Consider the following 55580-nt stretch of genomic DNA (forward strand, 5'->3'; position numbering starts at 1 on the left):
GAGCGCTCTCGACGACGAGATCAGGCCCGGGTCGCGAACTGCTGGCGGCCTCGTTGGCCTCGACAACGGCCGGTATGGCGGTGCTGCTGGCGCTCGTGCCGACGCTGCCGTCCGGTCGGCGTGGGCTGGGGCCCCCTTCCCGGGTCGGTGGCGCGCTGGTCTACGTCGCGCCGTCGCGGTCGCGATCCAGTCCGCGCTGAACGGCAGGGTCGGCGCGGCCGCGGGGTCGCCGTGGCCGGCCACGTTGGTCAACTTCGCCGTCGCCGCACTCACCCTCGCCGTCACGCTGTTGGTTGAGCTGACCGTCCGGGGCTCCCGAGCGGGAAGCTGACCGGCGCGCCGTGGCTCTACGCCGCCGGTCTCATCGGCATCGTTGTCACACTCACCGCGGTGATGCTGACGGCTCGCCCGCCGCGTTAGAAGTCAAGAAGGTTGTCCCGGAAATGTTCGTGCGTATAGGAGGTCCGGACAACTCCGCGACGTTGCAGGGCCGGTATGAGCCCGTCGGTTATCTCGGTGACATAGCGCCGGTTCAGCTTCTTCTCCGGGGTGGTGATGAGAAATCCGTCTCCGCCGACCTCGTCCATCATCTCGGCCATCCGGTCAGCCACTGTATCGGGTGTTCCGACGAACTCGCCGGCGTCGCTCATACCATCGTCGACGATTGCCTGACGCAGCGTCTTGCCTTCCGCCCGACGCACGAAGGCCTCGAGAAAGCCACGTTCCCCATTGGTTGTCACTGCCGGCAGCGGCTGATCGAGATCGAACCGGCTGAAGTCGATCTCGGTGATGGAGGACATGGTGACCAATACCAATTGGATGTACAGCGGGTCCGACATCCAACGCAGTTTCTTGGCCCGCGCCTCCTCGACCGTGTCGGCCACGATCGGCGAGATCAGGAACAGAACCTTGCAGTCGTCCGGACCGCGGCCGTGCGCGGCCAGCTTGGCCCGGATGTCCTCACGGTAGGCCTTCATCTGGATCGGGGTGTTCGCGGTGGCGATGATGGTGTCGGCGTACCGCGCGGCGAACTCCCGGCCGGGCGGCGAGGCGCCGGCCTGGCACAGCACCGGGTGGCCCTGGGGCGGGCGCGCGGTGTTCAGCGGGCCCCGGGACTTGTAGTACTTGCCGACGAAGTCGACCGTGTGCACCTTGGTGTGGTCGGCGTAGGTACCGCTCTCCTGGTCCCGTACCACGGCGTCCGGCTCCCAGGAGTCCCACAACTGGCGGACCAGATCAACGTACTCGGTCGCCATCGCGTACCGCTCGTCGTGCTCGTAGAGCTTGTCCATACCGAAGTTCTGCGCGGCCCGGTCCTCCGCCGAGGTGACGATGTTCCAGCCGAATCGACCTCGGGCGAGATGGTCGATCGTGGCGCAGAGTCGGGCCAGCAGGAATGGCGGGTAGAAACTCGTGGACATGGTGGGCACCACACCCAGCCGACTGGTGGCCTGCGCCATCAGCACAGCGAGCGGAACCGGGTCATGCTTGGGGGTCACCGCATACTTCAGGTCGGCCTCCATGGTTCCGCCGTAAGCGGTGGACACCATCAGCTTGTCCTCGATGATCACGTAGTCGAAGCACGCGCGTTCGAGGTCGCGCGCCATTTCCACGTAGAAGTCGCCGGACCAGTCCCGGCCGCCGTTGCCCCAGGTCCCGTGCCAGTCGTCGGTCACGAAGTTCAGAAACCAAGCCAGGTGGAACTGCTTGTTCGACAAGGTGGGTACGCAACCAATCTATGTATTGTTCCGACCGAATTTCATTGCTGCCCGGGCGTCAGACCCATTGGGCGAAGTCAGACTTCCTGATCATGCAGTGCACCCCCTTGACCGCATCCACCACCTGGCTCACCTCGAAGTCGCCGGCAGCCGACAGATAGGCCATTGCGGTGGACCGGTCGAAGCCGAACCGCTCCACCAGGAAGGTGATGGCGTTGCGCACGCAGTTGCGCATGGCCTCGTCCAGGCTCACGTCCAGCCCGGTCGGGATCCAGTGGCTGGCCGTCTCGACGACCGGGGTGCGCAGAGTCCCCACCGCGGCGGCCACCCGCGGCCCGGACAACACGCTGAGCCGCACGGTGGCACGCAACGAGGCCTCCAGTGCGGTCAGCGCCACCTCACCGTTGCCCTGCGCGTAGTGCGGGTCACCGGTGTAGAACAGTGCCCCGTCCACGGACACCGGTAGATACAGCGCGGTGCCGACCTGCGCCCACTTGATGTCGATGTTGCCGCCGAAGTCACCCGGCGCCACCGAGTGCACCGGGTCGGACGTTGCCGGCGCCACCCCCATCAGGCCCAGGAACGGGTCCAACGGGAAACACGCCCGGCGACCGTCGGCTGCGGCCATCCAGCTCACCATCCGGCCGCCGTCGAAGCCGACCTCGCAGAACTGCCACACGTTGGAGGGGCCCTCGGGCAGCTCACCGGGCAGCGCGCCATAGCCGTGTCGACTGCTCACGAAGCCATAGGGCGTGCGGGGCAGCAGTTCGAGCACATCGATCTTCAGGACGTCGCCCGGCCGCGCACCTGCCACCGCAATCGGTCCGGTGACCACGTGCGGTCCGTCGTCGGTGCCGTTCGGGATGGCGCTGGCGGCGATCTCCTTCGCATCCCGGGTCACCTCGGCGGCCTTGATCCCGTAGCCACCGAGGAAGCCCACCGGGTCGCGGCCCTGATCGTCCAGGATGCCCTCGTGGCTGAGCGTGTCGATGGTGACGGTGTCCCCGGAGTTGACGGTCAGACAGGGAGTCGCGGCAGCATTGGGCAGCCAGCCCCACCGCACCGTTTCCGGTGTCGAGGTCAGCAGGTGCTGGCCGGTGATGGCGCCCTCTCCGGGTTGCAGCACGGTCAGGCTCATGCGGAGTCTCCTCCTCGGGTGTCGGTCAGGCCTACGACCAGGTCGATCTCGATGTCCGCGCCGACCGCGAGAGCGGTGGTGCCGACGCAGGTGCGACTGGGTAGTGGTGCGGTGAACCAGGTCCGGTAGCGCTCGTTGAACGACTCGAACTCGGTGAAGTCGGTGAGGTAGACCCGCACCATCAGGGCGTCGTCCAGGTCCGCGCCGAACGGGCGCAGGCAGGCCAGCAGGTTGGCCCTGACCTGTTCGGCCTGTTCGAGCAGGCCGCCGGCCACGAGTCGGCCGGTGGCCGGGTCGGTGGGCATCTGTCCGGTGACGAACAGCAGGGTGCCCCACCTGGTGACGTGGGAGAACGGCGCGACCGCCGGCGGTACACCCTGCTCGGGGGTGAAGCTGTGTGACTCCCGTACCGCGTTCACGCCTCAGACCTCCATGGTGTGCACCGCGCGCAGGAACCGCGCCGCGACCGGGTTTCGGGGGTTGTCCAGGACCTGGGCGGCCGGCCCGTGTTCGAGGATCACGCCGTCGGCCATGAAGACCACCCGGTCCGCGACCTCCCTGGCGAACCGCAGCTGATGGGTGGCGATCAACATCGTGAGTCCCTCGTCCACGGCGAGCGAACGGATGACCTCCAGTACCTCCTGCACCAGTTCCGGATCCAGCGCCGAGGTCGGTTCGTCGAGCAGCAGAACCCGGGGGCGGCCGGCGAGCGCCCTGGCGATACCGACCCGCTGCCGCTGACCGCCGGAGAGGTGGCGGGGCAACGCATGCGCCCTGGCCGCGAGCCCGACCCTGCCCAGCAGTCGGTCGGCTTCGCGCAACGCCTGCTCCCTCGGCACCCCCTGCACCCAGCGGGGCGACGCGGCCACGTTCTCCCGCGCGGTCAGATGGGCGAACAGGTTGAAGTGCTGGAAAACCATGCCGACGCCGGCGTCCACCCGTTGCTGGGCGGTGACCCGCTCGGCCAGCGGACCGCCGCTGTCCGAGTAGCCGACCCGCAGACCGTCGAACGAGACGGTCCCCGCGTCCAGCGTCTCCAGGTGGTTGATCAGCCGCAGCAGCGTGCTCTTGCCCGAGCCACTGGGACCGAGCAGCGCGACGACCTCGCCCTCGTGCAGTTCCAGGTCCACGCCGCGCAGCACCTGCTGTTCGCCGAAGGCCTTGCACGCCCCGGTGACCGTGAGTGCCACCCGGGTCGGCCGGATGGGCGCCGGCGGCGGCACGCCGGGTACCCCACCGGGGTCGGGAGCGGCGTCAACCGGTTCGGCGGCGCCGCCGTGCTTGAGCCGGTCCAGGTCCACGGCTCGCTCGACCATCAGCTGCACCCCGGCGATCGCGCCGGTGAGCAGCAGGTACATCACCCCGGAAGCGAAGAAGATGCTGAAGTAGTCGAAGGTGGCCGAGGCGAGCTGGTTGCTGCGCAAGGTCAGCTCCGGTACCGCGATGATCGAGGCCAGCGCGGAGTTCTTCAGGGTGGAGACGGCCTCGCCGCCGATGGCCGGGATGGCCGCGCGGCCGGCCTGCGGCCCGACGATGTGCGCCAGCACCCGTCTCGGCCGCAACCCGAGCGCGCGGGCCGCGTCTGTCTGTCCCCGGTCCACCCCGCGCACCGAGGAACGCAGGATCTCGGCGAAGAAGGTGGCCTCGTTGGCGGCCAAGGCCACGCCCGCGGCGAGGATCGGACTCAGCACGATGCCGGCGTGCGGCAGCGCGGTGAATACGAACACCAGCTGGAGCACGAGCGGCGTGCCCCGGAAGATCACGCTGTAGGTCCGCGCCGCCCCGGCGATCATCCGGTTGCGGCTCAACGCCATGCCGGCCAACAGGGTGCCGGCCAGGAAGCCACCGAAAAAGCCCAGCGCGGACGCCTGCAGCGTGACCATGATGCCCTGGAGCAGGTACGGCATCGACAGGTAGTGCAGGAAGCTGCCCATCAGCTGGCGGTGACCAGTGACGGCGACTCGATCGCGGACTCGTCCAGCTGCCACTTCTTCGACAGCGTCGCCTGCAGCCCGCTGCGCTGGACCTCGGTCAGGGCGCCGGTGAAGGCCGCGCGGATGGCGGTGTTGTCCTTCGGGACGCCGATCCCGATCGAGTACGGCAGCGTGACCGCGGTGGCCCGGTCCAACTGGTCAGGCTGGTCCTTGACGAACCGGGTCACCGTGTTGACGTCGTTGATGTAGGAGTCGGCCCGGCCCGCCAGGATCGCCTGGACGCAGTCCGCGTTGTTGTCGAACAGCGAGGCCTGCGCGGCCGGTTTGCCCTCGGCCGTGCACTTCGCGCTCTGCGCTGCCACCAGCGGAACCTCAACGAAACCCTTGTTCAGCGCGGTGGTCGTGCCGCACAGCGAGTCGTCGATCCCGGTCAGCTTCTTCGGGTTCCCCTTCGCCACCAGCACGCCGTCGAAGACCTTGGAGTAGGTGATGAAGTCGGCCGAGGCGGCGCGTTCCCTGGTGGCGTAGATGTCGGAGATGACGAAGTTGGCCTGGCCGCTGCGCAGGGTCGGCAGCAATGTCTCGAAGGACACCGGCAGATAGCTGACGGTGAAACCAAGACAGGCACCGATCGCCTCGCCGAGGTCGATGTCGAAGCCCTCGTACCGGTTCGGGTCGGAAACCGAGATCGACTCGTACCCGGGGGTGTGCGGGTTGATGGCGTTGGTCATCTTCTTGCCGGCCAGATCGGGGTGCTGGCCGCGAAGCTGGGCGCAGGCGGGGGAAGCGGCCAGCGAGGCATACGGCGCGGCACCGGCGGGGGCGGTGCTGTCGGCGGGGGTGGTGCTGTCGGACGAGCCGCAAGCGGTGAGCAGGACGGCGGCCGCGACGGTCGAAGCGAGCGTCGCGAGGACGGGGCGGAGCTGCCTTATGCGCATGGCACGGAGTTCCTTCAGGCGGCGGGGGCACGATAGTCCGTTGGTCGGACCAAGTTGAGGCTAATCAGCATTAGCGCCGAGATTCCCGTTGTACCGCAGAGGTGACGTGAGATTTACCGACAGGAAACAGTGCGCCGATGTGGTGGTTTTCTGGTCCGACCAAGAGACCACGTGGTCTGATTGAGTGGTCACGTCCGGCGGGCTCGCCGCGACGGGAACGGTTCGAGGAGGTCGCCTTGGTGCCCGCGTCTGTCCCGCCGATGCCTCGGCGCCCGCGCAGCATCGGCGTCGAGCTCGCCGCGCATTTCGAGCGGCTGATCGCGACCGGGGCGCTGCGGCCGGGGCAGCGGTTGCCGCCCGAGCGGGAGCTGGCCGCAAGCCTGTCGGTGTCCCGTAGTTCGCTCCGCGACGCGATGCACGAGCTGGAGTCCAAGCATCTCGTCGAGCGCCGCACCGGCCGGGGCACCATCGTCACGGAGCAGACCGAGTCGGTCACCGAGCTGTACGCGGGCCTGTCGGCCGATGCCGACGTCAACCTCGACGATGCCACCGAGCTGCGGCTGATCGTCGAGCCGCGGATCGCCGCCGCCGCCGCGCTACGGGCCGCACCGTCGAACCACGTGCAGCTGGAAGACGTGCTCGCCCGTTCGATGCTCGATCCGGATGCCGAGCAGTCGCTGGCGCTGGACGTGGAGTTCCACCTGCTCCTGGCGCACGCGGCCCGCAACCCCCTGCTGGTGGCGGTGTACTCGATGACCAGCCGGTGGACCGAGTCGGTGCGCCGCCACTCACACACGACACCGGACGGCCGACAGCGCTCGCTGGAGGGGCATCAGGCGATCTACCAGGCGGTCCGGGCCCGGGACCCGGACGCTGCCGCGGCCGCGATGAACGAGCACCTCAGCGTGATCCGCGAGGTGATCGCCCGTCGCGTCGGCTGACCGCCGCCGGCTCCGCCGAGCCCCGTCGCACGGTCTCGGTTCGGTCAAGATCGTGAGCTTCACTCTGCTGGCCGATGGGGTTCGGTCCCCCGGTAGCTAGGTTTTAAATAGTTGGCCTGTCAGCCACCTAATGTTGTGATCAGGACGCTGTGGTCGACATCCGTGTCGAGCAGCGTGTACCTGAGTGTCAGGAGCTGCCCATGAACCGCGTTGCCGGTTCCGCGTGGGTGTCGCTCTGGTCGCTCTGGACAGGTTCCGCTGCCGCGACCACCTCCGACGTCACCCCGCACGTGGGAGCACGATGATGGTCGGGCTCTTGGCATGGCTCTTCCGGCTCCCCGGCTGGTCCGCGGCGCGCCTCGGTTTCGGGGCGGCGCCGGCTGAGCGGCACGAGGACGCCCCGCGCCGCGCGGAGTCCCCCGCTCCGGCCAGTTTCAGCGATGTTGCGCTCGCCTCGATCGGCGAGCGGGTGGCCTGGCTGTGCTTGACCCTGCTCATGGCGGCAAGGGTCACGGCGTGCTCTGGTTGGCGGCACGACCGCCCCGGGGTCGACCCGACGCGGGCGCAGGACGCGCCGCGGGGCCCGCCCTCGAGCCGGTAGGACCGGCCAGGCTCATCCTTCGCTACCCGTGTGGGCCACACGGCGCTGATCGACGCATTCCCGGGTTCTCCTCACGATCATGACGGACCCGTCATGTCAGTAGTTGGTCGCCCGCCGGTCCGTTGTGTCCACCCAGGCCCTGTGATCCCAGACTCGCGATCGAGCCGGAGCAGGTTGATACCCGTGCAGGACCAGGCAATACCAGGCCGGACGCGCCACCGCGTCGGCTTGACCTCCGTCGCCGCCCGCGAACTGTCAGTGGGTGATTGAGGTGCACGCCGTCAGACCGATCGAACGTCGATCACGGCGAGTACGAGCTCACGGCGGGTCGTCGCCCTTGCGGCGTGGCGTGGCACTTCCCGAGGTGGAGCGCGGCGCGGCTTCGTCCGGGCAGCCCGCTCCCAGCAGCGCGCGGATCACCGTGCGCCAACTGATCCGGCTCACCCGGCTGACGCCGGAGCAGGCGCTTGTCGTCGGTGCCGATCTGGTGTGCGGGCTCCGCGATCGGCACGCCTCCCGGCGAGCGCTGGGCGGGTTCGGTGCCGAGCATGTGACGGTCGGTGCCGACGGATCGGTCTGCCTGCGCGACGAGGTAACGGCGGAGTGGACCACCGATCAACCGGCCCGCCACGCCGATCTGGTTTCGGCGCGCGCCCTCCTCGTTGAGCTCGCCGCGATCGCGGGCCAGCAGCCACCCCGGAACGGCGTGGCCACCTCGGCGGGTGGGCGGGCCGAGCACGAGATGGCAGCGCACGAGTTGGCAGCGCACGAGTTGGCAGCGCACGAGTTGGCAGCGCACGAGTTGGCAGCGGCCGCCAGCCGGCCCGTTGAGGACCTTCTCACCGCCGCGACGGGGCTCGGCTCGATGGCCGATCTGGTCGGTGCCGCGGCGAGGGCCGAACTGGCCGACCTTGCCGCCGCGGCCGGCTCCCCGGTGGCCGCCGCCGGCCCGGCGCCACGGGTCATCGGAACCGAGTCCTCCCCCGGCTCCCGCTCGGTCACCGGCGGCGCACCGGGCGGCCCCTCGGACCGCCCGGCCGGGTCGCCAGGTCAGCCGACCGTCCCACGGTTGGCCGCGCTGGTCAGGTACGGCAGATGGGCGCTCGTACTCGCGGCCCTGGCCGCCGTCCTGGTGCTCGAGATGGTCCTCCTCGGGAACCGGGTCAGCGTGGATCTGGACGCCCTGGGTGCGGCCGGCCGGCAGTCGGGCGCCGGGCCTTCCGCGACAGCACTGTCGCCGCTACCGGCGGAGCCGCGAGCGGCCGGCCCGATCGCGGGGGTCGATCTACGTCCGTTGGCCCTCTGCGCACCGGGCGCCATCTGCGAGGTGCGAGTACTTGTCCGGCTGGTTCCCGAGCGTGGCACCCAGCGCGTGCAGTGGACCTACCTGCTGACCGACCGGTGCACCGGCCTGGAGCACAACGCTGCCGGGGGCTCGGTCACCGTCACGCCGGGTGGGCGCGAGCTCGTCGCGGTCGGGCAACTCAGGTTGCCGCCGGCGTCAGCCCTCTCGATCACCGCCGTCACCGGCGTTCCGGCCCGGGCGGCCAGCCCACCACTGACGGTGCCGGCCCATGCGTCTTGTTGAGCACGTCCATTCATTGCGGCACATCGGGGGACTCATGGACTGGCCACAGCTGAGAAGCAGGGCATCGCCGGCGCGGATCCGCCGCGAGCCACGGACGGGGCGGCTGGCGGGAGGCACGGCACACGGCAGGCACCTGGACATCCCCGCGGTGACCGCCGCACTGGTCGTGGTCGGCATCGGGGTGGCGAATCTCTGGGCGGTGGACGGTGCGGGCCTCGCGGTGCGGCAGGCGTTGTTCGCGGTGGTGGGTTTGGCGCTGCTGGCGGTGTTGGGACGGTCCAGGCTCCGGCTGCTCACCGCGCTGGGCTGGGGGTGCTACGGGCTGGCACTGGTCTGTCTCGTCGCGGTGCGGTTCGCGGGTACCTCGGCGAACGGCGCCACCCGGTGGATCGGTGTGGGCGCGCTGACGTTCCAACCCTCCGAGCTGGCGAAGCTCGGTCTGTTGTTGGTGCTGGCCCGGGTACTGGGCTCGGCGCAATACCCGTGGTGGCGGCGGTTCGCACTGGCACTCCTGCTCGCCCTGCTGCCGATCACGCTCACGCTGGCCCAGCCGGATCTGTCGACGTGTTCCCTGCTCGTCGCGCTCTCGGTCGCGATGTTGGTCCTGGGGCGGGTACCCGCGCGCTTCCTGCTCCCGCTGCTCGCTGCCGCGGCCGTGGCGGCACCGCTGGTGGTCGGACTGTTGCGGCCCTACCAGCTCACCCGGCTGGGCAGCTTCGTGGTCGGGTCCCACCAGTCGGCGTCCGACGCGGGTTGGGCGGTCACCCAGGCGCGTATCGCGGTCGGGGCCAGCAGGCTGATCGGGCACGGTGACGACCTGACCGAACTGCGCGCGCTGTACCTACCCGAACGGCACACCGACCTCGCCGCGGCCAGCGTGGTCGAGCAGTTCGGTTTGCTCGCCGGCGCCGCGGTGGTCGTCGCCGCGCTGGTCCTGGTCTGGCGCCTGGTACTGGCCGCGCGCGCGGCCCGGGACACCCAGGGAGCGCTGGTCGCCTCCGGGCTGGCGGTGCTGCTCGGTGTGGAGGCGGTGGTGTCACTCGGTGGGAACCTGGGCCTGCTGCCGCTGGCGGGTGTTCCGTTCCCGCTGCTCAGCTACGGTGGCACCGCGCTGGTCGTACATCTGAGCGCGCTCGGTGTGGTGGTCGGGCTACGCCGCGACGGCATCCGGCGACGGCTGTGGGTCCAGACGAGCTGGCGGGCCCGCCGACCGCGGTGGGCACGGGTGGTTGCGCTGTCCATCACCGCGCTCCTGGTCGGCTTCGGCAGCTACGGCGGGTACCTGCGCGCGACCGACGGGCCAGTGCTCGCAGCGGCCGGCACGGACCAGATGAGCCGCTGCTTCCGGCTTCCGGCCCTTCGCGGCGAGATCACCGACCGGCACGGGACCCCGGTGGCGGCCAGCGCCGATGACGGTCGAGCCCGTGTTGTCGCGGTGCCGGCGCTGACCCGCGCGGACCCGGCGGCCGCCGCGCGGCTAGCTTCGTTGACCGGCCAGCCCACAGCGGCCGTTCGCGCCGCGCTCGAGACAGCTCCCGCCGGAGTGCTCGCGGTGCCGGTCGCCGACGTCGCCGCTCCGGTGGCGGCCGCCGTCAGCAGAGCCGCCATCAGTGGCGTCACCGTCGTTCCCGCGCCACGCCGGAGCTACCCGGCGGGCACCGCGCTCGGCCCGCTCCTGGGCTTCACCGGAACCGCGACCCCGGCCGAACAGCGCCGCTGGCCGCGGTTGCCGACAGGTGAGGTCGTCGGACGGTCCGGCCTCGAACAGCAGTACGACGCCGTGCTGCGTGGCATCGACGGGCAACAGTGCGTGTACGTGAACCCGGTCGGGCAGCCGGTGGCCACCGGGCCGCACACCGACCCCACCCCTGGCGCGAACCTGCGGCTGTCACTCGACCTCGGTCTGCAACGGGTGCTCGACACGAGCTTGGCCCAGGCCATGCGCGGGCAGCCCCGACGGTCCGGTGCCGCCGTCGCGATCGACCCGAGAACCGGGCAGGTACTCGCGCTGTCCAGCGTCCCCAACTACGACGCCAACGTGTACGGGCCACCGGTGGACAACGCCGCGCTGAGCAAACTCGCGACCGCGGCGGGCAGCCCGATGCGCGAGCACACCGCACAGTCCGCCGTGCCTCCCGGTTCCACCTTCAAGCTGGTGGTCAGCACGGCGAACCAGCTGCACCCGAAGCTGCCGCCCGGATTAGCTGTTCCCACCGGCGCCAGCTACACCCTGGGCGGGCACACCTTCAACAACTGGCGGCCGATGGGCCCGATGAACCTGCCGCAGGCACTGGCGTGGTCCAACGACGTGTACTTCTACAAGCTGGCCACCCTCCTGGGTCCCGACGCGATGATCGACACGGCCCGGGCGCTGGGTGTCGGCCAGCGCACCGGCATCGACCTGCCCTCGGAGTCCCCCGGCTATCTAGGCACGCCCGCGTCGGTGCGTGCTGACGGCGGCACCTGGTACCCGGGCTCGACGGTGATCCTGGGCATCGGCCAGGGCTACCTGACCACCACACCGCTGCAAGTGGCCCGCTGGACCGCGGCGGTGGCCACCGGGCGGCTGGTCACGCCCCGGGTAGGACTGGCCAGCGGAACCGGCAACGCGTGGACCGCCCTACCGGACCCATCGGCGGCCCAGCTGCCGTTCGCCGGGGCGCTGGGCCCGATCCGGGACGGGTTGCGCGCCGCGGTCACCGACGGAACCGCGGGACGCCTGGCCGACCTGCCCGTCGCCGTCGGAGCCAAGACCGGCACGGCCCAGGACGGCTCACTGCCCGCCGACAGCTACGACAACTGGATCACAGCGGTCGCCCCGATCCAGGACCCCTCGCTCGTGGTCACGGTGCTCACCCAGGGGCCGGGCCAGGGCGAGAACAACCCGGGGCCGGTGGCCCATGACCTGTTGGCCTACTACCTCGCCCACCAGTCCGAGATCCACGACAGCTCACCGGTGCAGCAGCCGTGAGGCGGGCCCGACCGACCGCGCCGAAAACAGCACGACAGCTCAGCAACAACGACATCTCCCGAGAGGAAGCCACACGATGCAAGAGTTCGGCATTGACCTGGGAACCGCCAACACCGTGGTCTGCGACGCGGCGGCGGGGATCGTGCTGGACGAGCCCTCGGTGATGCTCGTCCGCGGCCACATCGCCCGCAGGGGTGTCGTCGCGATCGGGCAGGAGGCCTGCGATCTCATCGGTCGCTCACCCGAGGGCGTCCACGCGATCCGCCCCCTCGCCGACGGGGTGATCACCGACCTGGACAGCGCGCGGCTGTACCTGCGCAGCGTGCTCCACCGGATCGCGCCACGCCCGTGGGGACGCGGCCGCGTGCGCGCGGCGATCGGAGTGCCGGTGGGCGCTACCGCCCTCGAACGCCGCGCCCTGCTGGAAGCCGCCGACGAGGCCGGAATCCACCGCGCCTGCGTGATCGACGAACCGATCGCCGGTGCGGTCGGCTGCGGAATCGACCCGCTCGAACGGCGCGCTCACCTCGTGGTCGACGTCGGCGGCGGCACCGCCGAGGTCACCGCGTTCTGCTTCGGCGGCATCCTCGCCCACCGTTCCTGCCGGGTGGCCGGGGACGAGATGACCCTCGCGGTCACCCACCATCTCCGCGAGCACCATCAACTGCTCGTCGGCGAGCTCACCGCGGAACAGGTCAAGATCCGAGCCTCGACCTCCGACGAACCCTCGGTGGTGGCGCAAGGCCGGGACGCCGGCACCGGCCGACCCCGGCTGGCCACGATCGGGCTCGACGAACTGGCCAACGTCGTCCAACCGGTCATCGACGGAATCATCCACACGCTGGCGGCCTGCCTGGACGAACTTCCCCCACAGGCCACCGGCGACATCCTCGCCGACGGCGTCGCGCTCTTCGGCGGCGGATCACTCGCCCGCGGCTTCGGCGACAACCTGGAACGTGCCTTCGGCTTCCCGGTCAAGCTCGCCGACAGGCCGATGACCTGTGTCGCCGAAGGCGCGGCCGTCAGTCTCCGCAACCCGCAACTGCTCGCCTCTTATGCCAGGACCTGACTCGTCGATCCATCGGATCACCGCGGCCGGTCTGATGCGCGCAATACAACACATCGCTGAATCCCGAACAGTTCCTTCACAAAGTTCAGTCAGGAGGCCCCCAGATGGCTCAACTGCACGAAGTTCGCCTAGTGGACGATCTCGATGGACGACCGGCGGACGAGACCGTCTCGTTCCATTGCGACGGCAGTTACTACGAGATAGATCTGTCCAGCGAACACGCCCGCCAACTGCGCGAGGCGCTCGCCCCGTTCATCGCCGCGGCGCGGCCCACGGCCCCCGGCAACCGTGAGGCCTCCGCGTTGACCCGGCAACAGCGCGCGGCCCGCGAGCACAACCAGTCCGTTCGCGACTGGGCACGCCGGCGCAACGTCCACATCAACCGGCGGGGCCGCATCCCGGAGCAGATCAAGCGCGGTTACGACGACGAGGCCGCGGTGTCTGGGCCAGTTAGGTCCGAGGCAGTGATGTCTGAGTCAGTGATGTCTGAGTCAGTGATGTCTGAGTCAGTGTCGGAAGGTCGTCTTTGAGTGTGGTGCCGGTGATGCCGAGGTGGCGTGCTTGGGTCATGAGGTGGGTGAGTGTGTCGGCGGCTCGGTGGTAGTCGAGTCCGCCGGGTGGGTGGATGTTGGAGATGCAGTTGCGTTCGTGGTCGCGGCGGCCGGTTTTGGGGTGGGCGGTGAGGTAGATGCCGAGGCTGTCGGCGGCGCTGAGGCCGGGGCGTTCGCCGATGAGCATGACGACCAGGTCGGCGCGCAGGCGTTGGCCGATTTCGTCGCCGAGGGCGACTCTGGCCTGGGTGGCCAGTACGACCGGGGCGATTCGCCAGTCGGGTAGGCGGGGCAGTACCGCGAGCAGCATCGGCGCGGCGTGGTCGTGCACCGCGCGCGCGGATAGTCCGTCCGCGATCACGAAGACCACGTCGAAGCGGCCACCAGCGGGCTCGCTGGGGTGGTCCGGGTTGTCGGGGTGGTGGGGTGTGGGGGCGGGCAGGGTGTCGCAGTGTGGGTCGAGGCGCCGGCCGAGGTCGGGGTGGCGCAGGTAGGTGGCTCGATCCGGTGCCGCGCTGCGGACCTCGAGGGTGTCCAACCCGGTGAGCCTGCTTCGTATCGTCGTGAAGTCGATGGCGGTGTGGACCGCGTCGCGGGCCTGGGCGTGCGCGATCTCGAACTCCAACAACCGCCCGGTCGGTACGCTGTCCCCGGCCCGGCCCAACCCGACCCTGGCCGCGGTGAACCGCCGCAACAGCACCCACGGATCCGCCCCACCCGAGGTTTCACCCACATCCCCGGTGGGGTTTTCGGGGTCGCCGACGTTGTTGCTCATGTCAGTTCCAACGCCCCGACGAACGTGGCCAACTGGGCACCACCAGGGGCCAACTCGCGGACCCGGCGTCGCTCGTCCAGCAGGTCCATCCGGTCCATCCACGCCTCGAACTCCGGTGCCGGGGCCAATCCCAGTACCGAACGCACATACAACGCGTCGTGAAACGACGTCGACTGATAGTTCAGCATGATGTCGTCAGAGCCGGGGATACCCATCACGAACGTGCACCCCGCCACCCCCAACAACGTCAACAGGTTGTCCATGTCGTCCTGATCGGCCTCGGCGTGGTTGGTGTAACACACATCGCACCCCATCGGGACCCCCAGCAACTTCCCGCAGAAATGATCCTCCAGCCCGGCCCGAATGATCTGTTTCCCGTCGTAGAGATACTCCGGGCCGATGAAACCCACCACCGTGTTCACCAACAACGGGTCAAATGCCCGGGCCACCGCGTACGCCCGAACCTCCAACGTCTGCTGATCGACACCGTGATGCGCACCGGCGGACAAGGCACTGCCCTGACCGGTCTCGAAATACATCACGTTCTCCCCCACGCTGCCCCGGCGCAACGACCGGGTCGCCTCGTTCGCCTCAGCCAACAACCCGAGATCAATACCGAAGGACCGGTTCGCCGCCTCCGTACCGGCAATCGACTGGAACGCCAAATCCACCGGCGCGCCCCGCTCGATCGCGGCCAGCGTGTTCGTGACATGCGTCAACACACACGACTGCGTCGGAATGTCATACCGACCCCGCACATCATCAATCAACTTCAACAACTCGATCGCCGCCGGGATACTATCCGTCGCCGGATTGATCCCGATCACCGCATCACCACACCCGAACAACAACCCATCCACAATCGACGCCGCGACCCCCCGCGGATCATCAGTCGGATGATTCGGCTGCAACCGCACCGACAACCTACCCGGCAACCCGATCGTATTCCGGAACCGAGTCACCACCCGACACTTACGCCCCACCTGAATCAAATCCTGATTACGCATCAACTTCGACACCGCCGCAACCATCTCCGGCGTCAAACCCGGCGACACCGCCGCCAACACCTCCGACGTCGCCTCATACGACAACAACCAATCCCGCAACCCACCCACCGTCAAATGCGCCACCGGCGCAAACGCCACCGCATCATGACCATCAACAATCAGCCGCGTCACCTCATCATCCTCATAAGGCACCACCAACTCCTGCAAAAAAACACTCAACGGCACATCAGCAAGCACCGCACGAGCCGCCACCCGCTCCCGATCCGACTCTGCCCCAACCCCCGCCAACTCATCACCAGAACGCGCCGGACCAGCCTTACCCAACACCGCCCTCAAACCATCAAACCGAAAAGTACTCGGACCAACAACCGTCCGATAACGCATAAAATGAGCTCCCTTCGCTCAAGTCTTCATAAGTGATGCGCCGCTACTTGTCTCGCCCCGAGACAGCGCGGGCCTCCTCGGGTTCGGGCACGCTCTGACCTCGGGTGGCCACGGCGTGGGCGATGAGTGCGAAGACCGGACCCAATGCATTCATCAGCACCGCGGACAGCCACGCGGCCAGCGGATTGTGCGGAAAAATTCCGAAGCCGCCGAACACGGTGGCGAAATAGGAGGCGAACCCGCAGAACATGCCTGGCACCAGGGCCAGTACCCGCGTCCGTCCGGCATACATCAGCGCGGTGTTGACGACGAATATGACCACTGCCATTACGGCGTCCTTGGCCACCGTGCTGGATCCGAGGACAGTGCCGAACTCAGCGTCGAGCAGCACAATGACCAGCGCGAACGTCGACCCCGCCGCCATCGCGGGCCACAGCTTCGTCAACGTCGTACGGTTGGGGCCGCCGGCAAGGTAGGTCGCGGCCCAGCCGATGAAGATCCCCCACACCGGGAGGTTGAGCAGGTTGCCGCCGATGAACGCCGTCGTCGCGGCGAGCAGGGACGAGAACACCTCGTTGGGCATCCGGAAGGACACGATCACACCTCGCTGGGGAGTGCTGGGGATTCCGAGCCGCGGTAGAGCCGCGTGCGTACTTCGGTACTGGCCACGACCCGGCCGTTCTTGAGGACGAAGCGCCGCGCAGACCGGGAGAGCAGTGCCTCCTCGGGCGTAGCGGCATCGAGCACGACGAGGTCGGCCAGGGCTCCCGGTCTGACCCCGTAGTCCGTCGCGGCACCGACGATGTCCGCGGCACCGGTGGTGACCATGCCGATGAGCTGGCGGAAGTCCTCCGGGCTGCCGAGGTGCGACGTCTGTGCCAGGAACAGTGCGATGTCGAGCACGTCGGTGTTGCCGAACGGGGTGAACCCGTTGCGCACGTTGTTCGTCGAGAGCCCGGTGCGTACCCCGGCGTCCAGCAACTCCCGTACCGGCGCGATCCCGCGGCGGATGTTGACCCGGTCCGCCCGGCCCGAGAGGTGCATGTCGGTTGCCGGGAGCACCACCACCGCCACTCCGGCGTCGGCGAGGTCGGCCAGCACATCCTTGCGGTGGGCCGGATCCAGACCCGCCAACGAGGTCATGTGCCCCAGCGTGACCTGGCCGCCCAATCCCGACCCTCGGGTCCGCTCGGCGATGTACTCCGCCAGCCCGAACCGGGGATCACTGTCGTCATCGGCGAAGTCGGCGTGGATGTCCACCGGCACCCCGAACCGCTCCGCCAGGCCGAAGACCAGGTCGACGTGCCGCCGGCTGTCCGCGACGGACTCCTCGTTGTAGCTGCACCCACCGATCACGTCGGCACCCCGGCGCAGCGCTTCGACGAGCAGGTCCAACGTTCCGGGCGCCCGCAGGATCCCCTCCTGGGGGAACGCGACCACCTGCAGGTCGACCAGGTCGGCGTAGTCCTCGCGCAGTCCGAGCACCACGTCGAAGCCGAGCAGCCCGACGATCGGATCGATGTCCGGGTGCGCCCTGATCAGGCTGGTGCCGTTCGTGACCGCCTGCTCCAGGACCCGGGCCGCACGCCGCCGCACGCCGGCGTGCGTGAACGATCGCTTGAGCTCGCCGGTGACAGCGATGGCGCCGGCGAGAGTGCCGGCTTCGTTGGGCCGCTCGGCGTCGAGCAGTGCCTTGTCCAGATGCAGATGGGGCTCGATGAGTCCCGAGATGACCGCGTCCCCGCCACAATCCAGGATTGACTTGGACGTACCGTCAAACTTCTGGCCGATCCAGCTGATGCGACCGGACTCGACGGCAATGTCCACATTGCTCGACCACCCGGAAACCCGGCAGTCCCGCAGTACCAGATCTGCCATACTCCAGTTCCTTTCGAAAGGAACGTCGAATAAGTAATTGAATCTATTTCACGCTCGAGCCTAACCGCCAGAGATCTATTCGATAGTCGGCTGCACACCTGGAACAAGGTTTTTACCCGCCGGACACATCAGGCGGCGGAGGCCCCGAAACCAGCCGAGGTCGACCTCTCTGAGGCGGTGCGGGTCGGGTTATTTCCATACGGCAAAGGTGATGCGCCACGTGCTACAGGGCCCGGACTCAGGGCACTCCCGGGGATCGCCGGCGCCGCGATCGCTAAGCTCCGACCGATGCCCAGCTCAGAGATCGGGGACCGCCGAGCAGTGGGCGACCACAGCAGGTGAACGAGCCAGTGATCGCCGTGATCGGTGGCGGCGCAAGCGGGACGCTCGCGGCCGCCCATCTGGCCGCCTCTGGCAGACCGATGCGACTACTCATGGTCGAGCCCGGCCAGGTCGGCCGGGGAATCGCCTACGCGACCTCCGACCACCGGCACCGGCTCAACGTGCCCGCCGGTCGCATGAGCGCGTGGGCCGACGACCCGGAGCACTTCGTGCGTTGGCTCCGCGGCCACCGTCACCCCTGCGCCACCGCCGCGACCTATGCCGCGCGCGCGGACTACGGGTCCTACCTGGCCGACGTGCTCCGCACCGTCAGCCAGCTACCCCAGGTGCGGCTCACTGTGCTCGCCGCCCGGGCGGTAGCTCTTGCCGAACACCACGAGGGACTGCTGCTGAGTCCGCCCGCCACCGGGCCGAGCCCGAGACCAGCCAACGGCTCGAGAGTGCGCGCGCCGCCGGCTCGGTCCGGATCCACGCCGGAACGATCACCAACGTCGATGTCCGGGACGACCACGCCATGGTCGGCCTCTCCAACGGCACCACACTCCGGGCCAGCGCGGTGATCAACTGCACCGGCCGCTCCGGAAACCTTCTCGAGAACCCGTTGATCGCCCAGCTCACCCACCTCGGCCACGCCCGCACCGGCCCGTTCGGGATCGGCCTTGCCACCGACGCGGACGGACGGGTTCTCCCCGTGCCCGGGGCGCCCGCACTCCCGCTCTGGACACTCGGCCCGCCCCGCAAGGGCCAGCTGTACGAGTCGACCGCCATCCCCGAGGTCCGGGCCCAGGCCGCGTCGCTGGCCCGATCGATCAATGCCACACTCACGGCCGGGCACCCAGGACAGGCAGTCCGTCGCTGAAGCCGCGGGGCTAGACGGCGTCCAGGCCGCGTTCGCCGGTGCGGACCCGCACGATCGACTCGACGGGGCTGACCCACACCTTGCCGTCGCCGATCTTGCCGGTGCGGGCAGCCGTGACGATGGCCTGCACCACCGACTGTTCCGCGGCGTCGTCGACGATCACCTCGACCTTGACCTTGGGCACGAAGTCGACCGAGTACTCCGCGCCCCGGTAGACCTCGGTGTGGCCCTTCTGCCGGCCGTAGCCCTTGACCTCGGTGACCGTCATGCCCAGTACGCCGAGCTGCTCGAGGGCGCCCTTGACGTCCTCCAGCACGAACGGCTTCACGATCGCGGTGACGAGCTTCATCTCGCTCAGCCTTCCCGGCCGGCATTGGGTTCCTGGGCCCGGTCGGCGCTCGTGTTGCCGGGCGAGGGGTCCGTCCGGGGGCCGAGATCGCTGCCGAGGCGGCCACCCAGGGTGGAGAAGTCATAGCCGGTCTCGGCGTGTTCGCCCTCGTCGATGCCGGTGACCTCGGACTCCTCGTCCACCCGGAACCCGATGGTCTTCTTGATGATCATCCCGATGACGAACGCCCCGATGAACGAGTAGACCATCACCGAGGCGGCCGCGACGGCCTGGCGGCCCAGCTGGGTGAAACCGCCACCGTAGAACAGGCCGTCGTCGCCGAGCGCGGCGGCGTTCACGCTCTTGGTGCCGAAGAAACCGATCAGCAAGGTGCCGACGATGCCGCCGACCAGGTGCACCCCGACCACGTCGAGCGAGTCGTCGAACCCGAACCGGTACTTCAGGCCGACCGCGCTGGCACAGATCGCACCGGCAGCCACCCCGACCACGATCGCGCCCAACGGGTTGACGAACCCGCAGGCCGGCGTGATCGCGACCAGCCCGGCCACCGCACCGGACGCGGCACCCAGCGTTGTCGGTCGGCCGTCGCGGATCTGCTCCACGACCAACCAGCCCAACACCGCCGTGCAGGTCGCCACCGTGGTGTTGGTGAACGCCACCCCCGCCAGATCACCGGCGGCGAGCGCCGATCCCGCGTTGAACCCGTACCAGCCGAACCACAGCAGGCTCGCGCCGAGCAGCACGAACGGTAGGTTGTGCGGCCGCATCGGGTCCCTCGGCCAGCCCTTGCGCCGGCCGAGCACGATCGCCAGCGCAAGCCCGGCGGCACCGGCGTTGATGTGCACCGCCGTGCCGCCGGCGAAGTCCTCGGCCTTGAGCGTGTTGGCGATCCAGCCGCCGTGGAAGTCCGCGCCGGTGAACCCGTCGAAGGAGAACACCCAGTGGGCGACCGGGAAGTACACCAGCGAGCCCCACAACGCCACGAACAGCACCCAGGACCAGAACTTGACCCGATCGGCGATCGCGCCGGAGATCAGCGCCGGGGTGATCACCGCGAACATCAGCTGGAACATCACGAACGCCAACGCCGGGAGCGCATCGCCCCCGGGCCACGGGGTGGTGACCTGGCCCGTTGCCGGGTCGGTCGTGGCGACACCGACGAGATGGCCGATCGTCTTGCCGAGGCCGGCGAACTGGTTGCCACCGACCAGGCCGCCGAAGGCGTCGTTCCCGAACGACCAGCTGTACCCGTAGAGCGTCCACAGGATGCCGATCACGGCCAAGCAGATGAAGTTCATCATCAACATGTTCAGCACACTCTTGCTACGGACCATGCCACCGTAGAAGAACGCCAAACCCGGAGTCATCAACATCACCAGTGCCGCGCTCGCCAGCACCCAGGCGGTATCTCCTGCGTTGAGCACCTCGTTGTCCTCCCGCCGACCGACAGGGTGAAAAGGCTCCGAGCCAAAGGTTTCGTCCATCCACCCCGAATGTTTCGTTGCTGTGAACGAACCGCCGCGCGCGGTTGGCTTCGTAGAGTGGGAGTGGTGGATTTCGTATCCGACGAGTTCGAACTACTCGCGCAGAACGCGCGGGACGCCGGCCTGGACTGGTGGGCGCGGCCGGCGGTGCAGCGGGTCGCGCTCACCGTCGACGGCCACGTGGTCAGCGCGCTGGCCTGGGGCAACACTCCCCCGCGGATCGTGCTGCTGCACGGCGGAGGGCAGAACGCGCACACCTGGGACACCGTTGTGCTGAGCCTGCTCGCCACCGCGCCCGGCCTCGGCGTGCTGGCTGTCGACCTGCCCGGGCACGGCCATTCGGACTGGCGCGCCGACCACGACTACCAAGCCACCACGACCGCCCGCACACTCACCGCCGCCCTGCGCTCGTGGGCCACCCACCAGGCGACCGTCGTCGGCATGTCCCTCGGCGGCCTGGTCACCATCCGCCTCACCGCCGTGGCGCCCGACCTGATTCGCCACGCGGTCATCGTGGACGTCACCCCGTCGGCGCAGGCACGGCGAGCCGCCGCCACCCCCGCCGAGCAGGGCACGGTCGCACTGATCGACGGCCCCGCCGCGTTCGACTCGTTCACCGAGATGCTCGACGCGACGATCGCGGCCGCTCCGCACCGCAGCCCCGCGTCCCTACGCCGCGCGGTGCTCCACAACGCGCGGACCGACGAAGAGGGCAAGTGGGTCTGGCGCTACGACCGCCACTCCGAGCACGGAGACTTCACGACACTCTGGGACGACCTCACGGACTCGGCCGCACCCATGACCCTGGTGCGCGGCGGCAGGTCCCCGTTCGTGACCGACCAGGACACCGCCGAGTTCGCCCGCCGCAAGCCCGGACTCACCCAGTACCTGGTTCCCCATGCCGGCCACTCCATCCAGAGTGACGCGCCCCTCGAACTGGCCGCGATCATCCGCACGGCGAGCCAGGACGGGGCGGGCGACTAGAGTCCATCAGCCGAGGCCGAGCAGCCCGGGAAGGTCGGCGACCGAGTCGATGACGTGGTCCGGCACCTCGCCGTCGATGCCGTGCTCGTGGTCGGGTTGGAACTTGCCGGTGCGCACCAGGACACCGGTGAGACCGTGGCGCTGCGCGCCGAGCACGTCGGACTCGACGTCGTCCCCGATCATCGCCGTGCGCCCGGCGGTCGCGTCCAGCCCCCGCAGCGCGGTATCGAAGAACGCCCGGGCCGGTTTACCCAGGATCGTCGCGCGGGTACCGGCGGCCTGCTGCAGCCCGAGCAGGAATGCGCCGGTGTCCAGGGAGAGCCCCGCCGAGGTACGCCAGAACAGGTTCGCGTGCATTGCCATCAGCTCGGCGCCCCGCTGCAGGTGGCCGAACACGGAGTTCAGCGCCTCGTAGCCGAACTCCGGCCCGGCGCCACCGGTCAGCACCACGTCGGGAGCGTCGTCGACCAGGTGCACACCGCCCAGGTCCTCGGCGATCTCACCGCTGTTGAGCAGCAGGCAGCGCGCGTCCGGACGGTGTTCGCGCAGGTAGGCGGCGGCCGCCGACGGCGCGGTGAGCACGTCTTCCGTCTCGACCGGGAAACCCGCCTCGGCGAGCGTGGCAGCGATCCGCGCCCTGGTGCGCGAGGTGGTGTTCGTGATCAGAGCGAACGGCAACCCGGCATCCCGGATCGCCCGGACGGCCTCAACCGCACCGGTCAGCGGCTCCCAGGAGACGGTCAGCACCCCGTCGATGTCAATCAGCACCGCGTGTGCGTCGATCATCCCCAGACGCTACAACGAGCCGGCTGACCGTCAGCCCTGTTGCTGGATCGAGATGCCGAACAGCTTCGCGGCGGCCTCGGCCGGTATGCGGTAGGACTGGCCCACCCGGAGCGAGGGCAACCGCCCGGCGTGGACCATCCGGTAGATGGTCATCTTCGACACCCGCAACATCGCGGCCACCTCGGTCACGGTGAGCAGGTTGATCGGTCGCCGGGTGCCCGGGCGGCCCGGGGCAGCCTCGGTCGGCGTCGAGTCATCATCCATGCCGTGTCTATCGGCGCCCCTGATGCAGATGTTACTTATGAGTAGTATGTGAAAGCCGGTGACGCGGCTCACTCGGCCAGCGGGACCGCGGCACGGCCGTAGAGCAGCTGGATCGCCGCGGCCCGGTTGCGACGGACATGCCGGAATGCGCAGTCCGCCGCGGTCCACACATTGCCCGACGCGATGGCCCGGTACAGCTCCTGGTGCTCCAGCCAGACCTCCTCGGGGTCGTCGATCTGCTGGTAGACCCAGCGCAAGCGCCCCTCCAATGGTTCGAGCAGCGACGCGAGCAGCCGGTTTCCGGACATCTCGATCACGTGGTGGTGGAACGCCGAGTTCGCCCGGCTGAGCGCGGCGGGCTCACCGGCGGCGGTGGCCAGCCGGGCCGCTTCCAGCAGTTCCTCGAAACGGCGCAGCGCAGCGGCGTCGGCGCGCTCGGTCGCCTGCCGGGCACTGAGCACCTCGAGCGCCTCCCGCACATCGAACAGCTCCTCGACGTCGCGGCGGGACAGCTCGCGCACGACGATGCGACGGGGCGACACCGCTTCGACGAACCCCTCGGCGATGAGCGTCTGGACAGCCTCGCGAACCGGGACGCGGGAGACCCCGAAGTCCTCGGCGAGGTCCCGCTCGACAAGCCGGTGTCCGGGCCCCAACCGGCCGCTGATGATCTGATCCCGCAGCTGTTCGCACACCTGGTCGCGCAGCCGGCTGGCGTCGGTCAGCGTCCCTGCGCGCTGGATGGCCATGCTCTCGTCCCCCCGGTTAACTCGGAGTTACGGTATACCAAACCGCTTGACGGCGCACCCCAATCCGGCGCAGATTTGGCATACCAAAAGGGGAAACCGGCACGTGGCGGGCCCCTTCGTCTGACGGTTGGATCGACTCATGGGTCAAGCACCACTCCGTCCGAGAGCTCTCCCGGACCGCGCGCGGCGGATCGGCATCATCACTCCGTCCTCCAACACCTGCCTGGAGCCCACCGCGTACCGGATGCTGTCCGGCACCGGCACCGGCACCGGCACCGCCACCGCGCACTTCGCCCGGATACCGGTCACCCGCATCGCGCTGGACGAGCGGGCGGACCGGCAGTTCAGCACCGACGCGATGCTCGACGCGGCCCGACTGCTGGCCGACGCAGACGTCGACGTCGTGACCTGGGGTGGCACCGCCGGTTCCTGGCTCGGTATCGAGCACGACCGGGCTCTGTGCGCGGCGGTCACCGAGGCAACCGGGATCCCGGCCACCACTTCGACGCTGGCGCTGCTCGACGCGCTGCGGGCCTACGGGGTCACCAGACTCGGGCTCGCCGTCCCCTACACCGACGACGTCGTCGCCCGGATCGCCGACGTCTACCGGGGCGCCGGAATCGAGGTCGTAGCCTCGGCCGCCCTGGGCCTGACCGAGAACGCCGCGTTCGCGGAGGTGACCGGCGAGCAGGTCGACAAGCTCGTCGCCACCGCCGCGGGGAGTCCCGACGGCGAGGTGCACGCGGTCGCGGTGGTGTGCACCAACGTATTCGGCGCCGGTCGGGTCGTCGACGCCGAGGCCCGGCTCGGGATCCCGGTGCTCGACAGCACCTCGGCGACGGTGTGGCAGGTGCTCGGCACCGCCGTGGCGGGCTGGGGCGAGCTGCTCGCCTCCGGGGCACGGCGGGCCGCGTTCCAGGACGTGGTGGACGAGCTGCTGGCGGCCACCGGCGCGGACCGCACCACGTTGCGCGTCGACCTGCCCGAGCACGGCCTCGGCGTCGACCGCACCGCCGCCGAGGGGCTCGGGCCCAGGGTCCGTTCCATCCGCCGCGACGCCTCGCTCGACCAGCGCGGGCTGAATACGGTGCGCTGGCTCGCCGAGCACGGCCGGGTGCTGGTGCAGCCCCACTTCCGGGCGGACCCGCGCCCGCCGGAGGCACTCATCGACGTCTACGGCGTGCGCGCGCAGGTGCTGGCGCCGCTGCGTGGGGCGGGCGGGCTGCTGGGCTGGCTGTCTGTCCACAGCCTCACCGAACGGGCCTGGTCCGAGGCCGACCTGGCCGCCGTCGACACCGCGGCAAACCAGACGCAGAAGATCATCGACAGCCACCCGCGAGGAAATTCATGAGTGCTCGGCGCCGACCTTGCCCGCTACCTCGCCGCTAGGGCAGCACGCGACCGCTGAACGCCGAACCGCCCCCGGAATGACCCGGGGGCGGATGTGTCTAGACGTTGTGGCTGTTCACCAGCCGTGGTGACGGTAGAAGTAGAACCGCGGGTGGAACCTGTGAGCGAAGAAGAACGGCCGACGGGGGTGGAAGGACGGCCCCAGTGCGAGTGTGGTGGCGACGAGGAGTCGTCGGATCATGGTGGCTCCGGTGACGGTGCGAACCGTGGCACGAGCAGTGCCGCGATGCTCCAGTGAGCACCGACAACGTACGTTCCGGTTTGAGTCGCTCGCATCGTCATTCTGAACTAGCGAGACGCAAGTGACGGGTGAGGGGAAAAAGGGCCGCGAGGGCTAGGGTTGGCGGCGGAACTCGTCGTGGTGGTCGAGCCACCACTGGGCGATGTCGGACCGGCGGGCGAACCAGATCTGGCCCCTGCCCCGCGCGTAGTCGATGAAGTCCCGCAGTGCCCGGGCCCGTCCCGGTTGGCCGGCCCACCGCCCGTGGACACCGATGGTCATCATCTTCGGATGCGTCGCACCTTCGTCCCACAGGTCGTCCAGCCCCATCTTGAGGTACGTGAAGAAGGACATCGGGTCGGCGTATCCAGGGAATGCGAACCGCATGTCATTGAAGGTCAGCGAGTACGGCACCACCAGATGCCGCGAGCCCCGGATCTCGACGAAATAGGGCAGGTCGTCGTTGTAGGCGTCCGAGTCGTACAGAAATCCGCCCTCGGCCACGATCAGCTCGCGGGTCTGTGACGACGGGGTACATCTTGAATGCCAGCCGACCGGCCGAGCGCCGCAGGCGCTCTCGATACTCCTGACGGCCCGCTGGATCAACTCACGTTCCTGCTCGCGGCTGAGCCGCCACGCTTCCTCCCAGCGCCAGCCGTGTGCCATCGCCTCGTGCCCGGCGGCGGAGATGTAGGCGCCGATCTCCGGGTTGTGATCGAGTGCCCGACCACAGCAGTTGAAGGTGGCGGGCACCCCGTACTCGTCCAGGATCCTCGCGAGTCGCCAGGTGCCGGCCCGGCTCTCGTACTCGAAGGTGGACTGGATACAGAGATCCGGAACGCCGAGCCGGGTCGGGTTGATCGCGAACCCGAACTCCCCGACGGTCTCCCGACGCTGGTCGCCCGCCTCGTAGCTGTACTCGGCGCCCGCCTCGTAGTTGACCACCAGACTGACCGCGACGCGCGCACCGTGTGGCCAGTGCACCACCGGTGGCACCGCCCCGTAGCCCACGAAGTCGCGGGGCGGCCCGTCGGCCCGCGACCCGCGGTCGGATGGAACGCCCATGCTGCTCCCTTTCCCGTCTCGCACGTCAGCGATCCGATCCGGGCGGATCTGCCTGCAGGAGTCGTCGCGTCTCGCGCAACGCCGCGACCTGTCTGGCGTCGAAGTGATGCGGACGTCCCTGCACGTGCACCGAAATGACGCCGACCACCGCGGCGTGACGGACGATCGGCGCGAGCATCTGCGCATACACGCGCAACTCGTCGACCAGGATCTCCGGCGGACGCACCGGATGAGTGCGGGTGTCGTTCTGGATGAGCAGGTCGTGGGTGCGAACCAGGTACTGGTAGGTCGGGTACAGAGCGGCGTTGACCGGCGTGCTGTCCCGGATCGATCCAACGCCGTCAGCGACCGCCTCGCCGACAAGTTCCGGCACACCGGCCGGGTCGGTGAGCCGGATGGTGGTGCGACTGGCTCCCGTGGCGGCGAGCAACCACCGGCAGCTCGCCAAATAATCGAAGGCCATCATTCCTTCAGACCGCCCGTCAGAGATTCTCATCCATATCCTGATAGATCTGGAAAGAATTGAACTGTCACCATATACTGACCCGATTCTTCACAATTTATCGCGGCCGGTCAACCGAAAGTACGTATACTTTCCGGCCCCATGTATACGTGGCGGGAAACCTGGACAACACAAACCGGAAACCCGATCGCCGTTCCCCGCCGCTACGATGGGGCGGGTGCACGGGAGTCGGTTATGACGCTGTCGATGCACCATGTGCCCTTGCCGACGCCGTCCGAACGGGTCCTGAGCCGGTTGCGCGCCAGCGGCCCGGGAACTCCGCCACTGCGGGAACGGGTCCGGGACGTGCTGCGGGACTGGATCGTCTACGGCGAGCTGGCGGCCGGGCTACGGCTGTTCGAGTTGGATCTGGCAGGAGTCCTCGGCGTATCCCGGCTGCCCGTGCGCGAGGCGATCCGCATGCTCGAGGCCGATGGCTTCGTCACGGTGGAGAGCCGCAAGGTCCGCGTCCGGACCCTCGATCCAGCAACGGTGACGAAGTTGTTCGATGTCGCGGAATGCCTGGAGGTCCTCGCGGCCAGGTTGGCCGCCGAGAACATCACGCCGGCCGGCGTGCGCGTCCTGGCCCATATCCTGGAGGACGGGCGCGCCGCACTCGACAGTGGCGATTTCGCGGTGATCGACCGGGTCAATCCAGCACTGCACGACGAGATATCCCACCTTGCTGGCAACGAGATCCTGGACGGGATACTCGGCCCGGTGCGCGGGCGCATTCAGTGCCTACTGTGGAACAGCAACGAATCCGGCCGGATCTGGCGGGAGCACGCCGCACTGTTCGACGCCATTGCGGCCGGCGACCCCGCGCGGGCCGAAGCGACAGCCAGGTCGCACATTCACTCGTCCCGCCAAGAGGTCCTTGCCGCCCTCGCCGGCGCATCCCGCTGAGACGAGCTCAGTGACGCTTGCGTGTCCCCGGTGTCGGGGCAAAGGTGAGCCGATGGGATTCCTGGACAAGGCGAAAGAACTGCTTGATGAGCACGACGACATGGTCGACAAGACGCTGGGCCAGGTGGGCGAAGCCGCCAAGGGACGGTTCGCCGGCCAGGACGGACTCATCGACGGCCTGGTGAGCAAGGCCAAGGCCATGACCGGCGACGGTGACAGCACCGCGCCGCCACCCCACGCACCGGCCGACTCCCCACAGGCCGCGCCAACCGCCGACGCTGAGCCCGAGCCCAACCCGGCCTGACCGAACATTCTTTCGCCAGGCGGTGAATGCACCGCCCGAATGTCGCTCGCTCAGCCGGTGTTAGCCGGCGGGCTCACCGGTGGCCCCGAGCCCACTGCCCATGCAGACGGAGAGAAGGCCCGTTGACCTGGTAGTTCACCAGGTCAACGGGCCTTCGCGCACTCAGGACACCGGACCTGGGGCAGCGACCGTTCAGCGCCCGTTGCGCGGGACGGCACGATTGATGCCTGGCAGGCATAGGTGACCCACCACAGGACCGTGCAGGGCGACATCGGTGACCCCGCGACCGCCGAGCAGGTCATCAACCAGGGTCTGGAGGAGTTCGGCCGGATCGACACCTCGGTCAACAATGCCGGCGTCTTCATCGCCAAGCCGTTCACCGACTACACCGCCGAGGAATACGCCAGCATCATCGCGGTCAACCTCACCGGGTTCTTCGCCATCACCCAGCGCGCGGTCGCGCAGATGCTCGGGCTGCTGTCGGACCCGGTCCCGGTGGTCAGCTTCACCTTCGGCATCCCCGGACCCGGCGTCGGCACCGTTCTGCTGCGCGCCGGGGAGAGCGGTGCGTCACCGCCGTACAAGGCCGCCCTCGCCGATCCATCGAGGGACCGAACAGTGGTTCACCGGCCGGCCCGCGAGGGCGCTGCGCAACGAGTTCACCGACCGCTACACACCGCTGGCCCCGGTCGGCTACCCCGCGCTGCACCACCTGACCAGCCCGATGGGCAAGGCGGGGCGGCCTCGGGCAATCCGGAACGGATCAACCTGTGGGGCGGCACCGGCCACCGTTACGCCACCGCCGAGCCCGCCGCGCACATCCTGACCCGCTCGCCGGCAGAGCCTGACCACCACCCGCTCCGAGACCTGTTCACGTTCGCAAGCAAGCGTCACAGGAGGGTTAAGTATCCGATAACTCGCCGCTACCATGCCAGCTTGAGCTCAGCGAGACTTAATAACAGCAGGTCAGAGCCAAGTCTGAGCGAGAGCTCAGCAGAATGACCAAATTAAGTAGGCTATTCTTTACATCGTTTTTTCGCTCGGGAGGTTGTCCCCATTGTGCCAACGGCACACGCTGAGCTGGACCTGATCCGAGCCACCCGGACCTCGGGTGGCCCTGATCACCAGCCTGCTGGAGGATCCTTCATGCAGTCCATTCACGGCTACACCGCACACCCGGCGATCGCGGGACCGGTCGCCCAGGACCGCGCGAACAGACCCATCGTGATTATCGACGACCATGAAATGTTCAGCAACACGCTGACGCTCGTGCTGCGCTCCCATGAGTTGGATGCACGCCAACTGACCACCACCGGCGGGACCGCGACGATCCTCGCGGAGCTGGTGCGGCTGCCGGCCGGCCTCGCACTGCTCGATCTGCACCTGGGGCGCGACCATCGTGGCCGATACATCGACGGCGTCGACCTTGTCAGACCACTGTGCGCACGCGGCTGGTCAGTGGTCGCGGTCAGCGGCACCAACGACGAGGCTCGAATCGCCGCGGCGGTCGCCGCCGGCGCGGTCGCGGCCGTCTCGATGTCGGATACCTTCCAAACCCTGCTCAGTACCGTGCACGCCGCGGCCGCTGGCGAGCAACCCATGACCGACGAAGCACGCCTCACCTGGGAGCAACGCCACCGCGATCACCAAGCCCAGCGGAACCGGGTCGTCCAGCGCCTCGATCGGCTCAGCAACCGAGAACGACAGGTTCTCGACCTTCTCGCCCAGGGTCACCACGCCAGCGCCATCACCACACACTTCGCCGTCTCCATCACCACCGTCCGCGCCCAGATCCGGTCGGCCCTGACGAAACTCGAAGTCAACTCCCAACTCGAAGCGGTCGCGCTCCTGAGCCATGCGGCCGCTTCGGCATAACCGCGGCAAACCAGAGCCGGCCGGCCAGTAGCTAGCGGTAGAGCCGCACGAACACGGCGGCCGCGACGAGGACCACCGCGGTGAGCGTGCTGATCGTGGCGATCGGGACCGCGGGCTGGCTGTACCAGTGCGAACGCGCTGGGAGCAGCCGCGTCCGCGCTGGGTCCATGCGCCACTCGAGGTACTCCGACCACGTCCCGCACCCGACCAGGACGACCCCCCAGAGGATGAGAAGGCCGATCCGATACGGCGCCAGCTCGTTGGCCGCAAAGTGCAGACACAGGATCGCGACCGACACGATGATGGCGATCATCGAGACGCGCAGCAACAGCGTCGCACCGACGATCATGCCTCGCCGGTCCGGTATCGACCTGTACTCGTTCTGAATCCTGATGGCGCACGCGACAGCGTCATCGGCGTCGTCACCGGTGACCGTGACAAGGCCGCGTTTCGGTTCGAATACCAGCTGGGAACCGTCGGTGTAATGGACGTCAATTTCAGCAATATCGGCCTTGGGATAGTTTTCCAGATTGTTGAGCCCGGCCTCGTCCGTGGCGTGAGCCTGGCGCCCGTCGGCCCACGTGACGGTCACCGAGTCCCGCCCGGGTGAGTCGAGTGCAAGATCGGTCACCCGGTACTGCTCCGGCGTTCTCAGGCGTTTCAGCGGGAGCTGTAGACGTACCGAAGCGCTTGCTGCCTGCGGACCCATGGTCCCCCCACATCGGCGACCCGACACCGGGGAGTCGAAGAACGAGTGTCGGCCGCCTGGCTACTCGTAACTTGGCGGAAACAATTTAGCCGTGAATGGAATGACTCAATCTAGCGGTTCGCCTCGAGGGGCACACCACCCGTCGGAGTGGTGCGAAAGCTGGCAGCCTCGCGGGCCCATCGCACCCTCGCCCGACCCGGCCGCCACCCCCGCACCACTGGCACCGCCGGGAACAGGCCTCATTGGGGTCGGTGGGCCGTTCCATGGACGAAGAAGGCTGCCATCTCGGTGATGATGCGATCACGACTTGGGCGTCGGGCGCCTGATGGGTAAAGGGATTCGTCGAACGCCGCGCTGAAAGCAACCACGGCGAACTGAAGACGGGTGAGCACCACGATATCCACTCCCGTCCAGCCCTGCGCACCCGTCTCGTAGGCAGCAACGCGTTCGAGCTCCTGGAGCAGTGGCAGCAGCGGCTTCTCCTGCCGCCGATCCTTCATGAGCGCGAACAGCAACTCGGCATGACCCTCGAGCAGGTCGTACACACTCTCGATGTAGTCCCGGGCGGTCACCTCACCTGAATGCGGCCCACTCGACCGGGAGGTCCATTGCACGATGAATTTATCGATGGCGCGCTGAAATGGTTCGACGACTGCTTCGTCGAAGAGCCGGGACTTCGTGCCGAAATGCTTGAAGATAAGGTTCTCGACCACGTCGGCCCTGGCCGCGATCTGCCGGGTTGTCGTGCCGGCCAGGCCGCCCTCGGCGAAGCACTGCCGAGCGGCGTTCAGGATCAGCTCTCGGATAACGGCGGACGACCGCGCGACGCGGGCACCACTCGAACGATCTTGAGATCCCGGGGGCGTGGCCATCGGAGCGATTATCTCAGATGCGGGCGCCTGCCCGGTCTCACACCCGGACGGCAGCTCCGACCACGCCACCCTTCGTCCCGACGGTCGCCGTGTCCATCACTCACAGTCACCGGGGCGGGCAGCCACGCTCGTCCGAGTCCTCCGCGTGACGCGCGCGCCGGAGGCAGTGGGCGCCGGATGACGACGTCACCCCAATGCGAGTAGTGATCGCTCTATAGCTGCCACTCGAAGAGGCTCCGCCTGGGAACCTCGGCCGGCAGGCCGATCATCTACCCAGTTCAGATCGCTGCTTTGAGCCGGATCGGGTGATATCGCGGACTTGACCGCCTGCTGGCGAGCCTCTACCTTCAGATAGCAGTTGCTCTACGTTGGGCAGTTCAAACCTTCTCTAACCTTCGTTCCTCGGCCCACGCGTTCATCGATCCCCGAAGTGAGCGGTGCAATGGTGCATCTTGAAACCACGCTGTGTCACCACGTAGGCGGTTGTCCTCCCGGCTTGGTCGCTTCGGCGCCGTTGTCGCGGACCCGGTCCCGGCTTGCGGGATGACCGCGCTCTCGCCTTCCGGGCCCGGGTCCGAGCTGCCTGCGGCAGGGTCTGCCGCGGGGCCGTTGCCGGCGGAGTCCTGGGATCCGCTGCACGCCGGGAGCCCCCCCGGCCGACTGTGGTCACGGGCCAATATCGGCGAGGCGCTGCCTGGTGTGCTGACCACCTTGACCTGGGATCTGTGGGAAGTTGCCGCCGAGGGCGCAACCCGTGCGGCATTCCACGCGTTGGGCGCGGCGACCCGCGGGGAGGCACGGGTACCCCTCGATCGGGAGGAGCGGTTCTCGAGGGCCTTCTACGGGCGCGGCGCCGTGCAGCTGGATTTCCTGTGCTCCATGGGTGATCGCATCCCCGGCACATCCGGAGCCGCGATCGCGGAACAGGTCTTCGGTCGCGTACCGGAAACTTTGGTCGGTCTGAGGACCCGTCGCCGGTACCCGATCATTGCCGCCCGAATGCCGTACACCTTCTTCCGGATTCCGTCCGTACTGCGTTCCACAGCGGCGGATACCCACCAGTGGTGGCGCTGTCAGATCGCGTCCGTTCCCGACCTGGACCATACGGCCGCGGTGCGGCTGTTCTCGGAGGCGACGGCGCGTTTCCGGCGGAACGTGGCGCTGCAGGCGACGACCCTGTTCTGTGTGGTGCAGCCGATCTACAACGTCCTGGAGAAGCTCACGGCCGGCGTGGGCGTCGGCGACATGACGAGCCTCGCCAGCGGCTACGGATCAGTCCCTGAGACAGCGGTGGTCGCTGATCTCTGGAGAGCGTCCCGCGGCGAGATGGACATCTCGGAGGTCGTGGACCGGAACGGATTCCATGGGCCGCACGAGGGCGAGCTGTCGTCGCGGGTGTGGCGTGAGGACGCCACCGCGCTGCATCGGCTGGTCGCCGAGTACGCCGTCATGGACGAGGAGCGGAACCCGCTCGCGCGGGAAGCCGCACTGCGCGATCGCCGCCTCGAGCTGGAGCGGGACATCCTCGCGGCGTTGCCTCCGGTCAGGCGTCCACTGGCCCGCCGGGTGCTGCACACCGCCAGCACCGTGATCCCGCTCCGGGGCATGGCCAAGGAGTCGTTCCTGCAGGCCTCGGACACGATCCGGGCAGCTACCCGGCGGGTCGGTGACCTCCTGGCCTCGGACGGGACGATCGCCACCAGCGACGACGTGTTCTTCCTGACCGAGAGTGAGATCGCGGACCGCCGCCCGGACGACATCCGCGGCCTGATCGAGCGTCGCCGCGAGCGCTACGCCTACTACCGCTCGATCGAACTGCCCACGCACTGGCAGGGCGACCCGGTACCCATCGTCGCTGCGGCGGAGTCGCGGGCAGCGGACTCGGTCAACGGTGTCGGGGTCAGTCCGGGTGTGGTCGAGGGATTCGCGCGGGTGGTGACCGACCCAGACTTCGACTACGTCGAGCCCGGCGAGATCTTGGTCGCTGCCGCCACGGACCCCAGCTGGTCGTCGATCATGTTCATCTCCGCCGCCCTGGTGGTGGACATCGGCGGGGCGCTGTCCCACGCCGCCATCGTGGCGCGCGAGCTCGCGGTGCCCTGTGTCGTGAACACGATCACCGGGACCCGCAGCATCCGCACCGGCGACCGCTGCCGGGTCGACGGCACCACCGGCATCGTCACGGTGCTCGAACGTGCCGCCAGCTCTTCCTGACCGTCCCATCAAGGTTCACCAATGATCGACTCCAGGAAGGACGAGAGATGTCCGACTCCCGAGGCCCGTGGGGGCCGTTGGCCGAGCCCATGCACACCGACCGCGTCTTCTCACCGGACGACCCGCCGTGGCGGGAGAACCTCTTCCTCACCCTCTACGACCGCGAGCGCGGCTTCTACGGCACCACCCACCTGCAGGGTGGGCGCACCGATGCGGGCATGTGGGCCAGATGCTCGGTCGTGGTCGACAAACGCCCGGCGGAGATCTGGGAACGGCTGAACCCGATGACGTTCGAGTCCGAGCACATCTCGTTCGACCTCGGCGGACATCTCGAGGCGAAGTCGGACGACTTCGAGCTCCACCTGGATCTCAGCCCACTTCGGGAGGCGATCGACTACTCGCCGTCCGGAGCCCTGCCCGGGCTGCGGCCGAACGAGCCGCTGCAGCACTTCGAGCAGGCCGGCACCCTCACCGGGACCGTCACGATGGGATCGACCACCCTCCAGCTCTCCGGCGGAGTGGTCCGCGACCGCACGTGGGGATTCCGTCAGGAGATCTCGTCCTGGACCGAGTACTACGCCGGGTTCTTCCTCTTCGACGACTTCGATCTGGCCACCATGAAGTTCCAGACGCTGGATGGAGATATCCCGGCGCACGGGCAGCTGGTCGGGTCCCGGAACGAGAGCGTCGCCGACGCCACGGTCCGCCGGCGCGACCCGTGGGGCAACATCGCCGAACTCGACCTCGTGCTGGACAACGGGTCACCCCTGAGTCTGAGCCTGGGTAAGCCCGAGGCCCGCATCAACTGCCCGCTCAACGATCCGACCGGGCCGGTGGCGTTCACCTCGTACGACGACCTCGTCGAGGTCCGCACCAGCGACGGCGACGTGGGCTTCGGGATCATCGAGCAGGGAATCCTGCGCCGGCAGGCCTGACCAGCGGCACGACCACCTCGCACACCACCGAACCCGGCCGCCTGTCGTTATCCGCTGAGGACAGCCGGCCGGGTTCGCGTGGGAACTGAAAGGCTCCGGCATGCAAACCCAGCCCGCCGACGCAGGTACTGGGCGTCTACACGGTAAGTCCGTGCTGGTCACCGGTTCCACGAAAGGTTTCGGAGCGGCCATGGCGGAGCGGTTTGCCGCCGAGGGAGCCAGCGTGGTGCTCACCGGGCGCAGTGAAACCCAGGGTCGGCAGATCGAACAACAGATCACCGACAAAGGTGGTCAGGCACGGTTCATCCAGGCGGACGTCACCGATGAAGCGAGTGTGCGGGAGCTGATCGCCGCGGCCGCCGCGCCCACCGGTCGACTCGACTCCCTGGTGAACAACGCCATGGCCATGGACCAGGTCGGATCGAGCGAACGGCCGATCGCCGACATGGATACCGACGGGTTCGGACGGATCATCCAGGTCGGGATCTACGGGCTGTTCTGGGCCTGCAAGTACGCCATCCCGCAACTTCTCAAATCCCCCGGCGGGTCCATCGTCAACATCTCCTCGCTCGCGGCGGTCGCGGGCATCGCGTCGCTGCCCGCCTACTCGGTCTGCAAGGGCGCAATGGGCGCTCTCACCCGCCAGATGGCCACCGACTACGGCCCACAGGGTCTGCGCGTCAACACCATGATCTGCGGGCTCGTCCTCGGCGACGCACTCGCCGGCGACGTCGCGGCACATCCCGTCGCGGGTCCGAGGATCGCCCAGGCACAGCTCACCCGGTACGGAAACCTCAACGACATCGCCGCAATGGCCACCTATCTCATCAGCGACGAGTCAGGGTTCGTCAACGGAGCGGAGCTCCGCATCGACGGCGGCTGGACCTCCACAGCGCAGTTCCCCCGCCTGTCCGAGATGGTCAGCGGCGCGGACACACCCAGCTCCCGCTGACCAACCTGTCGTGCCTGGCAGTTGACCCTGTGGACCGTGGGCACCGGGCACTAGCGATGCCCACCGTCATGGTGATGGCCGCCGTCCCCGCCGCCGTGTCGGTGACCGCCTTGATGCCTGCCGGGTCCGTCATGGCCACCGTGACCATCGTCGTGGTGACCATCGTGGTGACCATCGCCGTCGTGATGCCCGCCGCCGCCATCGCCGTCGTGGTCGTGGTGGCTCCAGTGGTCGTCGGAGTCACCCGAGTCACCCGAGTCACCCGAGTCGTGCGAGTCATCCGAGTCGTGCGAGTTGTCCGACTCCTCGGTCGGCGAGGCGGCGACCACCGCAACGGGCGCCGGGACCGGCGCGGGTGGAGATGGCGCGGCCGGGTGCGGCATAGTCGCGGAGACCACATCCTGCGTACCGAGTGTCCCCGCGGGACGCACAAACGTCTGGCCGGTAGCCAGGTCGAAGAGGACGAAGTGATCGACCGGACTCGGCGCCGGCTCGACGACCACAAGATTTCTGGGGCTGAAGCCTTCCCAACTTGTCCCGGAGTACAGCGGGACGGGAGGGACCGGAACCGGCGGCCGCAGCGGGTTCCCACTCGCCGCCCGGACCCTCGGCTGGCCCTGCGCATCGACGAGGACGGCGGTTCCGGCCTGTAGGACCGACTGCCGCGCGACGGACTGGCCGTTCTGCCAGACGTAGTCCGTCACCCGGGTGTCCGAACGCAACAGCACCGGAGTGAGGGCGGAGATGAAGGAAGTGATATTCGACGACGGAATGCCCTGCACCTGCGCCCATGCCCCGGCCTTGCTCGGATCGCCCTGCAGGTACGAGACGAGACGAGCGGGTTCGGATCCTGGGCTGCCGGCCGTTCCGGCGTACAGCGACGCGGTATCGCCCAGTGCGCTGTTCACACCGGAACCACCGTCGGCGGCAGTGGTCGTGGCCACGCCGACGGCCGGTGCGGCCAGCGGCGCGGCCACGCTCGGGCTGAACGGGTCGGCGCCGGGCGCGTCGACGGGCAGTTGGAGGATCTGTCCCTGCGCGGCCGGAGCGGCAACGACGCCCGCCGGCTTCTTCAGCAACGCCGGGACGGCATAGCAGAGAACCGCCAGGAGCACCACGACGCCGACCGAGGCCAGGATGACCTGGATCTTCCGGCGGGTTGACCATTCCAAGTCCTCGCGAGAGGGTGGGCGCTCCCGCTCGGACCCCGGCGCCTCACCCATGTTGTCTGCTCCTCGCTCGGATGGACCATCGAGGATGCTCCAGGCTGGTGGTCCGGGCTGGCGGCGCTGTCACCCGGCTGGCTGCAGGAGGCGACAACCTAACAGCGTGTGGGTGAACAAGGGTAGAGCCAGGTGGCAGCTGAAGTGACTGGAGTGACTGAAGTGGAAGAAGAGGCGGAAGTGCTGAGAAGTCATCAGTCACACGCGAAGGCCTCACTGCCCGAGATCCCTACACCCACAGGCCACTCCCCTTCCCCACAGGCAACACGCATAAAGTATTGAACGCGTTCGGTGACGAATCAATTCACTCGAAATCAGGCGTAACTTATTCCAAGTCGTGATCAGTTCTATTTCAGTTAGGTTCCTGTCAATTCCCACCGCGGTCCGTTATGCTGAGAATTGCCGGCAGGGCTCCCCCCTTTGCCGCTGGCAGCCGCTGCGGTCGTCGAGAACCACCGCTGATTGTGAACGGAGATCAACTGTGCTGAAGAAGGCAGGAATCGTGGTGGCAACCGCCGCTGCCGGCCTGCTCGCCCTGAGCCCACTGGCTTTCGCCGGGGACTACAAGGGCGACTCGGACCACCACAGTCACCACCACGACGGTGACAGCGACAGCCATGACGGCAACGACGATGACGACAATGGTGGTGCCAGCTGCCACCAGGACAACAGCGCGAAGGACGAGTCAGACGGCAGGCACAAGCAGGCCGGCCTGATCAACATTCAGGACACCACCGTTCAGGTCCCGATCCAGGCCTGCAACAACAGCGTCCTCGAAGGCGTTCTGGGAATTCTGGCCAAGAACCAGAAGAACTCCGACTCCCACGGCTGAGGCGTGTCCGTACGCCGACACGCCTCAGCTGGGTGGTTCTTCCAGGTATAGGCGAAATCAGCAGTAAGGACGACGGACCTCGATTGTGTAGCCACGCGCTTTCGTTGAGGCGTGGACGCGCACATTCCATCGACCAGCCGCGGTGGGGTGTCTTGGGGAATCGAGGTTCGACGTCCAAGGGGCGGGTGTCCGGGTTACCGGCGCCCGCCCCTTTTTCGGCGTGATCAAGTTCGAGCGCTATCGGGGGTTTCGCCTGCAACTGCCCGGCCCGGCCATTACCAGAGCCCGAGGGTGAAGCTGACCGCCCAGACCAGGGTGATGATGACGTTGACCCGCAGGAACTCCGGCCGGCCCGACGTCGGGGCCGCGAAGGCGAGGGCGACCAGCGCAACGAAGAAGACGCCCGACCCGATCTCGATGATCAGCGCGACCGAACGGGCGCTCGGGGAAGAAGAAGCCGGGGACGGTCTCGCTGGAGAGGTTGACGAACCGCGGCACGCCGAAGCGGACCGCCGCCTCGAGCATGTTGAAGGTCGCCATCAGGTTGTTCTGGAACACGACGTGGGGTGGGTTGTGCGTCGGGTCCGGAATGGCGGATGTACCACGGCGTCGTGCCCGTGCACGATGGCGAACGCCTGGCCGGCCTCGGTGAGGTCGGCCTGTTGGTAGGCAGGTTCGCCGGGCAGCGGCCGCTCGAACACGCCGCGGCCGACGTCGGAGGCCGTGACCTCGTGGCCCGCTTCGGCCAGCGCGGCCGTTGCGGCGTGGCCGACCTTGCCCTGTGCGCCCGTGACAAGGACCTTCATCGACAGTTTCTCCTTCGGTGTCAGACGCTGTCGTGCGGGACGCCGCGCAGGTCGCTGCCGCGCAGGTCGGTGAGGGCCGCGGCGGGATCGCGGACGTACTTCACCATGTCGTTCTCGGTCTGGACGATGTGTGCGTGCATGGCCTGCCTGGCCGCCGTCGGGTCGCCGGTGGTGATGGCCTTGAGGATGTTGTCGTGGTGGGCGATGGCGTGGCGGCGCACCGGTGCGTGCGCCGAGGTCTGGTAGCGGGTGAGCCGCAGGATCTGGGCGAGCGGGTCGAAGATCGCCGCGACGAACGCGTTGTCCGCCGCGTCCAGGATGATCTGGTGGAACGCGATGTCAGCCTGTACGAACCCGCCGACGTCCTTGACTCGCGACGCCCTGCGCATCTCCGCGAGTGAGTCCTCGAGCTTGCCGACGTCCTTCTCGCTGCGGCGGGTGGCGGCCAACTCGGCGACGCCCACCTCGACCAGCCTGCGGGCCTCGATGAACTTCAGCGGCATCAGCAGTGAGTCGGCCTGCGCGGCGGAGCGGGCGATCAGCAGCGTGGGGTCGAGCACCGACCACTCCTCGGTCGGCGCGACGTAGGTGCCCCGCCCCTGCACGACGCGCAGCACCCCCTTCGACCGGAGCGTCTTGACGGCCTCCCGGACGGTCAGGCGGGAGAGACCCGCCTCCTCGGCCAGCTCCGACTCACTCGGCAACGCGGCCCCGGCGGCGTAGCGGCCGGCGAGCACGTCGTCGAGGATCCGCTCGGCCAGGTCGTCCGCCAACGGTCGCCGCACAGTTCCTCCATCAGACGTCAGACGTATAGATGTTTAGGCCGACGAGACTACCGGTGCCTCACCGGCAGGTTCAGCGCAACGGCCAGGATGATCACCGCACCACTGGACACCTGCTGCCAGTACGCCGAGATCCCGAGCAGGATCAGGCCGTTGAGAATCAGCCCCAGCAGCGTGGTGCCCAGCACCGTGCCGAGGATCGACCCCTCACCGCCGAACAGGCTGGCCCCGCCGATGACGACCGCACCGATCGCGGCGAGCTCGTAGCCCGCGCCCGCCGAGGGCTGCCCGACGGTCAGCCGGGCCGTCTCGACGATCGCCGCGCACGCCGCGCACGCCGCGAGGGTGGACGCGACCGTGAAGATGAGGATCTTCGTGCGGCTCCGATCGCGAGGAGACCCTGGGGGAATCCGCTGATCGTCTGGCCCTGGGTGATCCCGAGCGCGAGGCCGCTGGCCATCGCCAACATCCCGAGCGTGACCACAAACGAGGGAATCCGCGTGTACGCCACCACGGTCCCGTTGAAGACCCCGACCAGCGCTCCGACCACCAGCGCCACCACCGAGCCCACGGACAGATCGATAGCGCCGGAGGCACCGAGGATCCGAGATCCGCCTGACCGGTGTGCCGGTCGCGGTTTCCGCGCGGCTCAGATCACAGCTGCGGGACGTGCCCGGCATGAGCGCGAGGACTATTGTTCGTTATGTTCACTAACTAGATCTGCCGAGGACCAGCCAGGTCACCGCGCGCAGGTCGGGGCAGGAGGCCGAAGGTGGAAGGCCCAAGCGCCATACCCAACGGAGGCCCGGGTGACTCCGGGTCCAACAGCCACGGCTCGAACGGCGCGGTGCTCACCGCTCCCCGACGCGAACCGGCCAGCACCACCCCGACCCCACGACCCCCCACCCGCTGGCGCCGCTCCACCAAAATCGCCCTCACCGCCATCGCCGTGGTCAGCCTGCTCGAAACCGCCGCCTTCTCCGGCACCTACTTCCTCGACACCAGCAAATACGTCTCCACCGACAACGCCCAGGTCGACGGCGACAAAGTCGACATCAACGCACCCGCCACCGGCACCATCACCCACTGGACCATCACCGACGGCTCCACCGTCCACACCAACCAAATCCTCGGCATGATCAAAGGCATCGGCGCCGGCCCCCAACCCCAACACCCCATCAAATCCCCCGGCAACGGCACCGTCGCGGTCAACAACTCCGTCAACGGCGAAGTCGTCAACAGCGGCACCGAACTCGCCACCGCCTACAACTTCAACGACATCTACGTCACCGCCCGCGTCGCCGAAACCGACATCAAAGACGTCCACCCCGGCCAACCCGTCGACATCTCCATCGACGCCTTCCCCCACACCCCCGTCACCGGCATCGTCGAAGAAATCCAAAACTCCGCCGCCGGACCATTCAGCTTCTTCCCCAGCCCCGACACCGACCCCAGCAATCCCCAAAAAGTCGACCAATACATCCCAGTCAAGATCGAATTCACCAACACCGGCGGCGCCGCCCTCTCCCCCGGCATGAACGTCACCGTGCACATCCACAAAAACTGACCCGCCGATGCGTTCAGCTCACTATGCGTCATCTCTTCGCGCCAGCCGGCAACGGCGGACGCGGATCGGCGACCAAACGCAAGCGGAACCAACCCCGACTCTTAAGGTAGGTTGACCGGATGCGGACCGCGCCCGAGCTCGGCTCGAATCTCGCTGGTCAGCTGCGCATTTCAGCGCTCCGGTTACTGCGCCGTCTGCGGGCGGAACATACGCCCGACACCTTGTCCAGCGTTCAGTTCTCCGCGCTGAGCTGCCTGTACCGGCATGGCGCCATGACTCCCCGCGAGCTGGCGATCTACGAAGGGGTCCAGCCACCTACGGTAACCAGGCTGATCGCTTCCCTGCAGTCGGCCAAGCTCATCTCCCGGCAGGTCCATCCCGACGATCGGCGCCAACTTCTCCTGCAGCTCACTCCGTCAGGCACCGAACTGCTCGCCGCGACCGACGCCGAGTCCCAGCAGTGGCTAGCCGCCCATCTCGTCGAGCTCACCGACGACGAACGCGCCACCCTCGCCGCCGCGGTCCCTATCATCAACAAGATCGTCAACGACTGACGCGGCTGGCACGGTACACGTCGACGACCCGACAACTCGGCCAAAGCTCAGTTGCGTTACTGCTGACTATGTAACGGCGGCTACTCTCGCGTGGCGGCGCCGGCAGGTGGGTTGTGTTGGTGGTGCGGATCCCCGCTACGCCATCGCGGCACCGGGTGGCGGTGTGGCGGGAGTTGCGGCGAATCGGAGCGGTATCCCTGGGACAGGGGTCGTGGCTGGCGCCGGACGTGCCGGTCTTCGCCGAGGGCATCACGCGGGTGATCGAGCTGGCCCAGCGCGGTGCGGGCGAGGTCGTGGTACTCGAGGCGACCGGGCGCGGCGAGACCGACGCCGCCCGGCTTGTGGTCGGACTGCTGTTGGTGAGCCGCCGGCTGCTGGCGTGGGTCGGGGTTCTCGCCGCGTTGCTGATCGCGTTCTCCCGGCTGTACCTGGGTGTTCACTACCCGCACGACACAGTCGCCGGGCTGGTGCTGGGCGTCGGGGTGAGCCTCGCCGGCTGGCTGGTGGTGCGCGTGGTCCTCACCCGGCTCGCCGCCGGCCTGCAACGCACTCCGATCCGCCCGCTGTTGGCAAGTGGACCCGCGCGGACCAGCGCGGCGGCGCCTGCCACCCCCGTGTCGGGATAGTGACGCGTGAAGCTGTGATCGAGACACCGTCGGACTGGGAGGACCGGCTCGCGCGCTGGCAGAATGAGCTGGAGCTGTTCGAGCAGCTGGACGAGACACCCTGGATCACGCTGGCCAAGCGGAAGCCGAGACCGGCGTTCCCGCTCGGCCCTACGGTCCTGGGACCGCAACGGCGAGATCCAGTCCCGGCTGGTGGACGGCCGAACGGGCCGCAGCGCCTGGTCCAGCTGGACGCGGTGATCGAGCGCGCCGCCACGTCACCGCGCATTCAGCGCAGGGCGGAACGAGAAGTCAGCCTGGAAGCCCAGGTCACTCTGCTACGGCACCGGGTTGACCAGCTTCAGCTGCGGCTCGCGGCGCTGGAGCGGAAGTGACCGGCGCGAGCAGCACCGTGTCATCTGCCTGGAACTGGTGAATAAGTCGCGGTTTTCGGCGGGGCGTTTGGGAGTATTCGATCCATTTTGGTGGGATGAATTCGGGGAGTCCGTCGTGCATGCGGACTTCCCAGTCGGACTGGTGCACCATCCGATGATGCGTCCAACACAACATCACCAAATTGTCGAGCTTTGTCTCACCATGGTGAACCCAGTGAACAATATGATGCACCTCGCAGGAACTCGGAGGCCGATCACACCCCGGATGGGCACAACCACCATCCCGAACCGCGACCGCCCGCCGCTGCGCCAACGTGGCGCACCGTTTCTCCCGCCCCACATCCAGCGGCTCACTGTTCGCCCCGAGCACGATCGGGGTGATCTGGGCGTCGCAGCTGAGCCGGCGTACCTCACCCGGCCCGATGTGCCCGCCGAGCTCGAGGTTCGCCCCGCGCAACCCGGCCTTCAGCGCTTCCAAGCCCATCGTGATCGCGACATGCGGACGCTCGCCGCCCTGTGCGGGTAGCCGGCCTTCGTCGAGGGTGTGCGCGCAGATCTCCCCGAGCGCATCGGCCTGACGCTGGCCGAGGGACTTGTTCTCGTCGGCGGCCGGTTTGAGGATCGCCCCGATCGCCCGGGCCACCGTCTCATACGTCGCCGAGTCCAACTGGCCCTTGATCTTCCCGCCGACACCGTGGCGGGACTTGGCCAGGTGCAGCTCGTTGACCTGCGGATCGTCCTCACCGGGCGGCGCACCATCCTGATCGAGCAGGTCCAGTTCCTCGCGGGCCTTGCGAGCCAACAACTCCGGGCTGTACTGCCGCGCCCAGTCGGCGAACAACACCTCCGCTGCCACCCACTGCTCCACCGTGATCCGCCGCGCGGCATCCGTAGCCAGCACCGACTCGATCACCTCAGCATGCGCCAGATCAATCTCCAGCGCACCCAACGCCATCGCCGTCGCCGGCAACCGAGGCTCCAACACCTCACCCACCAACGACCGCGTCGGAAACACACTGGACGCGACCGCGACCATCCGCCGCCCGTCCCGCGAACTCACCCCGAGCAGATCGCTGACCGCATTCCTCGAGCACGTCCCCCGCTCGAGAAACTCCCCATCCCGATCCAACCCGGCAACCAACATCAACGAGTCGTACTCACATTGGCGCCGCAAAACCTGGTAACTCTTCAACCCATCAATCCGACACTCCGCATCACCGGTGCGTTCGAGTGCGCGCAGCGCGGCCATGGAGTCCATGACCACCCGCCGCGCCGTAACAATCGAACTCTCCGACATACAGCAATTATGTCGAAGGGGTCCGACATTCTTGGGTCGATACCGCCGGCCCCCGAAAAAAGATTTCATGATTTTTTGCGAACCTCGCCGGACGTCCCCGACGCGAGTCCCCGACTCAAGCAAAAATGGTCAGGCTCCCGACGACCTAACTGACTGCTGTCCCGTCCAAAGCATCCTTCAAACGGCGCCCAGCCGCACAAAGCGACGAAGTCATTCGAGCCCGGCTGGCTCCCGACAGAGCACATACGGCAGCCACCCCGAACCACGTACCCCAACGCAGCCACGCCGTTGACTGCTTGACGGCAAAGATGAACTCTGATTCACTCATGAACCGTGATTCATGCTCAACCCCGACGCGGCGTCAGCCCCCGGGTGGCGGCACGACTGGCCGACACCCGGCGCCGGATTCTGGATGCGGCCCGCACAGTGGTCGCGGAACAGGGGTTCGCCGCTGCCCAGGTCGCGGTGGTCGCCCAGCTGGCCGACGTCGCCACCGGCTCGGTATATCGCCACTTCCCGTCGAAGGCGGCGCTGTTCGCCGAGATGCTCCGCTCGGTGTGCGAGCGCGAGCTCGCGGTGGTCCACGCGATCGCCGCCGAGACCGACCGCGGCGCGGCCGAGCGGGTCGGTGACGCCGTCGCCGCCTTCACCGACCGGGCGCTGCGGGGCCAGGGCCTGTCCTACGCGGTGATCGCCGAGCCGATGGACCGCGAGGTGGACCAGGTCCGGCTCCAGGCCCGGGCCGACCTCGCCGAAGCCTTCACCGGTCTGATCGAGGAAGGCATCGCGGCCGGCGAGATCGGAGAGCAGGACTCCCGTTCGCGGGGGGCCGCGATCGTCGGTGCCATGCTCGAGGCCCTGGTCGCTCCGCTCGCCGAAGCCAGCGAGGTCGAGCGGCACCGGGCAGACCTGCCCGCCGAGATCGGCCGGTTCTGCCAGGCGGCCATCGGGGCCGTCACCACCACCTCGCGGGCGGCCACCGACCCGACCACTCCCCCGCGCCCGGCATCGACACCGCCGGCACCCGCTCAGAAAGGACGAACATGACCCACCCCGTCCCGATGATCCCGGCGGGTCCGGCAACGTCGACGTCAGCGGAGTTCAACCAGGTCGCCGACCTCACCGGCGTCAACGCGTTCACCGGCGACGCCATCGCATCAGGCGTGCTGGACACCCACGCACCGTGGGCGCGCCCGGTTGCCGAGGACCTCGGCGCGAAGGTGTGGAGCCCGGAGATCCTCGGCGCCGCTCGGGACGCCCACCGGCATCTGCCCGAGCTGCGTACCCACGACCGGCTCGGCACCCGCCTGGACGTGGTCGACTTCCACCCCAGCTACCACACGCTGATGAGTACCGCGTTCCGCGCCGGTGTGGCCGGATTGTCCTGGGACACGTCCGAGTCCGGCGCGCACCTGGCCCGCGCGGTGCAGTCCTACCTGTGGAACCAGGTCGACGGCGCGACGGCCTGCCCGACCGGGATGACCTACGCGGCGGTGCCGATCCTGCGCGACACCCCCGAGCTGGCCGAGTTCGCCGCGCGCGCAGCCGTGCTCGACTACGACGGGGCCTACGCGCCGATCGGTGAGAAGCGGGCCGGGACCATCGGCTATGCGATGACCGAGAAACAGGGCGGGTCGGATCTGCGCGCCAACCGCACCATCGCCCGGCCGGTCGCCGGGCGCGGACCGGGCCGGCCGTACCTGCTGGAGGGTCACAAGTGGTTCTGCTCGGCGCCGATGAGCGACGGGTTCTTCACCGTCGCGCAGACCCAGGCCGGCGTGAGCTGCTTCTTCGTGCCGCGCTGGCGGCCGGACGGCACCCCGAACGGCTTCCACCTGCAACGACTCAAGGACAAGTGCGGCAACCGAGCCAACGCCTCAGCCGAGATCGAGTACCACGACGCCCACGCGATCCTGGTCGGCGACGAGGGCCGGGGCATCCGCACCATCCTGACCTCCTCGGACTACACCCGGCTCGACTTCGCGGTCGGCTCCGCCGGGCTGATCCGCGCGGCCCTGTCGCAGGCGCTCAGCCATACCGACCAGCGTGTTGCGTTCGGATCGCGTCTGACCGACCTGCCGACCATGACCGGTGTGCTGGCCGACCTGGCGCTGGAGTGGGCCGCCGCCGCGCATCTGGGGTTCCGGGTCGCCCGGACCGCGGACAGCGACGACGAGTCCGAGCGGCTGCTGGCGCGGCTATTGACCCCGGTGGGCAAGTACTGGAACTGCAAGCGCGCGCCGATCGTGGTCGAGGAGGCCATGGAGTGCATCGGCGGCAACGGCTACATCGAGGAACACCCGATGGCGCGCTACTACCGCGAGGCGCCGCTGAACAGCATCTGGGAGGGCACCGCCAACATGATGGTGCTCGACGTGCGGCGAGTGCTATCCCGCGAGCCCAAGGCGCTCGAGCCGCTGCTCGACGAGGTCCGCCTGGCCGGCGGCCAGAACCGGCATCTGGACCGGGCACTGGTCGACCTCGAACGGCTCGCCGCCCACCCCGACCCGTCGGGACGGCGGCTGACCACGATGATCGCGCTCACCGTGGCTGGTGCCCAGCTGGTCCGCCATGCGCCCGCCGCCCTCGCCGACGCGTTCTGCGCCTCCCGCCTCGGCGGGGACTGGGCGCCGACCTTCGGGACCCTCCCGTCGGGGGCCGACGTCGCCACCATCGTCGACTACGCACGCCTGCACTAGGGAGCGCGGAGCCGAGATCAGTGGCCGCTACCGGAGAGCCAGCCCGCGATGGCCGAACCGATCTCCTTGCCGGAGTCCTCCTGTACGAAGTGCACGCCGCTGACGGTGATCTCGGTCTGGTCCGGCCAGGTGCGGCAGAACTCGCGCTGGGCACCGGTCAGGATGGCGCCGGGCTCGGCGTTGACGAACAGCTTGGGCAGCCCCGGCGTGTGGGCGAGCCAGTCCGCGTACGCCGCGCACACCTCGACGACCTCAGGAGGCTCGCCGCCGATCGGTATCTGTCGCGGCCAGACCAGCGTGGGGAGCCGGTCCTCGCCGGGCGCGGCGAACGGCCGGCGGTACTCGTCGAGTTCGTCCTCGCTCAGCGCGCGCAGCACCGACCCGGGCAGGATTCGCTCGACGAACATGTTGCGCTCCAGGATCAGCTGCTCGCCGTCCGGCGAACGCAGGCTCTGGAACATCGGCCGTGCGGCGTCCGGCCAGGCATCCCAGTCGGCGTACGGCGCCACGATCGCCTCCATGTAGACGATTCCGCGCACCCTGTCCGGATGCCGCCTCGCCCAGTCGAAACCGAGCGCACTGCCCCAGTCGTGCACCACCAAGGTGACCTCGCCCGTCACGCCGAGCGCATCCAACAACGCGTCCAGGAACTCGCGGTGCCGCACGAAGGTGTAGCGCGCCGGGTCGTCGGCCGGGAGCTTGTCCGAGTCGCCCATCCCGATCAGGTCCGGCGCGATGCACCGCCCGAGCGACGACAGGTCCGGCAGCACCGAGCGCCACAGGAACGACGACGTCGGGTTGCCGTGCAGGAAGACGATCGGGGCACCGCTGCCCTGTTCGACGTAGGCCATCCGGCGCCCCAGGACCTGCGTGTACCGCTTCGACGCCCGCCACTCTCCGGCACTCATCGTTGCCTCCGTGAACTAGTCTGAGCCTAATGTGACATGGAGATTACAAAACTTGGCCAGGATTCTGCAATGACCGACTCAGAAATATCTCGACGTAAGCCTGGGCGCCCGAGGGCCTTCGACGAGGCTGTTGTGCTCGGCGCGGCCATGCGGCTGTTCTGGCGCAACGGCTACAGCCGGGTGTCGGTGCCGGACATCTCCGCTGCCACCGGGCTGTCCACCTCCAGCCTGTACAACGCGTACGGCCCGAAGCTCGACCTGCTCGTCGCCGCGCTCGACCACTACTCGGACACCGTGCTGGACGGCTACATGCTCGGGCCGCTCGCGCGCGGCGCCGACGGTCTCGCCGACATCGATGCGTTCCTGGACCGCCTCGCCGCCGCGGTCGAGAGCGCCCACCCCTGGGGATGTCTTGCCGTCAACACGATCGCCGAGTTCCGGGATCCGCCGGCCGAGGTGGCGGCACGGACCGCGCGCTACCGCAACCAACTGCACCGGGGCCTGCACGCGGCGCTCTCCCGCGCGTCCGGCCTCGGCGAGGTCCCGGCTGACGCGGTGGACCGGCGGGCCGACGCGCTGGTGCCGATCGTGGTCGCCTTCAACCTGCTCGTGGTCGCCCGCGCCCCGGCTACCGAGACCCACGACCTGCTCGCCGCCGCGCGCACCCTGGCCCACGGCGGACTGCCTTAGGATCGCTCGCCCCGAACGATCTGACGCGGTCGCGGTGCACGGCCTGTCGCTCACCCAGTTCGAGTCCTAGACACCGCTGGCCCGGCCGCGGCCGTTCCCACTACTTCGGTGGGACAACAGCACTGCCGGCAACCGCGGCCGGCGGCAATTCGCCGGGAGGAGCAGTCGAGCCGGGGCGCACCAAGGGAAGGGTGACCCGAGCCGCGGTGATCGTGCTACCCGATCTGTGACCGGTTACTCGGGCGATCGTTCCAACGGTGAACTGGCCACGGTTCGCCGGGTGCTCCTTGGTGCCGAATTTCGTTTTATCGGTAATCACTACGGTGTAGATCTTTCCCTTTTTTGATTTTATGGTCCAATTTGGACCACTTTGGGCAGTGATCTGGCCAGTGAGGTGCGGCCTGGGTTTGTGCGGGGGCGCCGGTGCGGCCGCGATTGATCCACTGAACTGCGACGATGAAGCTGACGCTGATGTCGTCGGTGCCGGCGGCGAGTGAGCGCAGCTCGAGAGGGCGAGCATCAAGGTCGCGGCACCGAGCGCCACGGCCACGCCGAAGCGGCAACGCCTCGTCCCGGCGCTCACCGGCTCGGCAGACGTATCAACGCGCTCGGAAATTTCCCGCATACGGTTCATTTGCTTACCTGTCCCTTGGCCGGAGCAGGGTGGCCTGAAGAAGGTCGGCGTCCAAAAATTCGACTGCTGACCGCGCGCCCGGCCACTCCCGATGATTGTTCGAGAATCAGAACTAACGCGAGGAGAACCGTGTCACCGCGGCGGCGCCGAAGCGATGGGGGCCACCCCCGGACCGTAGCGCGCTGTCCCTAGGGCTCGGGTAGGGCCAGCCCTCCGGTGGAGACACCGCGGCGCGGCTGGACCTGCCGCGGGCGGTCGGCCTTGAGCGGATCGCGACCAGCGAGCAGGACTAGGAGGGTCCTGAATGATGCCGCTCGTCGCGAGCGGTGATCCAGTTGGATGCGTCGCAAGGCTTGTGTCGTTCTCGGAGTGGCCGATACCGCTGTTGTATCGGCCGCGACGACGACGCCGCGAGGCGCCGACTGGGCGCCGCGCAGCAGAGCATGCATCGTTCAGGACGCTCCTAGCGCGGCGTGTCTTGTGGCCGCGCGCCGCACGTTACCGGTGCGCACCTCGAGGCGCGCACCGCACGAGGATCTACTCCGCGCCTTCCCACGGCTGGGTACGCCGCGGGCCGCTCGGCCGCCAGACCGTGTGGGGTAGCTCCTCCTCGACAACACGTGGCCCGCCGCGCAGCACCCACACCAACGGGTCGCCGATCAGCCGGGTCACCGCTGCCCCGTGCGACAACCTCACCTCACCGCCCCGGGAACTGACCTGCACGACGATCTGGGCCGCCTCACCCGCATCACCGATGAGTCGGTCACCAAACCTGATGGTCGACGCATGCACTCGTACCTTGATCAACAGAATCGAACCTTCAATCTCTCAACCCGCACCGCCGGCTCATGCCAAAACCGATCACGCGGCTACTCTTACCGCGATCGCTCGAGCGACGTCACGAGGTGTCACGTCAGTGGTGTCGACTACCTCAGCGTGCTCGCGCAGCCACGACAACGCCACTCGATAGTCGCGCAAGTGTTGAAGACGCCAACGGCGGTTGCCGGGCGTGTCCCGCTCAATTCTGTGCACCAACGTCTCCCGGTCCGCATGCAACAGGAAATGACGGGTCGGGATGTCTGCCGCGGCGAGCCCGTCACGGATCTCCACCCAGTACCGCCGTACCAGGACGGTCTGCGGGATCACCAAGGTGCCACCCACGTAATCGAGGACCTGACGCGCCGTTTCCACCACGAGCCCGCGCCACGGCGGCCAATGCTGGAAATTCCCCACCGCGGGCAGGTTCGGAATACGCCGCAGCAGGTAACCGACCTCTTCAGCATCGAACAGCCGCGCTCCCGCGAGCAACTCGACCAGTTCACCGGCGGTGGTCGTCTTACCCGCCCCGAACGTCCCGTTCAACCACACGATCACCGGCCCACCCCACCAGCCCAGCATGACATCCTGCCCGGGGCACCGCACGCTTGGTTCGGCCGACGGTTTCCGCTGGTCAGCGAAGGGACGCGGTCGCTTCTCGATACGGTCACTTCTCCTGGTGATAGGCCTCGGTCACGTCCGACGGAATACGACCGCGGTCGGAGACCTTCATGCCACGCTTGCGCGCCCACTCCCGAATCGCCTGGTTCTGCTCCCGATCCACCGAGGCGGCACGCACCGGAACAGCGACTCCGTTAGAGTGGCTCGTCCGCCCAGCCTTGCGCGCCGCGCCCACGTAGTTGGCAAGCGCATCCCGCAGCTTGCCGGCATTAGTGCTCGAGAGGTCGATCTCGTAGGACTTGCCATCCAACCCAAACGTGACTGTCTCATCCGCCTGCGAGCCAGACAGATCGTCAACCAGCGAAACCGTAACCTTCTGCGCCATTTGGCGATCCTCCACAAGCGACCCGGGGCGAAACATCCGCACACACTTCGATTCGGCAAGAACGCGAATCCTGTTCGGGACGCTACCCAGAATTCCGGAGCTTGTCGAATCTTCTCAGCTCACGACAACCCGATCAGGGCGCACAGCCCCGCCCATCGACGAGACGCAACCGAATCCCATTCCGAGCCCGCACCAATCCCGACGCCGCACCGCTCACACAGACAGCACAACGGCCGTGACCGCGCCGAAGTTCCGCGCGCTATTCGAACGGCAGGTTCGGTACGACCTGGCCGAAGCCGGACTGCCGGCACGGGAGGGGGCGGACGTGTCACACCGGCGACGCCCAGGAGCACCGCGGTCACCACTCCTACCCCGAGTGACCGGGTGCGGACCGCATAGGCCCCGGCAACCACGGTGGCGATGCCGTACGCCGCGACGAGCAGGTACCCCGCGAGCGTTCCGAGCAGGCCATAGGAGTGTTCCGCGCTGGTGACTAGCACGCCACCCATGCTGAGGACCAGATAGATGACGGCGAGAACCGCGACGGCGGTCGTCGGGGTTCGGCGCGTGCGGTGCACCCGAGCGAACGCACGCGGCAGGACCGCGTCCCGCGCAAGCGTGTAGAGGGTGCGAGTCGTACCGGCCATGATGCCCAGGCTGGAGCCGAAGAAGCTGACACCGACGCCGAGGTCGATGACCCGGGGGCCCGGCGGCGAGTTGGATCGCACCCAGCTTCGCGCCACGGACACCGCGCTGCCCGGCGAGCAGTGGCTCGCGGTGCCCGCCGACGTGCTGGTCCCGGCGGCCGCGTCCTATGGCATCGACGCCGGCAACCAGCACCGGGTGGCCGCCTCGGTGATCGTGGAGCCGGCCAACATGCCGGTCACCCGGGACGCCGAGGACGCGCTGCGGGAGCGAGGGATCGTCATCTCCCCCGACTTCGTGGCGAACTCGGCGACCAACGCATGGTGGTGGTGGGTGCTGTTCGGCGACATCGACGGGAGCGCGGCAGAGTCCTTCGCCAGGATCAGCGCGCGGATCGGGGCGCTGAGCGAGCAGATGTTCGAGCACGCCGAGCGGCACGGCATCAGCCCACGTGCGGCGGCCCTTGCTGTTTCCAGCGAGCACCTCGACGACATTTCCCGGCGCTTCCCCGCTGTCTGATGCGGTTCTGTGAACTCGGCCGAAAATTTTAGCTCTATGCCCGCCGAGAACCCCAAACGACACGACGGTTCAACCTAGATTTCTCATCTTATTCAACCGGGTCACGAACGACAGCGGCGAGCAATTGACGATTACTCTCCGAACACGAGGTTGACCCGGACCAGTGGTTTAAGGCCAACCCGCCTCTCCCCCGAGCCTCCTGATCACCCCCTGTATCCCGCGACAGGCACATCGCCGCCCGGCGACGGGCCATTATTTGTCGATCGAGTAGTCATTCTTCACTTGCGTTACTTTGACCGCACCAGTCACGTTGATCACCCGTAAGCCCTCCGCGGCCGGCACTGGACCGACGGAGCTAATTCACCGAAGGGAGAAGCGCATGCTGAAGAAGATGATCATCGTTTCCTCGGCAGCTTCCGTTGCCATGCTCTGTGGAGTCGGCATCGCCAGTGCTCACGAAGCTGGAGACGGCAGCGGCAGCACCAACTGCACGTCGAACGACAGCATCCACCAGAGCAACAAGGGACACCAGCTGGTGGGTGGCAACGTCGGCGCTCAGGACGCCACGACCAACGTCCTCGGCGCGCAGGCCGCTCGACCCGCGGGCGTCTGCCCGAGCGTGGCGAACAACAACCACCTCTGAGGACACTCAGAGTTGCTAGTGTCCCGGCGGCCGGATTGGGGTGGTTGCCGGGACACTGCCGCGTCCGGGGCAGAGATCCCGCAGCGTCCCGCACGTCACAGGGTGCTCGGGACCGGTGCCCTGCGCACGACGTCGACCAGCGAGAGATCGGTGATCTTCAAGCTCGGTGAGACCGGCAGCGTCAGCGCGGACACGCTCATGAACGGGTTCAGGTGGACCCAGCCCCAACTACGCAGTGCTTCGCGGATGCTCTGAGCGGCCGGCTCACCGGCCAGGTGCAGCGTCCAGCCGCCAACCCGGGGCGGCTCACACCGGGCCCGCAGGGCGGCGACCAACTGGCTCGGCCACAGGCGTTGGTGCACATCGACCGAACCGTTCAGCACGCCAGGACACTAGATGACGTTGCACGACCAGTGGCTCGACCAGTCGACAACCGGGTCCGACGAGGGATCAGGCAGCGCTCGATCCCAATGGATGCCGAAGTATCCGGGTCCGAAATTTCGGCCGACCGCCCACACGGTGTTGGCTATCCCCATCTCCAGGTTCCGTGTCATCGTCGGACCGCCATCGCTGATCCTGCCCTTGAACTGCTGGCATCGCCTCGGCAGGGCATGCCCGTCGAAGCACAGCTCGACCAGGTACAGCGGGATGGGGCGCAGGAAACAGCGGGAGATGGACTCGGTCCGCTGGGCCGGGTCCCCGGCATCCGGCGGACTGTAGATCTGGTACTCGATCCGGATGGTCTCGCCCCTGCGCAGGGCGCGTTCGAACACGAGTTCGCCGGCGATGAGCCCCTGAGCCGCGTTGCCGGCTACCCGGCCGGGCTCGCAGTTGCGGAGGTTCGTCACGATCGGCTGGTGTCTGCCCGCACGGCCGTTGTAACCGAAGGCGAACAGGCACCGGTCGACACCGTCCTGCTCCGCGCGCATCGTCTGTGAACAGAGCGTGGAGCGAATCAGGCCGTCAGGACCAACCGTGACCCGGTCGCGCTGGTTGAGCCGGCGGAGCGACGTGTCTGACGTGGTGGGCAGGTCCGACAACAGGTCGGCGAAGTTGGGATTGTCGGTCCACAGGTCGGTGATCTCGGGGAGCCGCTCGGCGCTGGCCCGGCTGTCGCGCCGGGTCGACGAGCCCAACAACGCGCTCAGCGAGTCGGCGGGCAGTTCAAGGATGCCCTCGATGACTTTCAGGGCGCGCAGCGATTCCGGACGCTCGGGGTGGCGATGGCCGGACTGCCAGTAGCTCAGGGTGGCGATGCTGATCGTGATTCCGTGTTGCCGGAGCCGGTCCCGGATGCGGTCCAGGCCCAGGCCGCGGGCCGCGATGGCCGCACGCAGCGCCGGGGCGAACGGACCCAGTCGAAGGACCTCAGCCAGGTCCTGACCGCCGATGTCCCGCTGCGCGCTCGCTGTCGCAGTTCGCATTGGCATGTTGCCTCTCGCCACCGTCGAGTCAGATCAGGAGCTAGATCACTTTCTGTAGTCGAGCGGCTGCTTCTTGTGAGATCAGTACACCAAATGGGCCACGCCAACGTTACGCCGTTCGGCACAATGTCAACCTGTGACTCCGCTCATGTGAGCTGACGGTCGGAGGCCTCGCGGACGGCGTCGGGGGCCTCGATGGCGGTGATCGAGCCCATCTCGCTGCGGCGCGCGGAGCTCTTGAAGGTCAGGTGCCGCTGCAGGCTGGTGCGTACGGCCGCCGCGTCGAACGGGGTGCCGTCGGCGAACCGGATGCCGGTGCGGACCCCGAGCGTTACGGTCAGGCCGTCCGGGGAGATCGTCGGCAGCCCGGCGGCGAGCTGCGGGACGATGGCTCCGCTCGCGTCCAGGTCGTAGAGCTTCTCGCAGATCGAGGTCATCACGTACCGCGTGTACAGCGAGGTCGACGTTGTCGGGTCGAGCTTGTCCGGCTCGTTGGACAGACCCATCACTGTGGAGAATGAGTCCACCGTACGTTTTGCCGGGACCGCTCCGGTGTCGATTGAGTAACGTACTGTTGCGCAATTACACCGCGTTATCGGAAAACGCTGGCTAACGACCGGCCGCGTATCCCTGCATTCCTCGCGGATTGGCTCCGGCGGCCAGCACCCCGGTGCTCGGATCCCGAGCCACCGCGCAGAGTCGACCCTCTGACCAGGGCTCACCCACGCTGACCTGATGCCCACGGCGCCGGAGCTCCGCAATCGCCGGCTCTCCGACACGCGATTCAACGACGACGCTACCGGGACTCATGTCGCGCGGATAGAACGAACTCGGAAAACTATCGGTATGCCAGTTCGGTGCATCTATGGCGCCCTGCAGGTCGAGTCCGTTCCGCACTTTCCCGCGCAGCGCGACGGCGAGCAGGAAATGTACCGTCCATTGGTCCTGCTGATCACCGCCGGGCGTTCCGAACGCCATGACGGGCTCGTCGTCGCGCAATGCCAGGGACGGGCTCAACGTGGTGCGCGGGCGCCGGCCCGGAGTGAGCGAGTTGGGCAGACCGGGTTCCAGCCACGCCATCTGCAGCCGGGTACCGAGCGGGAACCCGAGCTCGGGCACCACCGGGTTGGACTGCAGCCACCCACCGCTGGGGGTCGCCGCAACCATGTTGCCCCAGCGGTCGACGACGTCGACGTGGCAGGTGTCGCCCCGGGTGCCGCCGTCCCTGGCGACCGTCGGCTCCCCCGCCCCGACCCCGCTGAGCACCGGACCCGTGCCACTCGCCGCCCGCAGCGCCGCCTCGGGGAGCCGAGGCTCGCGGCCGTCGGGGCTGCCGGGGCGCAGGTCGACGGACGCGTGCTCGCCGACCAGCGCACGGCGGGCCGCCGAATACTCGGGCGCGAGCAGTGCGTCGAGGGTGACATCCGCGGCCGGGGCGTCGCCGTACCAGGCCTCCCGGTCCGCCATCGCCAGCTTCGTGCCCTCCACGAGGGTGTGCAGGTAGTCCGGGGTGCCGTACTCGAGCCCGTCCGGGAGCAGGGCGAGCTGCTGCAGGAACACCGGTCCCTGGCTCCACAGCCCGGGCTTGGCGATCGTCCAGCCGTTCCAGGTGAAGGTGGCCGGCTCCTCGTACCCGGCCTCGAACCCCGCCAGGTCAGCCGCGGTGAGCGTGCCCGCGTGCCGCTCTCCCGAGGTGTCCATGGTGGGCCGCGCGGCGAACGCGGCGAGGTACTCGGCGACGAACCCCTCGCGCCACACGCGGCGGGCGGAGTCGATCTGCGCCTCACGGCTGGACCCGGTCGCTTCCGCGATCAGCCGGCGCCAGGTACCCGCCAACGCCGGGTTCCGCAGCAGCGCGCCCGGCCCCGGCGGCCGCCCGTCGGCGAGGTAGACGGCGGCGGAGGTGGTCCACTCGGTCTCGAACAGTTCCTGGACGGTGCCGATCACCTCGCCGATCCGGTCGACGGCGGGATGGCCGTGCTCGGCGTAGCCGATCGCGTACCGCAGGACGTCAGCCAGGGACTTCGTGCCGTGGTCACGCAGCAGCAGCATCCAGGCGTCGAACGCGCCGGGCACGGCCGCGGCGAGTGGCCCGGTGCCGGGCACCAGGTCCAGGCCGAGATCGGTGTAGTGCTCGACGCTCGCGCCGGTCGGCGCCGGCCCCTGTCCGCACAGCACCTGCACCCGCCCGCCCGCTGGGGCCAGGATGATCGGGACTTCGCCACCGGGACCGTTGAGGTGGGGCTCCACCACGTTCAGCA

At 68.2% G+C, this 55580-nt stretch carries 60 protein-coding genes and 2 pseudogenes (2 of these 62 running past the window's edge); 27 read left to right on the forward strand and 35 right to left on the reverse strand.

Going from position 1 to position 55580, the window contains the following annotated elements; translation table 11 throughout:
• A protein-coding gene (locus ACTXG6_RS30500; protein ID WP_445182855.1) for a DMT family transporter crosses the window boundary here: on the forward strand, positions 1-331 show its 3' portion. Its footprint begins 2 nt before the window's first position; the window shows 331 of its 333 coding nt (coding positions 3-333); only part of the start codon is in view: it crosses the left edge, with 1 base visible at position 1; its stop codon occupies positions 329-331.
• 85 nt (positions 332-416) lie between these two features.
• Here ACTXG6_RS30500 and ACTXG6_RS30505 read toward each other — a convergent pair whose 3' ends face one another.
• The 6 genes and pseudogenes from ACTXG6_RS30505 to ACTXG6_RS30530 all read right to left on the reverse strand — a co-directional run bounded on the left by ACTXG6_RS30505 (position 417) and on the right by ACTXG6_RS30530 (position 5728).
• Positions 417-1718, reverse strand: coding sequence for an NtaA/DmoA family FMN-dependent monooxygenase (locus tag ACTXG6_RS30505; RefSeq protein WP_445182856.1), 1302 nt, complete (start codon positions 1716-1718; stop codon positions 417-419).
• Positions 1719-1776: 58 nt separating this feature from the next.
• Complete coding sequence (locus ACTXG6_RS30510) at positions 1777-2856, reverse strand: acetamidase/formamidase family protein (RefSeq protein WP_445182857.1); 1080 nt, start codon at positions 2854-2856, stop codon at positions 1777-1779.
• Positions 2853-3275, reverse strand: coding sequence for a RidA family protein (locus ACTXG6_RS30515; RefSeq protein WP_445182858.1), 423 nt, complete (start codon positions 3273-3275; stop codon positions 2853-2855). Before ACTXG6_RS30515 ends, ACTXG6_RS30510 begins: the two co-directional genes overlap by 4 nt.
• Before the next feature lie 3 nt (positions 3276-3278).
• A complete protein-coding gene (locus ACTXG6_RS30520) occupies positions 3279-4061 on the reverse strand; it encodes an amino acid ABC transporter ATP-binding protein (protein WP_445190139.1) in 783 nt (260 codons plus the stop codon).
• Between the two features lie 105 nt (positions 4062-4166).
• Positions 4167-4790, reverse strand: a pseudogene (locus ACTXG6_RS30525) (amino acid ABC transporter permease); the annotation flags it as partial.
• Positions 4790-5728: an ABC transporter substrate-binding protein gene (locus ACTXG6_RS30530; RefSeq protein ID WP_445182859.1), complete on the reverse strand. Its 939-nt coding sequence runs from the start codon at positions 5726-5728 to the stop codon at positions 4790-4792. The gene ACTXG6_RS30530 and the pseudogene ACTXG6_RS30525, both read right to left, overlap by 1 nt.
• 239 nt (positions 5729-5967) lie before the next feature.
• Here ACTXG6_RS30530 and ACTXG6_RS30535 point away from each other — a divergent pair, with 239 nt between their 5' ends.
• From ACTXG6_RS30535 to ACTXG6_RS30555, 5 genes are all read left to right on the forward strand, one after another.
• Positions 5968-6669, forward strand: coding sequence for a FadR/GntR family transcriptional regulator (locus ACTXG6_RS30535; RefSeq protein ID WP_445182860.1), 702 nt, complete (start codon positions 5968-5970; stop codon positions 6667-6669).
• Positions 6670-7619: 950 nt separating this feature from the next.
• The gene (locus ACTXG6_RS30540; RefSeq protein WP_445182861.1) at positions 7620-8858 is read left to right on the forward strand and encodes a hypothetical protein; all 1239 of its coding nucleotides are present in this window, start codon (positions 7620-7622) and stop codon (positions 8856-8858) included.
• The gene (locus tag ACTXG6_RS30545) at positions 8845-11829 is read left to right on the forward strand and encodes an FtsW/RodA/SpoVE family cell cycle protein (RefSeq protein WP_445182862.1); all 2985 of its coding nucleotides are present in this window, start codon (positions 8845-8847) and stop codon (positions 11827-11829) included. Before ACTXG6_RS30540 ends, ACTXG6_RS30545 begins: the two co-directional genes overlap by 14 nt.
• A gap of 76 nt (positions 11830-11905) precedes the next feature.
• Positions 11906-12898: a rod shape-determining protein gene (locus tag ACTXG6_RS30550; RefSeq protein WP_445182863.1), complete on the forward strand. Its 993-nt coding sequence runs from the start codon at positions 11906-11908 to the stop codon at positions 12896-12898.
• A gap of 104 nt (positions 12899-13002) precedes the next feature.
• Positions 13003-13428 (forward strand): histone-like nucleoid-structuring protein Lsr2, encoded by a 426-nt coding sequence (locus tag ACTXG6_RS30555; RefSeq protein ID WP_445182864.1) that lies wholly within the window; start codon positions 13003-13005, stop codon positions 13426-13428.
• On the opposite strand, the gene eutC is transcribed toward ACTXG6_RS30555, so the two are convergent.
• Genes eutC through ACTXG6_RS30575 form a run of 4 tightly spaced genes read right to left on the reverse strand, consistent with a single transcriptional unit; the run spans position 13349 to position 17493 of the window.
• Positions 13349-14224, reverse strand: coding sequence for an ethanolamine ammonia-lyase subunit EutC (eutC, locus tag ACTXG6_RS30560; protein WP_445182865.1), 876 nt, complete (start codon positions 14222-14224; stop codon positions 13349-13351). The two genes, ACTXG6_RS30555 and eutC, sit on opposite strands and share 80 nt — an antisense overlap.
• Positions 14221-15615, reverse strand: a complete 1395-nt coding sequence (locus ACTXG6_RS30565) for an ethanolamine ammonia-lyase subunit EutB (RefSeq protein WP_445182866.1) — start codon at positions 15613-15615, stop codon at positions 14221-14223. Before ACTXG6_RS30565 ends, eutC begins: the two co-directional genes overlap by 4 nt.
• A gap of 43 nt (positions 15616-15658) precedes the next feature.
• Positions 15659-16210, reverse strand: a complete 552-nt coding sequence (locus ACTXG6_RS30570) for a DUF1097 domain-containing protein (RefSeq protein WP_445182867.1) — start codon at positions 16208-16210, stop codon at positions 15659-15661.
• A 2-nt stretch (positions 16211-16212) separates the two neighbouring features.
• Positions 16213-17493, reverse strand: coding sequence for an amidohydrolase family protein (locus ACTXG6_RS30575; RefSeq protein ID WP_445182868.1), 1281 nt, complete (start codon positions 17491-17493; stop codon positions 16213-16215).
• Positions 17494-17831: 338 nt separating this feature from the next.
• Between ACTXG6_RS30575 and ACTXG6_RS30580 the strand changes: the two genes are divergently transcribed.
• Positions 17832-18395: an FAD/NAD(P)-binding protein gene (locus tag ACTXG6_RS30580; protein WP_445182869.1), complete on the forward strand. Its 564-nt coding sequence runs from the start codon at positions 17832-17834 to the stop codon at positions 18393-18395.
• Positions 18350-18694, forward strand: a complete 345-nt coding sequence (locus ACTXG6_RS30585; RefSeq protein WP_445182870.1) for a hypothetical protein — start codon at positions 18350-18352, stop codon at positions 18692-18694. The genes ACTXG6_RS30580 and ACTXG6_RS30585 overlap by 46 nt, the downstream gene beginning before the upstream one ends.
• 10 nt (positions 18695-18704) lie before the next feature.
• Here ACTXG6_RS30585 and ACTXG6_RS30590 read toward each other — a convergent pair whose 3' ends face one another.
• The gene (locus ACTXG6_RS30590) at positions 18705-19043 is read right to left on the reverse strand and encodes a P-II family nitrogen regulator (RefSeq protein ID WP_445182871.1); all 339 of its coding nucleotides are present in this window, start codon (positions 19041-19043) and stop codon (positions 18705-18707) included.
• 5 nt (positions 19044-19048) lie between these two features.
• Positions 19049-20467, reverse strand: coding sequence for an ammonium transporter (locus tag ACTXG6_RS30595; protein ID WP_445182872.1), 1419 nt, complete (start codon positions 20465-20467; stop codon positions 19049-19051).
• 126 nt (positions 20468-20593) lie between these two features.
• Here ACTXG6_RS30595 and ACTXG6_RS30600 point away from each other — a divergent pair, with 126 nt between their 5' ends.
• Positions 20594-21511: an alpha/beta fold hydrolase gene (locus ACTXG6_RS30600; protein WP_445182873.1), complete on the forward strand. Its 918-nt coding sequence runs from the start codon at positions 20594-20596 to the stop codon at positions 21509-21511.
• A gap of 6 nt (positions 21512-21517) precedes the next feature.
• Here ACTXG6_RS30600 and ACTXG6_RS30605 read toward each other — a convergent pair whose 3' ends face one another.
• From ACTXG6_RS30605 to ACTXG6_RS30615, 3 genes are all read right to left on the reverse strand, one after another.
• Positions 21518-22297 (reverse strand): HAD-IIA family hydrolase, encoded by a 780-nt coding sequence (locus ACTXG6_RS30605; RefSeq protein WP_445182874.1) that lies wholly within the window; start codon positions 22295-22297, stop codon positions 21518-21520.
• A gap of 30 nt (positions 22298-22327) precedes the next feature.
• Positions 22328-22561: a helix-turn-helix domain-containing protein gene (locus ACTXG6_RS30610; protein WP_445182875.1), complete on the reverse strand. Its 234-nt coding sequence runs from the start codon at positions 22559-22561 to the stop codon at positions 22328-22330.
• Positions 22562-22629: 68 nt separating this feature from the next.
• A complete protein-coding gene (locus ACTXG6_RS30615) occupies positions 22630-23310 on the reverse strand; it encodes a GntR family transcriptional regulator (protein WP_445182876.1) in 681 nt (226 codons plus the stop codon).
• Between the two features lie 139 nt (positions 23311-23449).
• On the opposite strand from ACTXG6_RS30615, the gene ACTXG6_RS30620 reads away from it, so the two are divergent.
• Positions 23450-24661 carry an aspartate racemase/maleate isomerase family protein gene (locus tag ACTXG6_RS30620; RefSeq protein WP_445182877.1) on the forward strand — a complete coding sequence of 404 codons (1212 nt, stop codon included), beginning with the start codon at positions 23450-23452 and terminating at the stop codon, positions 24659-24661.
• A 114-nt stretch (positions 24662-24775) separates the two neighbouring features.
• Here the strand turns inward: ACTXG6_RS30620 and ACTXG6_RS30625 are convergent, their stop codons facing one another.
• From ACTXG6_RS30625 to ACTXG6_RS30635, 3 genes are all read right to left on the reverse strand, one after another.
• Positions 24776-24901, reverse strand: a complete 126-nt coding sequence (locus tag ACTXG6_RS30625; protein ID WP_445182878.1) for a hypothetical protein — start codon at positions 24899-24901, stop codon at positions 24776-24778.
• Between the two features lie 153 nt (positions 24902-25054).
• Entirely contained in the window at positions 25055-26005 is a 951-nt protein-coding gene (locus ACTXG6_RS30630) for a polysaccharide deacetylase family protein (RefSeq protein ID WP_445182879.1), read from the reverse strand.
• 25 nt (positions 26006-26030) lie between these two features.
• On the reverse strand, positions 26031-26471 hold the full coding sequence (locus ACTXG6_RS30635) for a hypothetical protein (RefSeq protein ID WP_445182880.1): 441 nt from the start codon (positions 26469-26471) through the stop codon (positions 26031-26033).
• Positions 26472-26714: 243 nt separating this feature from the next.
• Here ACTXG6_RS30635 and ACTXG6_RS30640 point away from each other — a divergent pair, with 243 nt between their 5' ends.
• From ACTXG6_RS30640 to ACTXG6_RS30655, 4 genes are all read left to right on the forward strand, one after another.
• Positions 26715-27413 carry a GntR family transcriptional regulator gene (locus ACTXG6_RS30640; protein WP_445190140.1) on the forward strand — a complete coding sequence of 233 codons (699 nt, stop codon included), beginning with the start codon at positions 26715-26717 and terminating at the stop codon, positions 27411-27413.
• A gap of 52 nt (positions 27414-27465) precedes the next feature.
• On the forward strand, positions 27466-27717 hold the full coding sequence (locus ACTXG6_RS30645) for an antitoxin (protein WP_445182881.1): 252 nt from the start codon (positions 27466-27468) through the stop codon (positions 27715-27717).
• Positions 27718-27957: 240 nt separating this feature from the next.
• Entirely contained in the window at positions 27958-28719 is a 762-nt protein-coding gene (locus ACTXG6_RS30650) for an SDR family NAD(P)-dependent oxidoreductase (RefSeq protein WP_445182882.1), read from the forward strand.
• 222 nt (positions 28720-28941) lie between these two features.
• Positions 28942-29592 (forward strand): LuxR C-terminal-related transcriptional regulator, encoded by a 651-nt coding sequence (locus tag ACTXG6_RS30655; protein ID WP_445182883.1) that lies wholly within the window; start codon positions 28942-28944, stop codon positions 29590-29592.
• Positions 29593-29623: 31 nt separating this feature from the next.
• Here the strand turns inward: ACTXG6_RS30655 and ACTXG6_RS30660 are convergent, their stop codons facing one another.
• Together ACTXG6_RS30660 and ACTXG6_RS30665 are read right to left on the reverse strand one after the other, a co-directional pair.
• Complete coding sequence (locus ACTXG6_RS30660; RefSeq protein WP_445182884.1) at positions 29624-30223, reverse strand: hypothetical protein; 600 nt, start codon at positions 30221-30223, stop codon at positions 29624-29626.
• Between the two features lie 317 nt (positions 30224-30540).
• Entirely contained in the window at positions 30541-31173 is a 633-nt protein-coding gene (locus tag ACTXG6_RS30665) for a TetR/AcrR family transcriptional regulator (protein WP_445182885.1), read from the reverse strand.
• Between the two features lie 699 nt (positions 31174-31872).
• Between ACTXG6_RS30665 and ACTXG6_RS30670 the strand changes: the two genes are divergently transcribed.
• The 3 genes from ACTXG6_RS30670 (at position 31873) to ACTXG6_RS30680 (ending at position 35274) form a co-directional block, all read left to right on the forward strand.
• Entirely contained in the window at positions 31873-33387 is a 1515-nt protein-coding gene (locus tag ACTXG6_RS30670) for a PEP-utilizing enzyme (RefSeq protein ID WP_445182886.1), read from the forward strand.
• Between the two features lie 47 nt (positions 33388-33434).
• Complete coding sequence (locus tag ACTXG6_RS30675) at positions 33435-34322, forward strand: hypothetical protein (RefSeq protein ID WP_445182887.1); 888 nt, start codon at positions 33435-33437, stop codon at positions 34320-34322.
• Between the two features lie 100 nt (positions 34323-34422).
• Positions 34423-35274 carry an SDR family NAD(P)-dependent oxidoreductase gene (locus ACTXG6_RS30680; protein ID WP_445182888.1) on the forward strand — a complete coding sequence of 284 codons (852 nt, stop codon included), beginning with the start codon at positions 34423-34425 and terminating at the stop codon, positions 35272-35274.
• Positions 35275-35324: 50 nt separating this feature from the next.
• Here ACTXG6_RS30680 and ACTXG6_RS30685 read toward each other — a convergent pair whose 3' ends face one another.
• Positions 35325-36497, reverse strand: coding sequence for a DUF6777 domain-containing protein (locus tag ACTXG6_RS30685; RefSeq protein WP_445182889.1), 1173 nt, complete (start codon positions 36495-36497; stop codon positions 35325-35327).
• A 481-nt stretch (positions 36498-36978) separates the two neighbouring features.
• On the opposite strand from ACTXG6_RS30685, the gene ACTXG6_RS30690 reads away from it, so the two are divergent.
• Positions 36979-37329 carry a hypothetical protein gene (locus ACTXG6_RS30690; protein ID WP_445182890.1) on the forward strand — a complete coding sequence of 117 codons (351 nt, stop codon included), beginning with the start codon at positions 36979-36981 and terminating at the stop codon, positions 37327-37329.
• Between the two features lie 237 nt (positions 37330-37566).
• On the opposite strand, the gene ACTXG6_RS30695 is transcribed toward ACTXG6_RS30690, so the two are convergent.
• The 4 genes and pseudogenes from ACTXG6_RS30695 to ACTXG6_RS30710 all read right to left on the reverse strand — a co-directional run bounded on the left by ACTXG6_RS30695 (position 37567) and on the right by ACTXG6_RS30710 (position 39488).
• The gene (locus ACTXG6_RS30695; RefSeq protein ID WP_445190141.1) at positions 37567-37869 is read right to left on the reverse strand and encodes a hypothetical protein; all 303 of its coding nucleotides are present in this window, start codon (positions 37867-37869) and stop codon (positions 37567-37569) included.
• The gene (locus tag ACTXG6_RS30700) at positions 37869-38135 is read right to left on the reverse strand and encodes an NAD-dependent epimerase/dehydratase family protein (protein ID WP_445182891.1); all 267 of its coding nucleotides are present in this window, start codon (positions 38133-38135) and stop codon (positions 37869-37871) included. Before ACTXG6_RS30700 ends, ACTXG6_RS30695 begins: the two co-directional genes overlap by 1 nt.
• A gap of 20 nt (positions 38136-38155) precedes the next feature.
• On the reverse strand, positions 38156-38920 hold the full coding sequence (locus ACTXG6_RS30705; RefSeq protein WP_445182892.1) for a FadR/GntR family transcriptional regulator: 765 nt from the start codon (positions 38918-38920) through the stop codon (positions 38156-38158).
• A 47-nt stretch (positions 38921-38967) separates the two neighbouring features.
• A pseudogene (locus ACTXG6_RS30710) lies at positions 38968-39488 on the reverse strand (ABC transporter permease).
• A 201-nt stretch (positions 39489-39689) separates the two neighbouring features.
• On the opposite strand from ACTXG6_RS30710, the gene ACTXG6_RS30715 reads away from it, so the two are divergent.
• The 4 genes from ACTXG6_RS30715 to ACTXG6_RS30730 all read left to right on the forward strand — a co-directional run bounded on the left by ACTXG6_RS30715 (position 39690) and on the right by ACTXG6_RS30730 (position 42038).
• The gene (locus ACTXG6_RS30715; RefSeq protein WP_445182893.1) at positions 39690-40484 is read left to right on the forward strand and encodes an efflux RND transporter periplasmic adaptor subunit; all 795 of its coding nucleotides are present in this window, start codon (positions 39690-39692) and stop codon (positions 40482-40484) included.
• A gap of 119 nt (positions 40485-40603) precedes the next feature.
• Positions 40604-41038, forward strand: a complete 435-nt coding sequence (locus ACTXG6_RS30720; RefSeq protein WP_445182894.1) for a MarR family winged helix-turn-helix transcriptional regulator — start codon at positions 40604-40606, stop codon at positions 41036-41038.
• Between the two features lie 113 nt (positions 41039-41151).
• Positions 41152-41664 (forward strand): Chromate resistance protein ChrB, encoded by a 513-nt coding sequence (locus tag ACTXG6_RS30725; protein ID WP_445182895.1) that lies wholly within the window; start codon positions 41152-41154, stop codon positions 41662-41664.
• A 14-nt stretch (positions 41665-41678) separates the two neighbouring features.
• Positions 41679-42038, forward strand: a complete 360-nt coding sequence (locus ACTXG6_RS30730; protein ID WP_445182896.1) for an excisionase — start codon at positions 41679-41681, stop codon at positions 42036-42038.
• Here the strand turns inward: ACTXG6_RS30730 and ACTXG6_RS30735 are convergent.
• Positions 41974-43458: a DUF222 domain-containing protein gene (locus ACTXG6_RS30735; protein WP_445182897.1), complete on the reverse strand. Its 1485-nt coding sequence runs from the start codon at positions 43456-43458 to the stop codon at positions 41974-41976. The two genes, ACTXG6_RS30730 and ACTXG6_RS30735, sit on opposite strands and share 65 nt — an antisense overlap.
• Before the next feature lie 249 nt (positions 43459-43707).
• Between ACTXG6_RS30735 and ACTXG6_RS30740 the strand changes: the two genes are divergently transcribed.
• Together ACTXG6_RS30740 and ACTXG6_RS30745 are read left to right on the forward strand one after the other, a co-directional pair.
• Positions 43708-44382, forward strand: a complete 675-nt coding sequence (locus tag ACTXG6_RS30740) for a TetR/AcrR family transcriptional regulator (protein WP_445182898.1) — start codon at positions 43708-43710, stop codon at positions 44380-44382.
• Positions 44379-46034 carry an acyl-CoA dehydrogenase family protein gene (locus tag ACTXG6_RS30745; protein WP_445182899.1) on the forward strand — a complete coding sequence of 552 codons (1656 nt, stop codon included), beginning with the start codon at positions 44379-44381 and terminating at the stop codon, positions 46032-46034. The genes ACTXG6_RS30740 and ACTXG6_RS30745 overlap by 4 nt, the downstream gene beginning before the upstream one ends.
• Positions 46035-46051: 17 nt before the next feature.
• Here ACTXG6_RS30745 and ACTXG6_RS30750 read toward each other — a convergent pair whose 3' ends face one another.
• Positions 46052-46942, reverse strand: a complete 891-nt coding sequence (locus ACTXG6_RS30750; RefSeq protein ID WP_445182900.1) for a haloalkane dehalogenase — start codon at positions 46940-46942, stop codon at positions 46052-46054.
• A 69-nt stretch (positions 46943-47011) separates the two neighbouring features.
• Here ACTXG6_RS30750 and ACTXG6_RS30755 point away from each other — a divergent pair, with 69 nt between their 5' ends.
• Positions 47012-47632, forward strand: a complete 621-nt coding sequence (locus ACTXG6_RS30755; RefSeq protein ID WP_445182901.1) for a TetR/AcrR family transcriptional regulator — start codon at positions 47012-47014, stop codon at positions 47630-47632.
• Between the two features lie 1171 nt (positions 47633-48803).
• Here the strand turns inward: ACTXG6_RS30755 and ACTXG6_RS30760 are convergent.
• From ACTXG6_RS30760 to ACTXG6_RS30775, 4 genes are all read right to left on the reverse strand, one after another.
• On the reverse strand, positions 48804-49073 hold the full coding sequence (locus tag ACTXG6_RS30760) for a hypothetical protein (RefSeq protein WP_445182902.1): 270 nt from the start codon (positions 49071-49073) through the stop codon (positions 48804-48806).
• Between the two features lie 54 nt (positions 49074-49127).
• Positions 49128-49664: an AAA family ATPase gene (locus ACTXG6_RS30765; RefSeq protein ID WP_445182903.1), complete on the reverse strand. Its 537-nt coding sequence runs from the start codon at positions 49662-49664 to the stop codon at positions 49128-49130.
• An 85-nt stretch (positions 49665-49749) separates the two neighbouring features.
• Positions 49750-50088: a histone-like nucleoid-structuring protein Lsr2 gene (locus tag ACTXG6_RS30770; RefSeq protein WP_445182904.1), complete on the reverse strand. Its 339-nt coding sequence runs from the start codon at positions 50086-50088 to the stop codon at positions 49750-49752.
• Between the two features lie 119 nt (positions 50089-50207).
• Positions 50208-50831: an amino acid permease gene (locus ACTXG6_RS30775; protein WP_445182905.1), complete on the reverse strand. Its 624-nt coding sequence runs from the start codon at positions 50829-50831 to the stop codon at positions 50208-50210.
• On the opposite strand from ACTXG6_RS30775, the gene ACTXG6_RS30780 reads away from it, so the two are divergent.
• Both ACTXG6_RS30780 and ACTXG6_RS30785 read left to right on the forward strand, forming a co-directional pair.
• Complete coding sequence (locus ACTXG6_RS30780; protein ID WP_445182906.1) at positions 50716-51252, forward strand: hypothetical protein; 537 nt, start codon at positions 50716-50718, stop codon at positions 51250-51252. The two genes, ACTXG6_RS30775 and ACTXG6_RS30780, sit on opposite strands and share 116 nt — an antisense overlap.
• A gap of 379 nt (positions 51253-51631) precedes the next feature.
• Complete coding sequence (locus ACTXG6_RS30785) at positions 51632-51895, forward strand: hypothetical protein (RefSeq protein ID WP_445182907.1); 264 nt, start codon at positions 51632-51634, stop codon at positions 51893-51895.
• 95 nt (positions 51896-51990) lie between these two features.
• Here ACTXG6_RS30785 and ACTXG6_RS30790 read toward each other — a convergent pair whose 3' ends face one another.
• The 4 genes from ACTXG6_RS30790 to ACTXG6_RS30805 form a co-directional block, all read right to left on the reverse strand.
• Positions 51991-52278: an adenine deaminase C-terminal domain-containing protein gene (locus tag ACTXG6_RS30790; protein ID WP_445182908.1), complete on the reverse strand. Its 288-nt coding sequence runs from the start codon at positions 52276-52278 to the stop codon at positions 51991-51993.
• A 9-nt stretch (positions 52279-52287) separates the two neighbouring features.
• A complete protein-coding gene (locus tag ACTXG6_RS30795) occupies positions 52288-53319 on the reverse strand; it encodes a hypothetical protein (RefSeq protein WP_445182909.1) in 1032 nt (343 codons plus the stop codon).
• A gap of 146 nt (positions 53320-53465) precedes the next feature.
• Positions 53466-53846: an ABC transporter substrate-binding protein gene (locus tag ACTXG6_RS30800; RefSeq protein ID WP_445182910.1), complete on the reverse strand. Its 381-nt coding sequence runs from the start codon at positions 53844-53846 to the stop codon at positions 53466-53468.
• 82 nt (positions 53847-53928) lie between these two features.
• Positions 53929-55580 carry the 3' portion of a gamma-glutamyltransferase family protein gene (locus ACTXG6_RS30805; RefSeq protein ID WP_445182911.1) on the reverse strand. 136 nt of this gene lie beyond the right edge of the window, so 1652 of the gene's 1788 nt are visible here — the last part of the coding sequence; the start codon falls outside the window, past its right edge; it ends in the stop codon at positions 53929-53931.

The organism is Pseudonocardia sp. Cha107L01, assembly GCF_052566575.1.

Bases quoted from the DNA above. Each gene is read 5' to 3' on its own strand.
- ACTXG6_RS30585 (WP_445182870.1), top strand. From the start codon at position 18,350: ATGGTCGGCCTCTCCAACGGCACCACACTCCGGGCCAGCGCGGTGATC.
- ACTXG6_RS30695 (WP_445190141.1), bottom strand. From the start codon at position 37,869: ATGGCGACCTTCAACATGCTCGAGGCGGCGGTCCGCTTCGGCGTGCCG.
- ACTXG6_RS30750 (WP_445182900.1), bottom strand. From the start codon at position 46,942: ATGAGTGCCGGAGAGTGGCGGGCGTCGAAGCGGTACACGCAGGTCCTG.
- ACTXG6_RS30620 (WP_445182877.1), top strand. From the start codon at position 23,450: ATGGGTCAAGCACCACTCCGTCCGAGAGCTCTCCCGGACCGCGCGCGG.
- ACTXG6_RS30745 (WP_445182899.1), top strand. From the start codon at position 44,379: ATGACCCACCCCGTCCCGATGATCCCGGCGGGTCCGGCAACGTCGACG.
- ACTXG6_RS30510 (WP_445182857.1), bottom strand. From the start codon at position 2,856: ATGAGCCTGACCGTGCTGCAACCCGGAGAGGGCGCCATCACCGGCCAG.
- ACTXG6_RS30575 (WP_445182868.1), bottom strand. From the start codon at position 17,493: ATGGCAGATCTGGTACTGCGGGACTGCCGGGTTTCCGGGTGGTCGAGC.
- ACTXG6_RS30765 (WP_445182903.1), bottom strand. From the start codon at position 49,664: ATGCTGGGCTGGTGGGGTGGGCCGGTGATCGTGTGGTTGAACGGGACG.
- eutC (WP_445182865.1), bottom strand. From the start codon at position 14,224: ATGAGCAACAACGTCGGCGACCCCGAAAACCCCACCGGGGATGTGGGT.
- ACTXG6_RS30565 (WP_445182866.1), bottom strand. From the start codon at position 15,615: ATGCGTTATCGGACGGTTGTTGGTCCGAGTACTTTTCGGTTTGATGGT.
- ACTXG6_RS30755 (WP_445182901.1), top strand. From the start codon at position 47,012: ATGACCGACTCAGAAATATCTCGACGTAAGCCTGGGCGCCCGAGGGCC.
- ACTXG6_RS30610 (WP_445182875.1), bottom strand. From the start codon at position 22,561: ATGGATGATGACTCGACGCCGACCGAGGCTGCCCCGGGCCGCCCGGGC.
- ACTXG6_RS30795 (WP_445182909.1), bottom strand. From the start codon at position 53,319: ATGCGAACTGCGACAGCGAGCGCGCAGCGGGACATCGGCGGTCAGGAC.
- ACTXG6_RS30675 (WP_445182887.1), top strand. From the start codon at position 33,435: ATGTCCGACTCCCGAGGCCCGTGGGGGCCGTTGGCCGAGCCCATGCAC.
- ACTXG6_RS30605 (WP_445182874.1), bottom strand. From the start codon at position 22,297: ATGATCGACGCACACGCGGTGCTGATTGACATCGACGGGGTGCTGACC.
- ACTXG6_RS30530 (WP_445182859.1), bottom strand. From the start codon at position 5,728: ATGCGCATAAGGCAGCTCCGCCCCGTCCTCGCGACGCTCGCTTCGACC.
- ACTXG6_RS30635 (WP_445182880.1), bottom strand. From the start codon at position 26,471: ATGATGGCCTTCGATTATTTGGCGAGCTGCCGGTGGTTGCTCGCCGCC.
- ACTXG6_RS30770 (WP_445182904.1), bottom strand. From the start codon at position 50,088: ATGGCGCAGAAGGTTACGGTTTCGCTGGTTGACGATCTGTCTGGCTCG.
- ACTXG6_RS30590 (WP_445182871.1), bottom strand. From the start codon at position 19,043: ATGAAGCTCGTCACCGCGATCGTGAAGCCGTTCGTGCTGGAGGACGTC.
- ACTXG6_RS30665 (WP_445182885.1), bottom strand. From the start codon at position 31,173: ATGGCCACGCCCCCGGGATCTCAAGATCGTTCGAGTGGTGCCCGCGTC.
- ACTXG6_RS30680 (WP_445182888.1), top strand. From the start codon at position 34,423: ATGCAAACCCAGCCCGCCGACGCAGGTACTGGGCGTCTACACGGTAAG.
- ACTXG6_RS30545 (WP_445182862.1), top strand. From the start codon at position 8,845: ATGCGTCTTGTTGAGCACGTCCATTCATTGCGGCACATCGGGGGACTC.
- ACTXG6_RS30720 (WP_445182894.1), top strand. From the start codon at position 40,604: ATGCGGACCGCGCCCGAGCTCGGCTCGAATCTCGCTGGTCAGCTGCGC.
- ACTXG6_RS30615 (WP_445182876.1), bottom strand. From the start codon at position 23,310: ATGGCCATCCAGCGCGCAGGGACGCTGACCGACGCCAGCCGGCTGCGC.
- ACTXG6_RS30555 (WP_445182864.1), top strand. From the start codon at position 13,003: ATGGCTCAACTGCACGAAGTTCGCCTAGTGGACGATCTCGATGGACGA.
- ACTXG6_RS30550 (WP_445182863.1), top strand. From the start codon at position 11,906: ATGCAAGAGTTCGGCATTGACCTGGGAACCGCCAACACCGTGGTCTGC.
- ACTXG6_RS30685 (WP_445182889.1), bottom strand. From the start codon at position 36,497: ATGGGTGAGGCGCCGGGGTCCGAGCGGGAGCGCCCACCCTCTCGCGAG.
- ACTXG6_RS30640 (WP_445190140.1), top strand. From the start codon at position 26,715: ATGCACCATGTGCCCTTGCCGACGCCGTCCGAACGGGTCCTGAGCCGG.
- ACTXG6_RS30625 (WP_445182878.1), bottom strand. From the start codon at position 24,901: ATGATCCGACGACTCCTCGTCGCCACCACACTCGCACTGGGGCCGTCC.
- ACTXG6_RS30700 (WP_445182891.1), bottom strand. From the start codon at position 38,135: ATGAAGGTCCTTGTCACGGGCGCACAGGGCAAGGTCGGCCACGCCGCA.
- ACTXG6_RS30645 (WP_445182881.1), top strand. From the start codon at position 27,466: ATGGGATTCCTGGACAAGGCGAAAGAACTGCTTGATGAGCACGACGAC.
- ACTXG6_RS30785 (WP_445182907.1), top strand. From the start codon at position 51,632: ATGCTGAAGAAGATGATCATCGTTTCCTCGGCAGCTTCCGTTGCCATG.
- ACTXG6_RS30630 (WP_445182879.1), bottom strand. From the start codon at position 26,005: ATGGGCGTTCCATCCGACCGCGGGTCGCGGGCCGACGGGCCGCCCCGC.